Genomic DNA, 57671 nt, shown 5'->3' with positions numbered 1-57671 from the left:
TCTACACGGATTGCGTCCGTCTCTTGCACCCTTTATTGCCAGTGGAGAGCTGACAGAGATCCTCACTGATTTCCCGCCCCCGCCAAAACCGGTTTCACTGCTTTACCCGGATCGTCGGTATCTGGCACCTAAAGTCCGCGTATTCATCGACTGGCTGTGCGAGGTTTTTGGTCCGGATGCACATCTCTGATAACGCTCTTTCGTGCATATCCGACCTGACTATTGTTACTTTATCAGTAATTCTGTTTTAAAGATTGGATGGTTTTTCGTAACAATAAAGAGGCTTAAGATCTTCTTCAGATTAATTAACTACCACAGCTGCCTAAAAGGCTGGCTGAAAATTTGTTCGAAGGAGATCACGTCATGAAGTACAACCGTATCTGCCAGATCCTGGGTATCGAAAAACCTGTTATACAAGGCCCACTGTCCTGGCTTACCGATGCAAGACTGGTTGCAGCCGTAAGCAACGCCGGTGGTTTGGGTGTGCTTGGCCCAAATGCGGGCTTAACAGCGGAAACTGCTGTATCAACGCCTGAAGAAACAGCAGAAAAAATGCGTGAAGAAATTCGTAAAACCAAAAAACTTACCGAAAAACCATTCGGGGTGAACCTTATTCCAACCCCTGAAAACGACATCTGGACTCCGCCTATCCTACAGGTAATAAAGGAAGAGGGAGTAAAAGCTGTTGTTTATACCGGTTACGGAGACGGAGCTATTATCACTTCGCTGTTTAATGAACTAAAAGCGTCGGGTATTGCAATTATTTACCGCGATATTAATCCGACACCTGAAAATACACGTTTAGCGGAAAAAGCCGGCGCCGACATTATTGTTGCAACAGGTTTTGATGAAGGTGGCACATTGCCTGGCACCGCGCTTGGCACCTTTTCGATCGTGCCGCTGATTGCGGACTCGGTGCAAAGTGTTCCCGTCATGGCTGCAGGCGGGATTGCCGATAGCCGTACCGCCCGTGCTGCCCATGCGCTGGGAGCAGAGGGTGTCTTTGCTGGTTCGGTGTTTATTGGGACAGAAGAAAGCCGTGTGCCGCAGTCAGTAAAGGATAAAATCATTAATGCTAACGGCCTGGATTTGCTGCTTTTCCGTACCCTGCCAGATTACTACCGCTCACTGCCTGGCAAGCTGGCTGACAAGCTCGTGTCGATGGATAAAGGTGGTGCAAGCAATGAAGAACTGGCCCAGACGATGGGAGGTTTACGCGGGTTGCGTATCGGCATGCTGGAAGGTAATACAGATGAAGGATACATTGCGCTAGGCACGGGCATCGGAAATATCCGCAGCATCAAGAGCGTAGCTGAGGTCGTGAACGAGCTGGCTATTTGTTAAGGGCAGTACTGACTGCAAAAGCAATCGAACTTTGCGAAACGGCCTGGCGCGCAGCGGCCCTCTGACACAAGATGTGGTAGTGTTTTCAGACATTGAAAGGCCATAGGATGTATTCCTCCCCTACCCTGTGACTACCGGCTCACCACCGGACAAGCCGCTGTGCTTATCAGCAAAGCCGAAATGATTGTTTGAGTAACTTTACGACAATTGCTTCAAAAACTGACTTCCGCTACCAGACGGTATACACAGTATGACTATTTCTTTTTATATGCCCCATACAAAAGCGATACGGGTGTTTTTTCTAATATCTGGATTTCATTTTTATGTGCTTTATGTTCACTAAAAATATCTGCCAGACTTTTACCTCCAAAGGCCAGGCCAATTCCCGTTGCTGCTGCTGAAAGTAATGTCAATTGCGGCATGGCAAGTGAAGCTATACCTAACGTGGCTGTTCCTGCAAAAATTAATCCAGATGAGATCTTTTTTTTCTTTGAATTCTTAATGGCTGATTCATGCGACTTTCCATACTCTTCGACCACATTGATTAAATGTTTTGAAAAATTATCTGCCGCATCTTGCATTTGATCTGGTGTTTTTCCTTGCAAGTCATGCCTTGAGATTCTTAGTTCATGCCTTAAGGATTCCAGTTGACCTCTTTCTCTAATCTTTTTTAATTCCAGATCGGAAAGCGCAGTAAGGAATTTTACTTCCGCGGCTGAAAGGCCCATTGTAATCGCTTGCTCTTCAGAAGAAAGAGGATTTAATTTACCATAATCCTTGACCAACTGCTCCGTAGTCCATTCATGTAAAAACATATGGTTACTATAAATAACCGGATCAATGCCTAATAGTGTTGCCGATAATTGAGTTGATCGTTGTGCATAAATTGCACCTTCAACCTTACCCAGTAAGGTTGCTATAGCTGACGGCAGATCGTAATCCAGAAGATCTACCTCTCTTGTTGTAAAACTCTTTAAATCTGTATCGTAAACCCAGACTTCTTTTTCGATGTTATTGAAATTATTAAGCAATGTTTTTAATAATTCTTTATTTGTTAGGATCTTCTGGAATGTTTCTTCATTTCTCCCAAAGTGCTCAAGAAACGCTAAATAAGTAGCGTAATCCATTTTTCTATCTTTAAAAAAGAGCTGGCTTAGAAAAGCGGCAGATTGTTCATGATTGCGTTCTTTATCAAAATCCAGTAATTCAGGAACGATTAGAAAAATTGGATAATCATCATCAATAGTCATAAATGGGATGGCGCGAAATAGATTGGAAACATGTTCAAGTAATACCAACCTGCGCATGCGGACATAACTATTATCTGGTGGCAATGACAAAAATGAATGCAGAGAGCTAAGAGAAGGAAAATGTAATGGATCAACCATTATGATGCTATCAAAATAAATCCCCAGAGATCTAAGATGATTAGATATGTTATAACCAAAGCGTTGAATCGGAAGTAATAATCGATAACTTTTAGACGCCCGCACTTCTGTTATAAGCGCCGCGGCGTGAGTATCCCAAAATTTATTTAGCAACACGATTAGGTTTGTAAGTTGATTATCTAACTCGGGAGAGCCAATTAGCTCTTTCAGGATGAATCTACGTAATTCTTTTAGTTCTAAATTTCTGAATGCATATTTATATTTTTCAGAAAAAGCGTTTTCCATCAATAAAACATATTCATTCTGTATGCTTTTTGTAATACTACTCATCATCTATCTCCGAACCACCACGCAACGATTTCCCAGTGTAGTGGTTCTTATCATGTGTATATTGTTAGTCATGTTATCGTAGAAAATTCAGTGATCAATAACTCATTGAGGTAGCTACTAAAATTTGCAGTTACCAGGATTTAGGATGATTTTAAAAATGTTTATAAATTCAGGCTGCGCCGCAGTGATTGCACTGATTTCCACGTAACATGATAATCAATGGCTTTGATACCCTTTAAACGAACAAATATGAGCTTAACATGGCGACAATAAAGGATGTTGCATCTTTGGCCGGTGTATCAACCGCGACTGTATCACGTGTCATTAACCAGACCGCGTGGGTTGAACCCGTCACGCGCGAACGTGTAGAGAAAGCCATGCGCGATCTCAATTATCGCCGGAATGCCGCCGCTATCGCGCTGGCGAAACGTAGCGGCGATATGCTCGGATTGTTAACCGGCAATCTGGCTGATCCTTTTTTTGCCCACCTTGCTCGCGGCGTAGAAGATGTTTCTCGTAAGCAGCAGTATCGCTTGATGGTATGTAGCGGCGGCCACGATGAAGAAATGGAAAAAGCGGGACTGGATTTTCTGGTTAATCAAGGCTGTGAGGCTATTGTTGTACACGCCAGCCGATTACCGGATAAAGAGCTGCTGCGCTACGCAGCCCACTTTCCAGCGCTGGTTGTTGTTAATCGTTATATCGCCGGTATGGCCAACCGGTGTATCTGGCTGGAAAATCGCAGCGCCGCCAGGGAAGCGACCCGATATCTCCTGGCGAACGGGCATCGGCGCATTGCCTGTGTGACATCTGACTTGCCAATTATTGATCGTCAGGAACGCCTTGATGGTTACCGTGAGGCGCTGGAAGAATATGGTATTTCTCCAGACCCTCGCTGGGTGATTAGCGTTCCGTTTAACGAAGAAGGCGGCGAGCGGGCCGCGCATCAACTTATTAATAGCGGGCTTCCCCTTACGGCAGCGGTCACGTTTAACGATGTGATGGCCGCTGGCATTATGCGTATTCTTCATCAACGCGGCGTTCAGCTTCCGCAACAGCTCTCTATTGTCGGCTTTGATGATGTGGTGCTGGCCCGGTATCTTTATCCGGCGTTAACAACAATGCATTATCCGGTCGAACAAATGGCGCGTTGTGCCGCGCAACTGGCGATACAGTTATACCAGGGCATTACGCCGCCGCCCAGCAGCAATCATTTCAATGCCGAACTGGTGATCCGCGATTCTGTCGCGCCCTATTTTTCACGATGAATGCGTCGTCAACAGTAAAAACTGTGATGACTATCAAATTAACCCTTCTCATGTAATCGGTTACATGGACGAAAGTAATGGATCACAGTAGTGAGAAGCGTATCCCCCTACCCTTGAGCTACCTTACTGACCGGAGCTCCATTATGAGTGCATCACAAAACAAGAAGAAAACGCTGTCATTGGGTTTAGCGCTAATCCCAGTCATCTCCATGTTGTTATTGTTGATTATCGGTTACGGCATCATGGGGCTACGTATCGAACCGCTCCTTCTGTGCTCTGCGGCGGTAGCGGCAGGCATTGCATGGTGGCAAGGATACTGTTGGGAAGACATCATCAACTCAGTGGTGGATAAGCTGGCTAAAGCAATGCCGGTTATCATGATCCTGATCTGCGTGGGTGGTTTGATTGGCACCTGGATGTTTAGTGGCACCATTCCCTACATGGTGTACTGGGGGCTAAAACTCATAAGCCCGGAATATATTTTGATTGCAGCCTTCTTTTTAACCAGCGTGGTCTCCGTCTGTACCGGTACATCGTGGGGATCCGCCGGGACGGTTGGCGTTGCGTTAATGGGGGTTGCCGCCGGGCTGGACGTGTCTCTTGCAGCAGCAGCTGGCGCCGTCGTTTCTGGCGCTTATTTCGGCGACAAAATCTCACCGTTGTCCGACTCGACTAACTTTGCCGCGATTGTCGCAGACACTACTCTGTTTGAGCATATTCAGCATTTACTTTGGACGACCCTGCCAAGTTTCCTGCTTGCCGCCGTGGTTTATCTTATCGCCGGACACAGTAATATGCTGGGCGAGGTGGCCACGCCGCAGCGCGTTACGGACATCATCCACTCGCTGGAGTCGCTATACCATTTTAATATTGTTCTTATTTTGCCGCCGGTGATCGTACTGTGGGGCGCAATTCGCAAGAAGCCTGTCATCCCATTAATGTTAAGCGCCTGCGTACTTGCCTTGTTCCTCGGCGTCATCATGCAGGGACTGAGCATCAAACAGGGACTGGACGCTTTCATTGATGGATTTGATATCGCCATGTTCCCACAAGGCGCAGAAGGTGTCGTGGCCGATGTTCCGCGCCTGCTAAACCGGGGCGGAATGTTCTCGATGATGGGAACAATACTGTTAGTTTTCTGCGCTTTTTCATTTGCCGGAGCGCTAACGTTAACCGGCGCGTTAACGATCATCATTAACCGACTGCTGACCATTATTCATAGCGTTGGTCAACTCATTGCCGCCACTATCGGCACCACAATTTTGGTCACAGGAGCGACCAGCGACGGTAAACTGGCATTGTTAGTTCCCGCCGAACTGTTTAAAGATGCCTATCGTCGTATGGGGCTGGATACTAAAAACCTTTCACGGACGATAGAAGATGCCGGTACTGTTATCGAACCTCTCCTGCCGTGGACCTCGGCTGGCGTCTACATGGCGACCACGCTGGGCGTTAGCACGCTTGATCTTCTGCCCTGGGCTATCCAGTGCTATGCGGCAATCTTCTTCGCATTAATTTATGGTTTTAGCGGAATTGGTATTGCCAGAACTGCCTCCGCCTCAGAAAAGTCGCCGCAATCGTCAGTGACGGAATAATAAGGAAACAAGATGGATTTTAACCAGATTATCAATCGCAACAATACTGGTTCGGTAAAGTGGGATTTTATTGAGCGTCACTTTGGCGATGGCGCAGGGAAACTGCTGCCGATGTGGGTTTCTGATTTCGATTTTGCCTGCCCGCCTGAGGTTCAGGCGGCATTGCATCAGCGAATCGAGCACGGCGTATTTGGCTATAGTGAACGTGATGAGGCCTATTTTAACGCCCTGCTTCACTGGTTTTCGTCACGCCACCAGCTCACGTTAAAACAGGAATGGGTATGCAGCGTGGAAGGCGTCGTACCAGGGTTGGCGCTCTTAGTGCAAATGTTGACGCATCCAGGCGACGGCGTAGTGGTACAGGGACCATACTATGGCTCCTTCGCCAAAATAATCACGCTTAATGGTAGAAAACTGCTGGAGAATCCCCTTAGCGAGTCGCCGGACGATGGCTACCAGATGGATTTTTGCCAACTGGAAAGGCTGTTTCGCCATGAGCGCCCTCCGCTGATGATTTTGTGTAATCCACATAATCCAACCGGGCGTTGCTGGTCGGCCAACGAGCTGGAGCAACTGCTTTTATTATGTGAAGCTTATGATGTCACTCTCATCTCGGATGAAATATGGGCCGATCTATTGCTGCCCGGCGAAACCTTTACCTCGGTACTGCATTTAGGGGAGCGCTGGCATAAACGGGTCATCTCCGCCACTGCGGCCAGCAAAACGTTTGGCTTATCGTCGTTGCGAATTTCTAATTTTCTCATTCCCGATCCTACGCTTCGCCAGCGTTTCCTGTCTCGTCTGGACGCTCATGGGCTGGATGTCTTTAACGCCCTCTCCGTTCAGGCGGCGACTACCGCATGGAATGAAAGCAGACAGTGGCTGGATTCGCTACTGGATTACCTGGCGGAAAACCGCCGCTGGTTTGTTGAACAGGCGACAGAGCACCTTCCCTGGGCAAGAATTGTCCCGGCGCAGGGAACCTATTTATTATGGATGGATTGTAAAAAACTGGGACTGGATGACGAACAGCTAAAATGGGTGATGGCGGATGTCGCGGGTATTGCTCCTTCAATGGGCAGCAGCTTTGGCCCGGCGGGCAGCGGATTTATCCGTTTAAATCTGGGATGTCCACGTACCTACCTTGAAATGGCAATAGACGGCCTGAAGCGAATATCGGTGAAGACAATCAAAGGAATACCAACAGGCGGATGAATTTTTCGGGCGGTAAACTGACACCGGTGTTATTTCTGCGGCATGATATCGCCTGAGCGCCAGTAAAAAAACCGGCCATCAAGGCCGGTTGGGTCCGGAGCGCAGTTTTACTATCAGGGGCGTCTGAATAATACGATGCTGCGCCCGGCCAGATCGAAATCCATTTCTTCGGTAATCCGCATTCCCTGCTGCGCGTTATCGGCAGTCGTCAGTTCAAGTACCCAGCCGCCTTCTCCCCACATCGGAATACGGAACGGTACGCTGCCTTCAAACGGATTGAAAAGCAGTAAGGCGTCATGCCAGATCCCCGCTTCCGGCTGTAGATCGGGTCGACTAATGCATACGCCTATCGTCGATCCCTCATCCCATTGTTCGGATTGCTGCGCCCCTCCGCCGGCGTTAAACCAGCGGATCTCCAGACCGTCACGCCAGCTCTCCCGGCGCAGCAACGGTTGCGTGGCGCGCAGTTGAATCAGATGACGGGTAAACTCTCGTAGCGCATTGGCGGTTTCCGGCAAATTATCCCAGTGGACCCACGATATTTCACTGTCCTGACAGTAGCCATTGTTATTGCCCATCTGACTGCGGCCAAACTCATCGCCCGCTAATAACATCGGCGTGCCGTGCGAGAAAAGCAAGGTGGTCAGGAAATTGCGTTTCTGTTGCTCGCGTATCGCATTGATGCCCTCGTCGTCGGTTGGCCCTTCTGCGCCATAGTTACAGGAGCGGTTATCATTATGCCCGTCATTATTATCTTCGCCATTGGCTTCATTATGTTTGTCGTTATAAGACACCAGATCGTTCAGCGTGAAGCCGTCATGGGCAGTAATAAAGTTAACGCTTGACCAGGGGCGACGGCCGCGCAAATCATAGAGATCGCCGGAACCCAGCAGGCGTGCGGCGAAATCATTTGTGACGTTGTCACCTTTCCAGTATTCGCGTACCGTATCGCGGTATTTATCATTCCATTCGCCCCACCCTGGTGGAAAGCCGCCAACCTGATAGCCGCCCGGTCCGATATCCCAGGGTTCGCCAATCAGTTTCAGTTTTGCCAGCACCGGGTCTTGCGTTACCGCATCAAAAAAGCCGCCTCTCTGATCAAAGCCTTCCGGCTCACGACCAAGAATGGTGCCCAAATCAAAACGAAAGCCGTCGACATGCATTGTCTCCGCCCAATAGCGAAGGGAATCCATCACCATTTGCAGTACCCGTGGATGAGAGGTATTGACGGTATTACCTGTCCCTGTATCGTTAATGTAATAGCGATGCTGATCGGGCATGGTGCGATAGTAAGAGAAGTTATCGATACCTTTAAATGATAGCGTGGGGCCAAGCTCATTCCCTTCTGCCGTATGGTTATAGACCACATCCAGTATCACTTCGATGCCGGCATCATGGAAAGCGCGCACCATATCGCGGAATCCCTGAATACCTTTTGGACCATAGTAGCGCGTCGCCGGCGCAAAAAAGCCAAGCGAGTTGTATCCCCAGAAATTTTTCAGTCCTTTATCGAGCAGATGCTGATCGTCCGGAAACCAGTGAACGGGTAAAAGCTCGACGGAGGTAATACCCAGACTTTTAATGTAATCCACGCTGGCTTTATGCCCCATGCCCTCAAACGTACCGCGTATAGGCTCAGGGATCGCGGAATTAAGCTGGGTAAAGCCTTTTACATGCGTTTCATAAATAATGGCGTTCGACCACGGTATGGAAGGCCGTTGTCTATCCTCCCAATTCGCCTCAGCCGGATCAATCACCCGGCATTTAGGCGTAAATGGCGCGCTATCCTGGTCATCAAAGGTCAAATCTTTATCGTCATGAAGTAATTGATATGCGAAATGCGCATCGTTCCACTGAATATCGCCCACCAGCTCACGGGCATAAGGGTCAATAAGCAGCTTATTGGGGTTAAAACGATGACCATTTTCCGGGTCATAAGGACCGTAAACGCGGTACCCATACAGCGCGCCGGGCTGCAACTTCGGGACATAGCCGTGCCATATTTCGTCGGTATATTCCGGTAACTCCAGACGAGCGATTTCATGCTCCCCGCTCGGATCGTAAAGGCAAAGCTCGACGCGTTCCGCATGGGCGGAAAAAATAGCGAAATTCACACCTTCGCCGTCATAATTTGCGCCAAGCGTATGGTTGTATCCTGATCTGATTTCAAAAGCCCTGTTTGTTGTCATTCTCTTTCTCCACCCACGGTAAACGTTGTCCTGTCACGGCACATCAACACATAAACTCAGTCGCTCATTAAAACCAGTACGCCGCCCTGATGTGAGGCCAACGACAGGTGTTCACCAGCCATTAACCTCTCCTGGGTAAGCACATTGCGATAACGATGCTGATTAAGCTGTCCGGGTATAATAATGTCGGTTCCTGCCCAGAAACCGCTATGCGATTGTGACAATAAGCCGTCACATTCGGCGAACACCAGTCGGGGCGCAACAACAATCAGCGCATCATCATGATTGACTCTGGCGTAAGCGATGACCTTGTCGGCACGCTGACCAACAGCCCGCAGCGGTATATAGTCGCCAAAACGGAAGAGCTCATGATTCTGCTGACGCAGACGCAGTAATGCAGCGGTGACATACTGATTCACCTGCCCGTTCAGCCAACTCTCTTCGCGCGAGAAAACTCCCGGCGTCAGTTGGTCTAACTGCTGCGCCAGCGTGGCGAAATCCGGTTCGCGGCGGTTGTCGGGATCGACAAGACTAAAATTCAACGCCTCGCTCCCCTGATAGATATCAGGCACCCCCGGCGCGGTTAATTTGATAACGGTCTGCGTCAGGCTGTTAACCAGCCCTGCGCGGATGAAGGGTTGCAAGGAACGATAAAAATCCTGCAAAAATGTCTGATTATCCGGCGCCAGTAAATAACGGGCGTAATCAAGCATTGCCGTTTCGTAAGCCTCATTACTGTCCACCCAATCGGTACGTAGCTTCGCTTCGCGTAGCGCTTTCTCCACAAAGGCTTCAAAGCGTATTTTCAGCGCGTTTAAACCTGTTTCGTCCTGTGGTTGTAGCATCGGGGGCCAGACGCCGGTCAGCGCCTGATATAACATCCACGTATCCGCCGATTTTGGCGCAGTGCCATCATTCAAAAATTTGACATGGGTCTGGTTCATCTGCCGCCAGCGGGCAAGGCATTCGCTCCACTGTTCCGGCGCTTCGGTAAGCGTATACAGGCGTGCTCGCGCATCCTCGCCTCGCTTGGTATCGTGGGTCGACGTACCGGATAACGCATCAGGCTGTCGCGCCTGTCGGGTTTTCATCTCATGGTGAAAGCGTTCGATGGAGAAGTGATGCGTGACGGGCTCGGCGCCGACTTCATTTAACGCCAGTCCCATGTTTTGACGAAAGAAAAGCGTATCCTCTACCGATTTCGCCATCAGCGGACCGGTGAGTTGTTGGAACCGAACACGAAACTGTGTCGCCTCCTCCTGGCTGGAGGTGGGAACATCGCCGGTAAGAAGACGGCTCAGAAATGTAAGCGCTTCTGGCTGCGGAGGGTTTTCAAGCGTCTTTACCCGTTCCACAATACGGTGTAACAGGCAAATATCGGTCGGCGGTAGCCCTTCTGCCGTGCCGTAAGTGCGATATACGGGAAAGGCAATTAATAACTCGCGTAACGCCTGCCGAACGACGCTCTCTTCCTGTGCGATCTGTAGCTCGCTGGCAATCGACAGCGCAAGCGCGAGCAGCCGGGTAAATTCCCCCTCGAAATTGCGATCGACCATCAGCAATTTAGCCGCCCGTAATTCCGCCCGCATATCCACTGGCGCGCCTTTAACGGTCTCGTAAGCCTGGCGCAGATTGTCTATCTGCTCATCGTCAACCAGCACCTCCGCCAGAGAGGCGATAAATTCATAGCCTGTGGTGCCGGAAACCGGCCAGTCATCAGGAAGTTGCTCGCCTTTAGCGAGAATTTTTTCCACGGTGATATAGCACGCCGGCCCCACTTCCTGACGTAAACGCGCAAGATAGGCTTTCGGATCGGCAAGGCCGTCGATATGATCGATACGTAAACCGTCAACCGCCCCCGTTCTGACCAGCTCCAGAATCAGCCGATGTGTATCGTCGAAGACGGTTTTATCTTCCATCCGCATTCCCACCAGCCCTGTGACCTCAAAGAAACGCCGATATGAAAGCGAGCGAGCGGCCTCGCGCCAGGACATTAATTTCCACGGCTGGCGCTCATGCAAATCAGCAATGGCGGCTTTATCGGTAAGCGCCAGTATTTCAGCCTCGCGCCCCTGCCACGTCGCCGGCGCAAGCGGATAATAGTTATCATAATAGGCGAACGTGGGTTTACCCGTAGCGGGATCGGGCTTGATCGCAATTTCTCCGTTTTCCAGCACGGCGTCAAACGTGTCGCCTAAAAAAGGCAGCGTCAGTCGGCGCGACCAGTCAATATCGAAATGGCGCGCGTAACGGCTCTCCTTGCCATATTCAAGCACGTCACGCCACCAGGCGTTTTCCAGCGAGCTGGCCATGTGATTAGGCACAATATCGATGATCAATCCCAGACCTTGTGCTTTAAGTTCAGCCACCAGTCTTTCAAATCCTTCGCGCCCGCCAATAGAAGGCTCAATCTCATTCGCATCGGTGACATCATAACCATGCGTTGACGCTTTGGTGGCGGTAAAGATGGGTGAGGCATAAAGATGGCTGATACCCAGATTTTTAAGGTAAGGCACCAGCGCCGCAGCGCGATCGAAGGTCATGCCATTACGAAACTGAAGACGATACGTTGCAGTTGGGATCATGATGCAGACTCTCCCTGGGCTAAGCGGACAATAAGAGAATGTTGGGAAAGCGACCCGGTGGATTCATTCGGCCAGGCGAAGAGGGTCTTACCCGGTAAATCGGGCAGCAATACCGTCGTGGCGCTAATATTCAGCGCCAGTGACAGTGTTCCTCCCGGAAAACGCCAGCTAACGGCAATAAACCCGGGCGCGGTTTGCAATACCGTTCCTGAGCTCTCACGGGCAGCGGACAACAGCGGCACGATATGCTTCTGGCGCAAAAGCAGTAGTTCGCGGGTAAACGCCAGCCACGCTTTACCCTCTTCACTGTGCTGTTGCTTCCAGTTAAGTTTTGAGCGTTGAAAGGTCTCTGGCGCATTCGGGTCCGGAACATTTTCCCCTGCATGATCGGCAAACTCTTTTGCGCGACCTTCACGAACGGCGCGGGCTAAATCCCCATGGAAATCGGTAAAAAAAAGAAAAGGACGGCTTTCGCCATACTCTTCGCCCATAAAAAGCAGCGGAATATGCGGTGAAAGCAGCAACGTGGCGAGCAATACTTTTGTTCGTTCAGCACCCGCCAGGGTTATCAGTCTGTCGCCCTGGGCGCGGTTACCGACCTGATCGTGATTCTGAATAAAATCCACAAAAGCGACCGGGGGTTGTCCGGTACTTTTTACGCCGCGAGGTTCGCCGGTTTGCGGTGAAATTTCTCCCTGATAAGCGAATCCTTCGGCCAGCGCTCTTGCGAGGTGTTTTTCCGGGGCATCAGCAAAATCGTTGTAGTAGGCCTGGGTCTCTCCGGTCGCAAAAACGTGGACGGCATTATGAAAATCGTCATTCCATTCGGCGGTAAACAGCGGCGCATTGCCATCCTGATCTCGGGGATGCAGAGAAATAATATTGCGGCTATCTTCGGTGGTCAGATGAATGGGCCTGTCGGTAATGTCTTCCCGAATACGTTGTGCGATTTCAACCAGCACATGCCTGGCGCTACTGTCCTCAATCTGATCGATAGCGTCAAAGCGTAAGCCGTCGAGATGGTATTCTGTCAGCCAGTATAACGGCGCCTCGATGATATAGCGCCGCACGGCGTCGACATCATAGGCGATACCATTTCCCCACGGCGTCATGCGCTCTTTGTGGAAAAACGCCGGCGCCAATAGCGGTAAATAATTTCCCTCCGGGCCGAAATGGTTCAGCACAATATCCAGGACGACGGAAAGACCATACCCATGCGCGGCGTCAATAAACGCTTTGAAATCATCCGGCGTCCCATAGGCAGAATGCGGCGCGTAAAGCAGTACGCCGTCATAGCCCCAGCCGCGCTCGCCGCCAAATTGCGCAACGGGCATCACTTCAATAACGGTAACGCCGAGTTCAGCGAGATAAGGCAGCTTCGCTATTGCGGCGCGGAAGGTGCCTTCCGGAGTGAACGTGCCTGTATGCATCTCGTACACCACGGCCTGCTCCCAACGGCTACCTTTCCACCCGGTGTTGCGCCACGCGTAGCTGCCTGGATCAACCACATATGACGGACCGTTGACGTCAGTTTTTTGAGCGCGGGAAGCCGGATCGGGGACCACCATGCCATCGCTGAGTACAAAGTTATACTCCGTACCTGGCGTCACCCCGGATACATCCAGCGTAAACCAGCCGTCACCGCTCACCTGCATTTCCTGGTCTTTACCCGCAAGCCTGAGCATAACCTTTTGCTGACCGGTGGCCCAAAGACGAAAGCGGACAACATCAGCGGCGATATATTCAGCCCCCCAGCTTTTGCAAAAAATTTTTGAACTCATTTGTCGCTCCGTTTAACCCATAACCTCTACAACATCCGAAGAACAAGCATAGACTATGGGGCTAATCTTTACGTGACACCGTCACTTAACAGGCATTCTTTTTCGTATCTGCGTGTAAAACCGTGGAATTATTGTCGGGATTGCTCAGATGTACCGAAGTGCGCGGTATCGCCTCGCCCGTGTTCGCCAGAGCCCTGAACACGCTGTAGCTGGATAACCTCCCCCTGCTCCCAGGCGTTAGCCCCTTTAACAACGGGATGCTCAGGCAGATCCTGCCGCTCGCGTTTAATGGCCTGGGTATCAATTCCCAGACGGCGATCCCGATCGGCCAGCAGCGCGGGGTCAAGCTGCCCGTCGCCAGTAAAGCCCATCATCAGCGCAGGGATACCCATTGGCAGGGTTTTATCCCGGTCGGTATGCCAGGTGTGCCAGGTCTTGCCATAAGTATTAACAATCTTACTCATCAACGCTTTATCAGCGACCTGCGGTAAGCCAGGCGCCACCAGACTACCGGATTTCACCTCGTACTGGTGGCTGTGCCACAGTTTTTTCTCCTCGGGAGGAAGCGTTTTAAATAAACGTTCGCTGATAATGTACTCCACCCCCATCAGGCGCGCGTTTTTCGTATTGCCGTCGTAAATCACCGCCTGCATGACATCTTCGTTCAGGACGGTAACGTAATGGTGCGCTTCCATCTGTCCGTTTTTATCACCGCTATAAAAATGGAACCCGTCAAGGTAGGTACTGATGGCATCGACAGGTGGTCTGGATTGAATAGCCGCCGCGCCTGTTTCCAGGGTACGTAATTTGGCAGATGTTTTTTCCCCGGGAATAGGCGTTTGCGGCGGCGTATTATTGGCGCCGCATCCGGCCAGAAAAGGAATGATAAAGAGTGCCAGCGGTAAAATTTTCATTAGGTCTCCATATAGTGAAGGGCTCTAATGAAAATAGTGCAATACCACGTGATTGGTAGAAGAAATGGAAGATGTTATTTGTGACGGTGTCACAAATAGTAAAACCCGACACACAGGCCGGGTTTTGATATCAGTTTACTCTTATTTTGAGAGTTCTTTCTTGATTTCGTCTTTTATTTTGCTTAATTCACTCTGCGGGTTTTTCTTACAAAGCTCAACGGCTAGCGGCACTGCTGTCGTCTCAGTTTCCTGGAAATCAACGTAGTCCCCGCCTTTAAAATCTTCATCTTCATTCAGCACCCAGAAAGCGACTGGCGCCATCGTCTGCGGATTGAGGTCAACAAACTCCTGGCAGCTCATACCTTTAGGCGTAACGTTTGTTTTAGTAGTATCTGTTGCCGCATTCACGCTAACACTGGTTACCAGCGCTGCCACGATAATACCTGCTGTAGCAAGGGAGAATTTATTCATTGTTGTTGCTCCAATAATTATATAAATAACCTCTACATCTGCGCGTTAACCCGTTAATGTAGAACGCAGAAAATAATACCCCTCCTCTCTCAGGAATAAAGATCACCCTCCGCGATATGGCTATTATTGATATTTACGTTGACTGATTTTGATGTTTGATGAATAAAGCAACATGGCGAGCAGATTTTAAGGCGAAAAAGTAGACCACGACAATAGCCACAGACGTGGTCTACGGCGCGTTGAGGTGATAAAAATACGGCAGGATCTCAGATAGACCGGGAGCGAGCCCTCCGCCTGAAGGTATATTCATCAGCCCGATAAACAAGAGTCGTTACCGGGCTGGAGAGGTTATCAGGCGTTAAGCTGGTAGTCGAGGGTGATTTCCGCATTCAGAACCTGCGATACCGGGCACCCGGCTTTTGCTTTCTGGATGATTTGATCGAAAGTTGAAGCATCAATATCTGCTACCGCGACTTTGCTTTGTAGCGCAATTTTGGTAATGGCGAAGCCCGCCTCCACCTTATCAAGCGATACGTCAGCGGTGGTGTCAATGGATGTCGGCGTAAATCCAGCCTCTCCCAGCATGAGTGATAGCGCCATGGAGAAACAGGCCGCATGTGCGGCGCCAATTAACTCTTCCGGGTTGGTTCCCTGCGCGCCTTCGAACCGGGTATTGAATCCATACGGTTGTTGATTAAGCACGCCGCTTTCTGTTGATACAGTACCTTTACCTCGTTTGATGTCGCCTTCCCAGTGTGCCTGACCTTTCTTATGGATTGTCATTTTTGCTCTCCTGTTGGCTCAAAAAATAAAGTATAGACCATGCTGCTAATCTGCGTTGTCCATGCCGATGGAGGTAGCATGTTGTCGATTACCCGCACTTCAGATATAGAAAATAGTTGTATACTTTTTCAATGATGGATATTAAACCAACAGGCCTCACTTTCTTTAAAGAATATATCCCTCCTTTTATCCTTACTTTTTCTTCTGGAGGCGTATTCCATTATGTATATTTTAATTCAAATTAAGATTTGTCTTATCTCGTTGTAATAAAGGATAAAAATCGCAATAACTAGCCTTTTAAATGTATATTAATTGACCACTATTTGTATGAGAATATGTAATTGGCAAACGTAATATATTTTCTTCTGGGGTAAACAATTAGAGTTCCGCCTTGCGTTAAAATAACTCCAGGACTAATCTTAACCACAGCCGCAAAAATATTTGCCATGCTGAATACGAATTAATTTTCTGCGAGCCGTACTAAATAAATACATGTTCACGGAGGCATTATATGTTTACTTATCACTCAGCAAATACCTCAGCAGCACAACCAGCCCTGGTCAACGCGATTGAGCAAGGATTACGCGCGGAGTTAGGCGTTGTCACTGAAGATGATATTTTAATGGAGCTGACCAAATGGGTTGAGGCTTCCGACAATGACATCCTCAGTGACATCTACCAGCAGACCATCAACTATGTGGTAAGCGGGCAGCACCCGACTCTGTAAAACCTGCTATGCTGTATCGGCAACCTTAGGGGTTACGTTTCTTTCGCGTAAGCGAATTTGTCCTTAAAACTAGCAACAGGATTGAGGAGTTAACATGAAATCGAACCGTCAGGCTCGTCATATACTTGGACTGGATTACAGAATTTCCAACCAGCGTAAGGTTGTTACTGAAGGCGACACCAGCAGCGTGGTGAATAACCCAACCGGCAGAAAGCGCCGCGCCGATAGCCAAAAGTAATCGTACAGTCCTGAAATGACGTTAAACACCATTGCATCTGCAATGGTGTTTTTGTTTATAGGAATGACCTTAACGTCTCACAATGCTTTATACTCAGGGTCGGTTCCCTGGTGGAAGGCAATATATGATGATAAACGACGGTGCCAGGGACAGTTATTCGAAAAAGAGTGAGTAACATGGAAACTACAACCAAGAAAGCACGTTCCCTTTATATCCCTTACGCTGGCCCTGTATTGCTGGAATTCCCCCTGTTAAACAAAGGCAGCGCTTTTAGCGTAGAAGAGCGCCGCAACTTCAATTTGTCAGGGCTGCTGCCGGAGGTCGTCGAGTCGATTGAAGAACAGGCCGAACGCGCCTGGCTCCAGTATCAGGGGTTTAAAACAGAAATCGATAAGCATATTTACCTGCGTAACATCCAGGATACCAACGAAACGCTCTTTTATCGACTGGTGCAAAACCATCTTGAAGAGATGATGCCGGTTATCTATACCCCGACCGTGGGCGCGGCCTGTGAGCGCTTCTCTGAGATTTATCGCCGGGCGCGCGGCGTATTTATCTCTTATCCGAACCGTCACAATATGGACGACATTTTGCAGAATGTGCCTAACCACAACATTAAAGTTATTGTGGTGACGGATGGCGAACGGATTCTGGGGCTTGGCGATCAGGGCATCGGCGGGATGGGGATCCCTATCGGTAAGCTGTCATTATACACCGCCTGCGGCGGCATTAGTCCGGCCTATACCCTTCCCGTTGTGCTGGATGTCGGCACCAACAATCAACAGTTACTCAACGATCCGCTTTACATGGGCTGGCGTCATCCGCGCATTACCGACGATGAGTATTATGCGTTTGTCGATGAGTTTATTCAGGCCGTTAAGCAGCGCTGGCCAGATATCCTGCTACAGTTCGAAGATTTCGCGCAGAAAAACGCAATGCCGCTGTTGACGCGCTATCGTGATGAGATTTGCTCCTTTAACGATGATATTCAGGGCACCGCAGCCGTGACCGTCGGTACGTTGATCGCCGCCAGCCGCGCTGCCGGCAGTCAGCTTAGCGAGCAGAAAATCGTTTTCCTCGGCGCGGGTTCCGCCGGATGTGGGATTGCTGAACAAATCATCGCGCAGACTCAGCGTGAAGGTTTAAGCGAAGATGCCGCCCGACAGAACGTTTTTATGGTCGATCGCTTCGGCCTGTTGACGGACCGGATGCCTAATTTATTGCCGTTCCAGGCAAAACTGGTGCAGAAATGCGACAATCTCCAGCACTGGGATACCGAAAATGACGTGCTGTCGCTGCTGGATGTGGTGCGTAACGTGAAGCCGGATATTCTGATCGGGGTTTCCGGCCAGACCGGGCTCTTTACTGAAGAGATCATCCGCGAGATGCATAAGCATTGCCCTCGCCCGATCGTCATGCCGCTCTCTAATCCCACCTCTCGCGTGGAGGCCACGCCACAGGACATTATCGCCTGGACGGAAGGCAACGCGCTGGTGGCAACCGGCAGCCCATTCTCGCCGGTCATCTGGAAAGATAAGGTTTATCCGATCGCACAATGTAATAACGCCTATATTTTCCCCGGCATCGGACTTGGGGTTATCGCTTCCGGCGCATCGCGCATTACTGATGAAATGCTGATGTCAGCCAGTGAGACGCTGGCGAAACATTCTCCGCTGGTGAATAACGGCGAAGGATTAGTGTTGCCAGCGCTTAAAGACATCCAGGTCGTGTCGCGCGCTATCGCTTTTGCCGTAGGTAAAATGGCGCAGCAACAAGGCGTAGCGGTGAAAACCTCTGCGGAAGCGCTGCAACAGGCGATTGACGATAACTTCTGGAAACCGGAATACCGCGACTACCGTCGGACTTCCATTTAATACGTACCCGGCGGTGAATGCCGCCGGATATCACTTTCTTCTTTAGTTTTGGTGAGTCTGTCGACACACCTGAATTCCTTTCCCTGCTTATTTGTCAAGCTACTAATATTAGCCACCTTTATGTATTGAACGGGGATTTATCAGGATAATCCTGGCTAAACTATTACATTGTATTTCTGCCGCCTTGCATAACTCATCAGAAATATTAATCCTAAAGAGGTAATAGCGCCTTACCTGCTATTACTTACCTGCTATGCAGTTCACTATTAATAAAAGGAGAAGGTTATGAAAGCTGCTGTTGTCACACAAGATCATCAGGTTGATGTTACTGAGAAAACGCTGCGTCCCCTTCGCCACGGTGAAGCTTTGCTAAAAATGGAGTGCTGCGGCGTATGCCATACCGATCTACACGTGAAAAACGGCGATTTCGGTGACAAAACCGGCGTTATTCTGGGACACGAAGGCATTGGCGTCGTGGCGGAAGTCGGTCCTGGTGTCACCTCGCTGAAACCCGGCGATCGCGCGAGTGTCGCGTGGTTTTATGAAGGATGCGGACACTGTGAGTATTGCAATACGGGCAATGAAACCTTATGCCGCAACGTGAAAAATGCCGGTTACACGGTAGATGGCGGCATGGCCGAAGAGTGTATTGTCGTCGCGGATTATGCGGTGAAAGTACCGGAAGGTCTGGACTCTGCAGCGGCAAGTAGTATTACCTGCGCGGGCGTTACCACCTATAAAGCGGTGAAGATTTCTCATATTAAACCTGGCCAGTGGATTGCCATCTACGGTCTGGGCGGTCTGGGTAATCTGGCCTTGCAGTACGCGAAAAACGTCTTCAATGCGAAAGTGATCGCCATTGATGTCAATGATGGACAACTGAAACTGGCCGAGGAAATGGGCGCAGATCTGACCATTAATTCACGCACGGAAGATGCGGCTAAAATTGTGCAGGAAAAAACCGGTGGCGCGCACGCAGCGGTGGTTACCGCGGTCGCTAAGGCGGCGTTTAATTCCGCAGTAGATGCCGTTCGCGCCGGAGGTCGCGTGGTGGCAGTCGGGCTGCCGCCAGAAGCCATGAACCTTGATATCCCTCGCCTGGTACTGGATGGCATTCAGGTTGTCGGTTCGTTGGTGGGGACACGCCAGGATCTGACCGAAGCCTTCCAGTTCGCGGCGGAAGGAAAAGTCGTGCCAAAAGTCGCTTTACGTCCGCTTGAAGATATCAACGTTATTTTTAAAGAGATGGAACAAGGGCAAATTCGTGGCCGTATGGTCATCGATTTCCGTCGTTAAACGATTTGCTGTGGTCGTCTGAGTATACAGACAGCAGATGAAAACAAGGCGCTACGAGGATAGCGCCTTGTTTATCAGATCGCGAAAGAATTACTGAATACCTTTTTCGCTCTCTTTTTTTGCTTCCGCCTTCTCGATTTCACGATACCAGCGTGGATGATGTTTCTTCGCCCAGCGACGGCTGACCTTCCCTTCGATCATGCCTTTAATCGAGCCTTTCACCCAAAACGCCATATACATATGGATGAGGATCGCGTGCATTAAAATAATGCCCGCCGCCGCATGAATTAACAGGCTATAACGCACCACCTGCATGGGGAAATACTGCGCGAAATACGGACGCCAGATAATCACGCCAGTCACCAGCAGCACAAAAATCATGCTCATAATGGACCAGAACATCATCTTCTGTCCGGCATTGTATTTGCCGACATCCGCCACCTTATGCTCATTGCCTTTCAATACTTCGACAATATTTTTCAGCCACGGAATATCTTTTTTATCCGGGATGTTGTGGTGGACGAAACGCACGAACATAAACATCAGCGCGATGAAGATGGCAATACCGAAGAACGGGTGCAAAATACGTCCCATCTGCGGCGTGCCGAAAGTTTGCGTCAGCCATTGTAGCGTCGGGAAGAAAAACGAAATCCCCGACAGCGCTACCAGGAAGAAGCAGATCACCACCGTCCAGTGACAGGCGCGGTCGACAAATTTCGTGCGCACAATCATTTTCGACTTACTCATGATGATCCTCCTCATCGTCGTCCGTTTCTTTATTCGGGCCAATACCGATGTAGTGGTAAATCAGACCGGCGAAAGTGGCGATAAAGCCCGCTGCGGCCAGCGGTTTTAGCGCCCCTTTCCACAGATTGATTGAGGTATCGATCTGCGGATCTTTCGGCAAGCCGTGGTACAACTCCGGCTGATTGGCATGGTGCAGCACATACATGACGTGCGTACCGCCAACGCCCTGCGGGTTGTAGATACCGGCATGTTCAAAGCCGCGCGCTTTTAACTTCTCCACGCGTTGCTCACCCAGTTCCAGCATCTCTTTTTTGGTGCCGAAGTGAATAGCCCCGGTCGGACAAGTTTTGACGCAGGCCGGTTCCTGGCCCACGCTGACGCGATCGACGCAGAGCGTACATTTATAAACGCGGTTGTCCTCTTTGTTGAGGCGCGGAATATTAAACGGACACCCGGCGATACAGTAACCACAGCCGATACAGTGTTCAGATTGAAAATCAACAATCCCGTTCGCGTACTGGATGATAGCCCCGGCAGATGGACAGGCTTTAAGACAGCCTGGATCTTCACAGTGCATACAACCATCTTTACGAATCAGCCACTCCAGTTTGCCGTTCTGCTCGGTTTCGGTAAAGCGCATCACCGTCCAGGACTTGGCGCTGAGATCGGCAGGGTTATCGTACACCCCGACACAATGACCAACGTTATCGCGAATATCGTTCCACTCAGAACAGGCTACCTGGCAGGCTTTACAGCCGACACAGGAGGAGACGTCGATCAGTTTCGCGACTTCGGCTTTGTAATCACGCGCCTGCGGAGGCGGCGTGATGGCGTTTGTTGCGGACCGTTTAATAATGTCCTGCGTTTCCATAGACATATGTTCGCCTCCCTTACGCCTTCTCGATGTTAACTAAAAACGCTTTGTATTCCGGCGTTTGCGAGTTGGCATCACCGACATTTGGCGTCAGAGTATTGGCGATATAGCCTTTGCGCGCGACACCCTCAAAGCCCCAGTGAATCGGGATCCCCACCGTTTCAACCTGCTGACCGTTGACATGCAGGGTGCGAAGACGACGAGTTACCACCGCGACCGCGCGAATAAACCCGCGTTTACTGCTCACCTTCACATAGTCGCCGTTAGCGATACCTTTCGCTGCCGCCAGCGTCTCACTGATCTCCACAAACTGTTCCGGCTGAGCGATAGCGTTAAGTAGCGCATGTTTGGTCCAGGTATGGAAATGCTCTGTGAGGCGGTAAGTCGTGCCCACGTACGGAAACTGCTCCTTTTTACCCATGCGCAGCGCATCTTCTTCATACAGACGCGCCGCCGGGTTCGAGACCACATTCGGGTGCAGCGGGTTAGTGCCCAGCGGCGTTTCCATCGGCTCGTAGTGTTCAGGGAACGGCCCTTCCGCCATTTTATCAATAGCAAACAGACGTCCCAGCCCTTCCGGCTGCATGATAAACGGATTGGTCCCGCTCCCCGGCGCCGCGTTGTTAAAGTCAGGAATATCGTTCCCTGTCCACTTCGCGCCATTCCACTGGATCAGCATCCGTTTTGGATCCCACGGTTTACCCTGCGGGTCCGCCGAAGCGCGGTTATACAATACGCGACGGTTTAGCGGCCACGCCCACGCCCAACCCAGTGTATTGCCAAGCCCTGACGGGTCGGCGTTATCACGTCTGGACATCTGGTTGCCCTGCTCCGTCCAGCTACCGGTATAAATCCAGCAGGAGGAGGATGTCGTACCGTCATCGCGCAGTAATGCAAAACTGCTCAACAACTGGCCTTTCCTGGCAAGCAGTGTACCGTTAGCGTCATAGAGATCTTCCAGCGCATAGCCGTTGTTCTCTTTCGCCACTTCTTCCGAATGCGGTTCATCCGGCTGCTTGTAGTTCCAGCTCATCTTCAATAGTGGTTCGGCGCCTTTACCGCCTTCTGCGCGATACATTTCACGCAGACGATGGTAAATACCGGCCAGAATCTCGCCGTCGTTACGCGCTTCGCCCGGCGCGTCCTGACCTTTCCAGTGCCACTGTAACCAGCGACCGGAGTTAGCGATAGAGCCATCCTCTTCCGCAAAACAGGTAGACGGCAGACGGAAGACTTCGGTCTGAATCGTTGTCGGATCAACATCATTAGATTCGCCGTGGTTCTGCCAGAACGTTGACGTTTCAGTCACCAGCGGATCGATAACGACCAGATACTTCAGTTTGCTTAAGCTTTGCACCACTTTGTTTTTGTCCGGGAAGGACGCTACCGGGTTAAAGCCCTGACAGAAATAGCCGGTGACTTTCCCGCTATCCATCATGTTGAAATATTTGATCACGTCATAGGACTGATCCCACTTAGGCAGCCAGGCAAAGCCCCAGTCATTCTCTTTCTGCGCCGCATCGCCATAGAAAGATTTCATCAGGCTGACGAAGAACTTAGGATAATTACCCCAGTAGTTGACCTGATCGGCCAGCGTCGCTTTGGGGGTATTCGCGGCCAGATAAGTTTGCAGATCGGCCTGTTTTTCTGACGGTAGCGTCAGGTAACCCGGCAGGCTGGTGGAGAGCAGTCCTAAATCCGTTAAACCCTGAATATTAGAGTGGCCGCGCAAAGCGTTCACACCGCCGCCAGCCATCCCCATATTGCCGAGCAGCAACTGGATCATCGCCATGGTACGGATGTTCTGCGCCCCGACGGTATGTTGCGTCCAGCCCAGCGCATACAGGAAGGTGGTAGTGCGATCCGGAACGCTGGTAGAGGCCAACACCTCACACACCTTCAGGAAGTCTGCTTTCGGCGTACCGCAGATGTTTTCCACGACGTCCGGCGTATAGCGCGAAACGTGCTGCTTCAGCAGATTCCACACACAGCGTGGGTGCGTCAACGTTTCATCACGTTTGGCATAGCCGTTTTCATCGAACTGGTAGTTCCAGGAGGATTTATCGTACTGACGCTTTTGGGCGTCATAGCCGCTGAAAAGACCGTCATCAAAGGCAAAATCATCCCGCACCAGCAGGCTGGCGTTGGTGTAATGCTTAACGTATTCAGCGTTGATTTTGTTATTTTCGATCAGGTACAGCAAAACGCCGGACAGAAAGGTAATGTCTGTACCGGAACGTATTGGCGCATAGATATCCGCCACCGACGCCGTACGCGTAAAGCGTGGATCAACGACAATCAGCGTCGCATCGTTATTGTTTTTCGCTTCCATCGCCCAGCGGAAACCCACCGGATGCGCTTCTGCGGCATTGCCGCCCATCACCATCACGACGTTGGCGTTTTTAATATCCACCCAGTGGTTGGTCATCGCACCGCGACCAAATGTTGGAGCAAGACTTGCTACCGTTGGTCCGTGTCAAACGCGCGCCTGGTTATCTACCGCCAGCATACCGAGAGAACGCGCAAACTTCTGCGTCAGCATACCCGTTTCATTGCTGGCCGCCGAGGCGCACAGCATTCCGGTAGAGAGCCAGCGGTTAACCGTGACGCCCTGCTCATTCTTTTCAATAAAGTTGGCGTCGCGGTCGGCTTTCATTAATTTAGCAATACGAGTGAAAGCGTCATCCCAGCTAATGCGCTGCCACTTGTCGGAACCCGGCGCGCGGTATTCCGGATAGCGTAGGCGATCTTCACTGTGAACATAGTCCAGCAAACCGGCCCCTTTCGGGCACAGCGCGCCGCGGCTTACCGGATGATCCGGGTCGCCTTCAATATGGTAAATCGCTTCTTTCGCGTTTTTTGCCCCATCTCCCAGGCTATACATTAATAGCCCGCAACCTACGGAACAGTATGTGCAGGAGTTACGGATCTCTTTTGCGCGCAACAGCTTATAGTTTCGCGCCTGAGCCAGGGCCATTTTAGGGGTAAAACCCAGTGCGGCCACCGTTGTTCCCGCCATACCGCCCGCGCAGATTTTAAAAAATTGTCTGCGGCTGACGTCCATTGCTTTCCTCTTTTTTCCACGGATGCACACCTCCTTCGAACTGCAGCAAAACCTCAGTCCAGGATGCGTGTATAACTTCGCGAGGAAACTAACAGCAAAATCGATAACTTTTTTGCGTCAAATCAATATTGAAACGGTTCCGCTACTAAATAGCCCTATTTTTAAACTGCAATAACTCCAGGGAGGTACTAAAAAATGACACTGCATGGCATCGCCCCCGGAAAAAGTGCTATAAGTGGCAGTTTATTTTGCGTGGTATTCAGGACAGTCACAAAGCATGACATCACAAAAAGCAACGCTAATAGGGCTTGTTGCCATCGTTCTGTGGAGCACGATGGTTGGGTTAATTCGCGGCGTCAGCGAAGGTCTCGGACCGGTAGGCGGCGCAGCCATGATCTATTCATTAAGCGGCCTGCTGCTGATTTTTACCGTCGGATTACCTGATATCCGTCGTTTCCCGGGGCGATACCTCATCGCAGGCAGTGTACTGTTTGTCAGTTATGAAATATGCCTGGCGCTTTCTCTCGGTTATGCCGCCACTCGCCATCAGGCTATTGAAGTCGGCATGGTTAACTATTTATGGCCCAGCCTGACCATTCTGTTTGCCATTCTTTTTAACGGGCAAAAAACTAACTGGCTTATTGTTCCTGGATTGCTTATTGCACTTACTGGCGTTTGCTGGGTTCTGGGGGGCGAGAATGGTCTTAATGCCGGAGAAATTATCAACAATGTCGCCACCAGTCCGCTAAGTTATTTCCTGGCATTTCTTGGGGCGTTTATATGGGCGACGTACTGCACTGTCACAAATAAATATGCGCGTGGTTTTAACGGTATCACCGTCTTTGTGTTACTCACCGCCGTGGCGCTGTGGTTCCACTATTTTCTTACACCGCAACCTGCCATGATATTTAGCCTACCGGTGATTGCTAAACTTTTTACCGCGGCATTAACGTTGGGGTTTGCCTACGCCGCATGGAATGTGGGCATACTTCATGGCAATGTGACTATCATGGCCGTAGGGTCTTATTTTACACCCGTCATGTCCTCTGCTCTGGCAGCGCTGTTACTCAGCTCGCCACTGTCATTCTCCTTCTGGCAAGGCGCAGTCATGGTTTGCGTAGGCTCGCTACTTTGTTGGCTGGCAACGCGGCGGCGCTAATAGCGACGGGCGGGCCGATGTTGATATTAAATCGACCCGCTGCACCTTGACACTCTTCATAACACAACTACGCTTTTATCTATCGCCTGTGTGTATTTGACGATTTTCCATTTTCACGTGCTCCTCCTGCGCCATACCAGGATTGCGCTGGTAAAAATGAATTTTATAAAACCGTTAAATATGTTAATGTAATGATGCAATTATATTAATAAATATATAATTAACGTTAGCTCGCAACTGTTATTAGTGCATATAATAATCAGTAGTTACTACCAAAAATAAAACCATAAACAGCCCAATAGTCCCCTCCGAAAATATATCTTATTAGACAGTCCCTATTTGAATTAATACTCTCAAATGTATTAAGGAGATCTCGATCACACAAATTAAAATAATTTGTAATCTTATGAAACTTATTATTGAACTTATGCCACTCCGTCATTTAAAAATAGTCTGCCATTGACAAACGCCTCGTTTAACAATGGTTGAGGAAACACGCTAAGAAAATTATAAGGATTATTAAAATGAAACTTAAGTTAGTGGCAGTGGCAGTGACTTCCCTGTTGGCAGCAGGCGTTGTAAATGCAGCCGAGGTATATAACAAAGACGGCAATAAACTGGATCTGTACGGTAAAGTTCACGCTCAGCATTATTTCTCTGATGATAACGGAAGTGATGGTGACAAAACTTACGCGCGTCTGGGCTTTAAAGGCGAAACGCAGATCAACGATCAGTTAACCGGTTTTGGCCAGTGGGAATATGAATTCAAAGGCAACCGTACTGAAAGCCAGGGCGCTGACAAAGACAAAACCCGTCTGGCGTTTGCTGGTCTGAAATTCGCTGACTACGGTTCTTTCGACTACGGTCGTAACTACGGCGTTGCTTACGACATCGGCGCATGGACCGACGTTCTGCCAGAGTTTGGTGGCGATACCTGGACTCAGACTGACGTCTTTATGACTGGCCGTACTACTGGTGTTGCCACCTACCGTAACACTGACTTCTTTGGCCTGGTTGAAGGTCTGAACTTTGCCGCGCAGTACCAGGGCAAAAACGACCGTGACGGCGCGTACGAGTCTAACGGCGACGGTTTCGGTCTGTCCGCAACGTATGAGTACGAAGGTTTTGGCGTAGGTGCGGCCTATGCGAAGTCTGACCGTACTAACAACCAGGTGAAAGCAGCGAGCAACCTGAATGCTGCGGGTAAAAACGCTGAAGTCTGGGCTGCTGGTCTGAAATATGATGCGAACAACATCTACCTAGCGACCACCTACTCCGAAACGCTGAACATGACCACCTTTGGTGAAGATTCAGCGGGTGATGCGTTTATCGCGAATAAAACCCAGAACTTTGAAGCAGTTGCTCAGTATCAGTTCGACTTCGGTCTGCGTCCGTCCATCGCTTACCTGAAATCCAAAGGTAAAAACCTGGGTACTTACGGCGACCAGGATCTGGTTGAGTACATCGATGTCGGTGCTACCTACTACTTCAACAAAAACATGTCCACCTTCGTTGATTACAAAATCAACCTGCTGGACGACAGCGACTTCACCAAAGCGGCTAAAGTGTCTACCGACAACATCGTTGCTGTTGGTCTGAACTACCAGTTCTAATTTTGTTGTAGTCTGAATACAAAGCCAGTCCTTTCAGGGCTGGCTTTTTCTCTTGATGTAGACTCGGTCATAAGGAGTATGCCGTGCAGACGTTCACTGGTCGTTGTCTTTGCGGACAGAGCCATTTTACCGTTGACGTCGAAATGCTGGATGTCTATGCCTGCCATTGTACGCTGTGTCAAAAATGGTCGGGTGGAATAGCCATGTATCTGGAAGCCTGCGGGCAACCACAGCTAGCCCCCCTTTCCCCGGAACCGCCATACTTTTCATCCTCTTCGCGCGGCGAACGCTACTTCTGTTCCGGCTGCGGGTGTCCGCTGTGGTTTCGGCTTACCGATACCGATCGCTATTTTATTCCCTGGACCTTACTGGAACTGAACGAAGTTGATCGCCGTCGGCTGATTCTGGCTGCGGAAATCTATACCGAAACCCAGCCTGCCTTCTGGCGACTGACGGGGCAATACGCACGCCTCAGCGGTAAAGAGGTTGAGGAAATGGACTCCCCCTGCCAGCTAGCGCATTAAGCGCTTATCTCACCAGGCGTTATGTTATCGGCGTTGGGCTTTTGCCAGGCTGAACCACATCCCTACCGCCAGCAAAAGAAGCATACTCCCGGCGCTGCTTAACGCCACGCTATGCGACCAGATAAAGGCATGTCTGGCGGCGTCCAGTATTGCCTGCCCCTGCGTGGGCGGTAGGCTATTCGCCAACTGCACGGCTTCTCCCATTGAAGATGACGCTCTGGCAATCTCTTGCGCCTCAAGCCCGGCAGGCAGACGGATAGACGCGGAGAAGCTACGGCTTAACAACAGACCGAAAATGGCAATGCCCAGTCCCGCGCCCAGTTCATAAGCCATCGTTTCTATCGCGCCGGCCGCCGCCGCTTTTTCTGCCGGCGCAGCGGCCATAATTGCCGACGTGGAAGCTAGCAATGCGCTGGCGGCGCTAAATCCCAGCAGCGCCATCAGCCCCCAGGCCTGCCATTGCTGGGTGCTGAAATCCGTCATCGCCAGGCCATAAAAACTCAGCGCGCTTAACGCCATGCCGCCCGTCGCGACCAGCCGTAGTCCCAGACGCGAGACCAGCGCGCCCGCAATCGGCCCGCTGAATCCACTGGCGACCATCACCGGCAGCATAAATACCCCGGCCTCATAAGGCGATAGCCCGTGAACAAACTGTAGCTCTTGCGCCATCAGCAGCTCAAAGCCCACCAGAGTGATCATCGCGGTCATCGCCATCACGACGCCGCTCAGGATAATGCGATGGGTAAATAGTCGCATATCAATCATCGGACGCGATGTCGCAAGCTGTGTGCGGATAAAGAGTCCCAGGAGCAGCGCGCCGGTAAGCAGGGTAAACGAGATGACCCACAGCGACAAATGCCCTTTCAGCGCGGTTTTAGCGCTATAGACCAACAGCAAAATGGCAATAATCAGCATCACCGCATGGCCAAGATTGAGCGGTTGATCGCGACGGCCCGCCTGGCGAGGAACATAACGGGCGGTTAAGCCCATGACGACCAGCACAATCGGCACGTTGATCAGGAAAACCGATCCCCAGTAAAAATGCTCTAATAATATGCCGCCGATGAGCGGCCCAAACGCCGCTCCGCCCGAACCTACCGCTGCCCAGACGCCCAGCGCCATGTTGCGATGCTTCTCTTCACAAAAGGTGGCGCGTATCCCGGCCAGCGTCGCCGGTACAATCATCGCCGCGCCAATAGCCAGTAATACCCTGGTGGCGATAAGCCAACTGGCGGTATGCGAAAACGCCGCCGCCAATGATGCCAGGCCAAAGAGCGTCCCGCCCAGCATCAGCAGGCGTTTAAAACCGATACGATCTCCAAGCGCGCCCATCGGCAACACCATGCCAGCCATGACCAAAGAATAAATATCAATGATCCACAGCAGCTCGTTGCCGTTGGCCCCCAGTGTCATACTCAGTGTCGGCGCGGCGACATGCAAGACCGTGGCATCAATGGCGACAGGAATATAGACCAGCACAATAATGACTAACGTTAACCACTGACGAAACATAACTCTCCCTTCAAAAACTCAAATTTGGACGCCTGTCCAGTTTCAGGATCCTACGGTAAGTTGAACGAATGTCCAGCTTTTTGTTACACTGCGCGCATTGGCTAATGTGGGGAAAATATGAGTTACCTTAACCGGGATGAACGCCGCGAAGTGATTCTGCAAGCGGCGATGCGCGTGGCGCTGGCAGAGGGGTTTGCCGCCATGACGGTGCGACGAATCGCATCAGAAGCCGATGTCGCCGCCGGCCAGGTGCATCACCACTTCAGCTCGGCGGGTGAGCTCAAAGCGCTGGCCTTTGTCCATTTGATCCGTACCCTGCTTGATGCCGGGCAAGTTCCGCCGCCTGCCACCTGGCGTGCACGGCTTCACGCTATGTTGGGTAGCGAAGACGGCGGCTTTGAGCCTTACATAAAATTGTGGCGAGAGGCGCAAATTCTGGCCGATCGGGATCCGCACATCAGAGATGCTTATCTTCTCACGATGCAGATGTGGCATGAGGAAACGGTCACAATTATCGAGCAGGGCAAACAGGCAGGAGAATTTACGTTTACTGCTAACGCCACGGATATCGCCTGGCGGCTTATCGCACTGGTGTGCGGGCTGGACGGTATGTATGTGCTGGGTATTCCGGAAATGGCCGATCCCGCGTTTAAATACCATCTGGATCGTATGATTACGCTTGAACTCTTTGCGTAAAGTTACAAATAATTTAATAAAAATCACTTTTAGTTTACAAATAGTAACAATTAAGAAACATTATATCTCCTCTTCGCGCCGCGCTGGCCTGGTTTTTTATCTATTCTTTCACTCAATATTCTAAAAAAACTTCAATAAGTTCTCAAAAGAGCGCGTGACGCTCTGTCTCTTTTTTGTGTTTTTTTCAAATGATATGCGCATGTGAGGGGTAAAATGACACGACAAAACGAGAATTATAACCGTTATCTCTTGAGTGACTGGCGACCCGAAAATCCAGCCTTCTGGGAGAATAAAGGGAAAGGCATCGCCAGAAGAAACTTATGGATTTCAGTAAGTTGTTTGCTCCTGGCATTTTGCGTCTGGATGTTGTTTAGCGCTGTTGCCGTCAACCTCAATAAAATTGGATTTAATTTTACCACCGACCAACTCTTTTTATTAACCGCATTACCTTCTCTTTCCGGCGCAATATTACGCGTTCCCTACTCCTTTATGGTGCCACTGTTTGGTGGTCGTAAATGGACCGTATTAAGTACCGTAATATTGATTATTCCCTGCGCCTGGCTGGGATTCGCCGTGCAAAATCCCACCACCCCTTTCGGGGTATTTATGCTCATCGCTCTGTTGTGCGGTTTTGCGGGGGCAAACTTCGCGTCCAGTATGGGCAACATCAGTTTTTTCTTTCCAAAAGCCAGACAAGGTAGCGCGTTGGGTATTAACGGCGGCCTGGGAAATCTTGGCGTCAGTGTGATGCAGTTGATTGCGCCGCTGGTTATTTTTCTGCCGATATTTACTTTTTTAGGCGTCCGGGGCGTGCCGCAACCTGATGGCTCCCTGCTCGCCCTCACTAACGCCGCCTGGATCTGGGTGCCGTTACTGGCTGTCGCAACACTTGCCGCCTGGTTTGGTATGAACGATATCGGCAGTTCAAAAGCGTCTGTCGCCTCGCAATTGCCGGTGCTAAAACGCCTGCACCTGTGGCTGCTTAGCCTGCTGTACCTGGCGACATTCGGGTCATTCATCGGCTTTTCCGCAGGTTTCGCCATGCTCGCCAAAACGCAATTTCCCGACGTAAACATTCTGCAGCTGGCGTTCTTTGGCCCTTTTATCGGCGCGCTGGCGCGATCGGCAGGCGGCGTGATCTCCGATAAATTCGGCGGCGTTCGCGTAACGCTCATTAATTTTATCTTTATGGCGCTGTTTACCGCCCTGCTATTCCTCACGCTGCCAGGCTCCGGCGCAGGCAGCTTTAGCGCGTTCTATCTTGTTTTTATGGGCCTGTTTTTGACAGCGGGTCTCGGCAGCGGTTCTACCTTCCAGATGATTGCGGTGATCTTCCGTCAGATCACGCTCTACAACGTCAAACTGCGCGGCGGGAGCGATGAGCAGGCGCAGCGCGAAGCGGTGACGGATACCGCCGCCGCGCTCGGTTTTATCTCTGCTATTGGCGCTGTGGGCGGCTTCTTTATTCCAAAAGCGTTTGGCACCTCTTTGGCCTTGACCGGCTCGCCGGTGGGCGCCATGAAAATCTTTTTGCTGTTTTACATCGCTTGCGTCCTGCTGACCTGGCTGGTCTACGGGCGTCGTAAGCCTAAACAACAATAACAACATACGCACCTGTAGGACGGCCATCCGGCAATGGTTTAACGCCAAATCGACAGGATGGCGGAAAATTTATCGAAGCAGGAGAAATGTCATGAGTAAACTGTTGGATCGCTTTCGTTACTTTAAACAAAAAGGCGATACCTTTGCCGACGGCCATGGTCAGGTGATGCATACCAACCGCGACTGGGAAGACAGTTATCGCCAGCGCTGGCAGTTTGATAAGATCGTGCGCTCAACCCACGGCGTCAACTGCACGGGCTCCTGTAGCTGGAAAATTTATGTCAAAAACGGTCTGGTGACGTGGGAAACCCAGCAAACCGACTACCCGCGCACGCGTCCCGATTTACCGAACCATGAACCGCGCGGCTGCCCGCGCGGCGCCAGCTACTCCTGGTATCTCTATAGCGCCAATCGTCTGAAATACCCTCTGGTGCGTAAGCGGCTGATAGAACTGTGGCGCGAGGCCCTTTCCCGGCACAGCGATCCGGTACTGGCATGGGAATCTATAATGAACGACCCGCAAAAATGCCAAAGTTACAAACAGGTGCGCGGACATGGCGGCTTTATTCGTTCGAACTGGAAAGAGCTGAATCAGCTCATTGCCGCCGCTAACGTCTGGACAATCAAAACCTATGGTCCGGATCGTGTGGCGGGGTTTTCACCTATTCCGGCGATGTCGATGGTTTCTTACGCCGCCGGAACACGTTATCTGTCATTGCTTGGCGGTACTTGTCTGAGCTTCTATGACTGGTATTGCGATCTTCCGCCCGCGTCGCCAATGACCTGGGGCGAGCAGACTGACGTGCCGGAGTCCGCCGACTGGTATAACTCAGCCTACATTATTGCCTGGGGCTCTAACGTGCCGCAGACGCGTACCCCGGACGCCCACTTCTTTACCGAAGTGCGCTACAAAGGCACCAAGACAATCGCCATCACCCCGGACTATTCCGAAGTCGCTAAACTGTGCGATCAGTGGCTGGCGCCAAAGCAAGGTACTGACAGCGCGCTGGCGATGGCCATGGGTCACGTCATTTTAAAAGAGTTTCATCTCGATAATCCCAGCGACTATTTTCTTAACTATTGCCGCCGTTATACCGATATGCCAATGCTGGTCCTGTTGGATGAGCGCGCAGACGGCAGTTATGTACCGGGGCGTATGATGCGCGCGTCGGATCTGGTGGATGGACTGGGAGAAGCCAATAATCCGGAATGGAAAACCGTCGCGCTCAACAGTACGGGCGAACTGGTCGCGCCCAATGGTTCTATCGGTTTTCGCTGGGGCGAAAAGGGAAAATGGAACCTGGAACCGGTGGCGGCGGGCGTCGAAACTGAACTGTCGCTCTCTTTACTTGGTCAGCATGATGACGTGGCGGGTGTCGCCTTCCCCTATTTTGGCGGTAACGAAAACCCACATTTTCGCAGCGTGCGGCAGGAACCGGTGCTGGTACGTCAGTTACCGGTGAAACGCCTGGCTCTGGCGGACGGTAGCGAGCGGATGGTCGTCAGCGTTTACGATCTGGTGCTGGCTAATTATGGGCTGGATCGTGGCCTGGATGACTGCCATAGCGCCAATAATTATAACGACGTAAAAGCCTACACGCCGGCCTGGGGCGAACAGATTACCGGCGTGCCGCGTCGACATATCGAAACTATTGCGCGTGAATTTGCCGAGACCGCCCATAAAACTCACGGTCGTTCGATGATCATCCTCGGCGCGGGAGTGAATCACTGGTATCACATGGATATGAATTACCGTGGGATGATTAACATGCTGGTGTTCTGCGGCTGTGTTGGACAAACCGGCGGCGGCTGGGCGCATTATGTCGGCCAGGAGAAGCTGCGGCCGCAAACCGGCTGGCTGCCGCTGGCCTTCGCGCTGGACTGGAATCGCCCGCCGCGTCAGATGAACAGTACCTCGTTTTTCTACAACCATGCCAGCCAGTGGCGCTATGAAAAACTGACTGCGCAAGAGTTGCTGTCGCCGCTGGCCGATCCGGCTAAATTTTCCGGACACCTGATCGATTTCAACGTGCGCGCGGAACGTATGGGCTGGCTACCCTCGGCGCCGCAGCTTAATCTTAATCCGCTCAGCGTGAAAGCGAGCGCCGATAAAGCCGGGCTGTCTGCGGCGGATTATACCGTGCAGGCGTTGAAATCAGGCGCTATCCGTTTTGCCTGCGAACAGCCTGACAGTGGTCATAATCACCCGCGAAATTTATTTGTCTGGCGCTCTAACCTGCTCGGCTCCTCCGGGAAAGGTCATGAGTACATGCTCAAATATCTGCTGGGCACCGACAGCGGTATCCAGGGCGAAGCGCTGGGTTCCAGCGAAGGAATTAAGCCTGAAGAGGTGGAATGGCAGTCCGCCGCGATTGAGGGCAAGCTCGATCTGTTGGTCACGCTTGATTTCCGTATGTCCAGTACCTGTCTGTTTTCCGATATCGTTTTGCCGACCGCCACCTGGTATGAAAAAGACGATATGAATACCTCGGATATGCATCCGTTTATCCACCCCCTTTCCGCCGCGGTCGATCCTGCCTGGGAATCCAAAAGCGACTGGGAGATCTACAAAGGTATCGCCAGCGTCTTTTCTGAGATGTGTGTCGGACATCTCGGACAGGAAACCGATGTGGTGTTACACCCGCTCCAGCATGATTCCCCGGCGGAACTGGCGCAGCCATTTGATATTCTCGACTGGCGTAAAGGCGAGTGCGAACTTATTCCGGGCAAAACCGCCCCCAATATCGTCGTGGTTGAACGCGATTATCCGGCCACCTATGAACGTTTTACCTCGCTGGGTCCCCTGCTGGATAAATTAGGCAACGGCGGTAAGGGGATTGCCTGGAATACGCAAGATGAAGTCGATTTCCTCGGTAAGCTCAATTACACCAAACACGATGGCCCGGCGAAAGGACGTCCGCGCATCGACACTGCGCTGGATGCCTCGGAAGTGATTCTTGCCTTAGCGCCGGAAACTAACGGCCAGGTGGCGGTGAAAGCCTGGCAGGCGTTGGGCGAGATGACCGGGCGCGAGCACACCCATCTGGCCATCAATAAAGAAGATGAGAAAATTCGCTTTCGTGATATCCAGGCGCAACCGCGCAAAATTATCTCCAGCCCGACCTGGTCAGGGCTGGAAAGCGAGCATGTCTCTTATAACGCCGGCTATACCAACGTACATGAACTGATCCCGTGGCGTACGTTGTCGGGGCGGCAACAACTCTATCAGGATCATGCGTGGATGCGCGCTTTTGGCGAAAGCCTGGTGGCATATCGTCCGCCGATTGATACCCGCAGCGTCAGCGAAATGCGAGAAATTCCACCCAACGGTTTCCCGGAAAAAGCGCTTAACTTCCTGACGCCGCACCAGAAATGGGGAATTCACTCCACCTACAGCGAAAACCTGCTGATGCTGACCTTGTCGCGCGGCGGGCCGATTGTCTGGATTAGCGAAGCCGATGCCCGTGAATTGGGTATTGAAGATAACGACTGGATTGAAGCCTTCAACGCTAATGGCGCCCTTACCGCTCGTGCGGTGGTCAGCCAGCGCGTTCCGCCGGGTATGACCATGATGTACCACGCCCAGGAGCGAATTATGAATATTCCGGGCTCGGAAGTGACCGGGATGCGCGGCGGGATCCATAACTCCGTGACCCGGGTCTGTCCAAAACCGACGCATATGATCGGCGGCTATGCGCAACTGGCTTACGGCTTCAACTATTACGGAACCGTGGGTTCGAATCGCGATGAATTCATCATGATCAGGAAAATGAAAAACATTAACTGGCTGGATGATGAGGGCCGGGATCAGGTACAGGAGGCGAAAAAATGAAAATACGCTCACAGGTTGGGATGGTACTGAATCTCGATAAATGTATTGGCTGTCACACCTGCTCCGTCACCTGTAAAAACGTCTGGACCGGACGTGAAGGGATGGAATACGCATGGTTCAATAACGTCGAAACTAAACCGGGTATCGGCTATCCCAAAAACTGGGAAGACCAGCAGGAGTGGCAAGGCGGTTGGGTTCGTGATGTTAATGGCAAGATAAGGCCCCGTCTGGGCGGCAAAATGGGGGTAATTAGTAAAATTTTCGCCAACCCGGTGATTCCGCAAATCGATGATTACTATGAACCCTTTACCTTCGATTATCAGCATTTACATAATGCGCCGGAGAGTAAGCATCAGCCCACTGCCCGTCCTCGTTCACTGATTGACGGAAAACGGATGGACAAGGTGATCTGGGGGCCAAACTGGGAAGAGCTGCTCGGCGGCGAGTTTGAAAAACGCGCCCGCGACCGTAACTTCGACAACATACAAAAGGAGATGTACGGTCAGTTCGAAAACACCTTCATGATGTACCTGCCGCGCCTGTGCGAACACTGCCTGAACCCCAGTTGTGTCGCCACCTGCCCAAGTGGCGCTATTTATAAGCGTGAAGAAGACGGCATCGTGCTAATCGACCAGGATAAATGCCGGGGCTGGCGTTTGTGTATCAGCGGCTGCCCGTACAAAAAAATCTACTTTAACTGGAAGAGCGGCAAGTCTGAGAAGTGCATATTTTGCTATCCGCGTATTGAATCCGGCCAGCCGACCGTTTGTTCGGAAACCTGCGTCGGGCGCATCCGTTATCTTGGCGTTCTGCTCTACGACGCCGACAGGATTGAAGAAGCGGCCAGTACCGAACACGAGACAGATTTGTATGAACGTCAGTGCGATGTGTTTCTCAATCCGCACGATCCGGCGGTCATCGAAGAGGCGCTTAAACAGGGCATCCCGCAAAACGTCATCGACGCCGCCCAACGGTCGCCGGTGTACAAAATGGCGATGGACTGGAAGCTGGCGCTTCCGCTGCACCCGGAATACCGTACCCTGCCGATGGTCTGGTACGTACCGCCGCTATCCCCCATCCAGTCATACGCCGACGCGGGCGGGTTGCCGCACAATGGCAATATTCTGCCGGCGGTGGAGACGCTGCGTATTCCGGTCCAGTACCTGGCCAATATGCTCAGCGCGGGCGATACCGGTCCGGTCATTCGGGCGCTAAAGCGGATGATGGCGATGCGCCACTACATGCGCTCGCAGACGGTTGAAGGCGTGACGGATACCCGCGCCATTGAGGAAGTCGGTCTGAGCATACAACAGGTTGAAGAGATGTATCGCTACCTGGCGATTGCCAATTATGAAGATCGTTTTGTCATTCCCACCAGCCACCGGGAAATAGCGCGCGATGCCTTTCCGGAGCGTAACGGCTGCGGCTTTACTTTTGGCGACGGTTGTCACGGCTCGGATACCAAATTCAACCTGTTCAACAGTAGCCGCATTGATGCCATCAATATCACCGAAGTACGTGATAAAGCGGAGGGGGAATAATGCAAATCCTCAAAGCGATTGGCCTGTTGATGGAGTATCCGGACGACGAGTTGTGGGAATGTCGGGATGAAGCGCTTGCCCTTATCCAACACGATGCGCCAATGCTGGCCGACTTCACTCGCGAGCTGCTTTATGCGCCGTTACTGGATAAACAAGCAGAATGGTGTGAAGTGTTTGACCGCGGGCGCGCCACTTCATTGCTGTTATTCGAGCATGTTCATGCGGAGTCCCGCGATCGCGGCCAGGCGATGGTCGATTTGTTAAGCCAGTATGAAACCGTGGGCCTGCAGCTCAACTGCCGCGAACTGCCGGATCACCTGCCGCTCTATCTGGAGTACTTAAGCGTGTTGCCGGAAGCGGAAGCGCGCGAGGGATTACAGAATATTGCCCCTATTCTGGCGCTACTGGGCGGTCGTCTGAAACAGCGAGGAGCGCCGTGGTATCAACTGTTTGACGCCCTGCTGACGCTGGCGGGCAGTACGCTTACAAGTGACAGTGTCACTAAGCAAGTTATTCAGGAATCGCGGGATGATACCCGTCAGGCACTGGATGCCGTCTGGGAAGAAGAACAGGTGAAGTTTATCGAAGACAACGCCACGACCTGTGACAGTTCACCGTTACACCATTATCAACGACGCTTTAGCCAGGACGCGGCGCCGCAGTACGTCGACGTCAGCGCGGGAGGCCCGAAATGATACAGTACCTGAACGTCTTTTTTTACGACATCTACCCCTATATTTGCGCCACGGTATTCTTCCTCGGCAGTTGGCTGCGCTATGACTACGGACAATATACCTGGCGCGCGTCGTCCAGCCAGATGCTGGATAAGCGTGGGATGGTGATATGGTCGAATCTGTTCCATATTGGCATTCTGGGGATCTTTTTTGGCCATCTGTTCGGGATGCTGACGCCACACTGGATGTATGCCTGGTTCCTGCCGATTGCGGTAAAACAGCAGATGGCAATGATCCTCGGCGGCGTGTGCGGCGTATTAACGTTGATCGGCGGCGCGGGATTACTGTGGCGTCGTCTGACCAATCAGCGTGTGCGGGCGACATCCACTACACCTGATATTATCATCATGAGCATTTTGCTGATTCAGTGCCTGCTTGGCCTGAGCACCATTCCGTTTTCGGCGCAATATCCGGATGGCAGCGAAATGATGAAGTTGGTGGGCTGGGCGCAAAGTATAGTCACCTTCCGCGGCGGGTCTTCGGAAATGCTGAGCGGTGTGGCGTTTGTTTTCCGCGTTCATCTGGTGCTGGGAATGACTATTTTCCTGCTCTTCCCGTTCACCCGTCTGGTTCATGTCTGGAGCGCGCCGTTTGAGTATTTCACCCGTCGCTACCAGATTGTTCGTACCCGCCGCTAATTCTCTTTGCCCGGGGGTACGCTTACCGGGCAAAGAAAACACATGGGCGTCGTCATTCGGCAACGCACAGGCTATGATGATTCTTCAGTCAAAGGAGAACATCAATGAAACCGCAGATTTACCATGTTGACGCCTTCACCAGCGAACCCTTTCGCGGCAACTCTGCTGGCGTTGTCTTACATGCGGATACGCTAAGCGACGCGCAGATGCAGCTGATTGCCCGTGAACTTCGTCACTCGGAAACCGCCTTTTTGCTAAAAAGCGAAGAGAGCGATGTGCGCATACGCTATTTTACACCGACAGTGGAAGTCCCCATCTGTGGTCATGCCACCGTGGCCGCGCATTATGTTCGGGCAACGGTACTGGGGTTGGGAAACACCACCGTCTGGCAAACCTCGTTAGCGGGCCGTCATCGCGTTGAAATTCATGCCGAACACAATGACTATCGCATCACGCTGGAACAAGGTCAGCCCTCTTTTGAACCACCGCTAGTCGGAGAAATTCGGGCTGCCATCATCACCGCGCTGAACCTGACTGAAGATGATATCGTGCCGGGAGCGCCAATTCAGGTAGCTTCAACAGGACATGCAAAAGTGATGATCCTGCTCAAACCAGACGTTGATATTGATGCCCTTTCTCCGAATCTGGCAGCCCTGACGGCAATCAGCCAGCAAATTGGCTGTAACGGCTTTTTTCCTTTCCAGATTCGTCCGGGAAAAAACGAAACCGATGGGCGAATGTTTTCCCCGGCGATAGGGATTGTGGAAGATCCGGTAACGGGAAACGCCAATGGCCCGATGGGGGCATGGCTCGTCCATCATGGCCTGATGGCGCATGACGGTAAAACGCTGCAGATTCAAGGCCATCAGGGGCGCGCTTTAGGCAAAGAGGGTACTGTTGATGTTACCGTCACCATTCGCGATAACGAGCCGGACAACGTCACCATCTCCGGCCAGGCGGTCATTCTGTTTCATGCCGAATGGGCCATTACTTTTTAATCTTTGTCAGGCCCGCAAATCCTCGCGGCAAAAAACTATTTTCCCGCCTCCGGATGGGTATCAAATGCAGCCATTACCGCGGCCAGCTTCGCCTCGGTAAAACCGTGCTTTACATCATTTACGCCGAGACCAAACTGCTGCTGAAGTAACTGATACAACGACGGTACATCCGGTACATTGACCTGTTCAACGGCATGTCCCTGGTGGTAACGCGTGAAGTGGAAATTCGTTAATGTCAGCTTGCCGCCATCAGGCAAATGGCGGCACATCAACAAATGATGACGAAAATGGGATTGCGGCCAGTGAGCCGACCAGAAATTGCCCATCACATGATCGCTCTGCTGCTGCACCGCCAGATCAAAACAGTACATCGACTGCCAGTGCTCATGGTGGCGGAATTGTAAAATCCATGTGCTCCCCTCCTGCATCAGGCGGTATTCGCCATGCGGCGTTTGCTGGGCAATTTCAGCCTGCAGACGAAGCGGCGCGGTTAGCGTTTGGCCGCCAAACCCCACGTCCGCGATCCACTGCTCATTCTCAACATCAACCAGCAGCAAACGGTGCGTGCGCGGCGGTAAACTGGCGGGATGAGACAGAATGACCCGCCCCAATAAGCTTCGGACGTTAAAACCGATGTCGCGTAACGCGCGTTCAAACAGGCCATTCAGTTCAAAACAGTATCCACCGCGTCGGGCATAAAGCAGTTTCTCCTCTAATGCCGTCTCATCGAGCTGTATTTCACGAGGCAGTAGCACATCCAGATTTTCAAAAGGAATCGCGCAGTTGTGCGCTAAGTGAAGCGTTCTGAGCGCTTCAACCGTAGGAACCCCCAACGGCTGACAATGTAATCGCGTAAAATAAGCATGTAAAAAAGAGGTCATCTGAGGCTTCCATTAACATTAATGCTTGCGTTCGGCACACAGGCTGAGGCGGATATCGCTGCGCAACAGGATACCCTATCCGTGGAATAGCGTTGGATACTTTTGAAAAAAATAAGACAGGCCGGCTACAGCGCCGGAGGTACGTGGAATTTTGGCCTACAAACGGAAATCGGGTTCTGAGAATCTCCTTGCGACACGCCGCCAAAATAGCGGCGTGTTAAAATTTTTAACGCCAGCTCAGCGAGTCTGATTTCTAACAAAACTGGCTAAACATAAACGCTTTTTAATAAGTGTCCAAATAGTTATGGTAACGATCTTTTATGTCGGCCGCCCGTTGCACTTTCGCCTCGCCCATGCTGTTGGCTCGAGCGATATAATGTTCTAAACTCGGAATGGCGCCTAATGCCTGAGGTAAGGCATTATATTCTGCTATTCGCTCTCTGACGGTTTTATATTTTTCATCAATATCATAATGATAGTACGCTGGCGCTTCAAAAAAGCCCTCTTCCAGTCTCATACAGATCTCTTCAAAGGACCCTTTAACCTCAACGGTATGTTCGCCATCCGATATCCTGACGATTGGCTCACGTCCAGCCATCAGCGAGAGTTGTTCGAATGTTAACATCCGACCATCAGAAAGCTCGACATCTATAATAAATTGTTCATCACGTACAGCATCTGCAAGGTGATTATGGATATTCCCTGCATTGGCACAGAACTCCGCAACTTTAGGCGTAACATTGCAATAATGTTCAATTACTCTTGTAAATCCGTAGGCTAATCCTGCGGTAAGCACATACAAGATGCCTTTCATGATTTTTGTTGATAATTTATTTTCATAATCTCCTGCAGCAACATGAGGTAGCTTATTTCCTGATAAAGCTCTGGCATAGGTAGAAACTGATGTATGTGGCATATCCTGCTCCTTCAAATTTTGCTCAATAGCTTTATATGTCCTACTCCTCTCTCATTATGACGATATGTCAATCAACAAAATTGCTCAAAGGCATATATTTTCAGGAGAAAATGAGAATAACAGGCGCAACGGCCTTATCTTATGCTGCTGCAATATCGTCAGGTGGTTTATCGTTCGAGGTCATATCTATGACCATAAATCCCACCATGGATTAACCCTGATTAATTATTGCGCAAAGTAATCACTGCGGATTTGTGCTGGCGTCTTATCTGGCTGAATCGTGACCACACCGCACCACATCTGACCACACAAATAAACTCGACATTCTCATTTTGTCCTTTCCGTATGTTTTGCGTCATTTAACAATTGCAGGTAGGATGCTCCGCCGGCGGTTTTATCCCTGTCACAGAATCAGGGAAAAGCGGCATTCGCCATTGCAGGCAATCGATTGGTGAGCGCCCGTCGCGGCATAAGGAATTTTTCTGTCAGGACAGGCTATAACAGGTAACGTAATGAAAACACAGACTACGCACGCCGCAGAACAACATGCGGCGAAACGACGCTGGCTGAACGCCCATGAAGAGGGGTATCACAAAGCGATGGGGAATCGTCAGGTTCAGATGATTGCTATCGGCGGCGCGATTGGCACCGGTTTATTTTTAGGTGCAGGCGCCCGATTGCAAATGGCCGGACCGGCACTGGCGCTGGTCTATCTGATATGCGGCATTTTTTCTTTTTTCATTTTACGCGCGCTGGGCGAACTGGTATTGCACCGTCCTTCCAGCGGGAGCTTCGTCTCCTACGCCCGTGAGTTTTTGGGTGAAAAAGCGGCCTACGTCGCAGGCTGGATGTACTTTATTAACTGGGCGATGACCGGGATCGTCGATATCACCGCAGTGGCGTTATATATGCACTACTGGGGCGCATTTGGCGACGTTCCGCAATGGGTGTTCGCGCTCGGCGCGTTAACCATTGTCGGTACCATGAACATGATCGGCGTAAAATGGTTTGCCGAAATGGAGTTCTGGTTCGCGCTGATAAAAGTACTCGCCATTGTTATCTTCCTGGTGGTAGGCACGATTTTTCTCGGTACCGGTCAACCGCTTGAGGGTAATGCCACCGGTTTTCACCTGATTACAGATAATGGCGGCTTTTTCCCGCACGGCCTGTTGCCCGCGCTGGTACTGATTCAGGGCGTAGTGTTCGCTTTTGCTTCGATTGAACTGGTCGGTACCGCCGCTGGGGAGTGCAAAGATCCACAGACGATGGTGCCAAAAGCCATCAATAGCGTGATCTGGCGTATTGGTCTTTTCTATGTAGGATCGGTCGTATTGCTGGTTTTGCTGCTGCCGTGGAACGCCTACCAGGCGGGGCAAAGTCCGTTTGTCACCTTCTTTTCTAAACTTGGCGTGCCTTATATCGGCAGTATTATGAATATCGTGGTGTTAACCGCCGCGCTTTCCAGCCTGAACTCCGGGCTTTACTGTACGGGGAGAATTTTACGTTCAATGTCGATGGGGGGTTCCGCGCCGAAATTCATGGCGAAAATGAGCCGTCAGCATGTGCCCTATGCGGGTATTCTGGCGACTCTGGTGGTTTACGTGGTCGGCGTATTCCTGAATTACCTGGTCCCCTCCCGCGTGTTTGAGATCGTTCTTAATTTTGCCTCGCTCGGCATTATCGCGTCGTGGGCGTTTATCATGGTGTGCCAGATGCGTTTACGCCAGGCGATAAAAGAAGGCAAAGCCGCAGACGTCAGTTTTAAACTGCCCGGCGCGCCTTTTACCTCCTGGCTAACGCTGCTGTTTTTACTAAGCGTGCTGGTACTCATGGCGTTTGACTACCCGAATGGAACTTACACTATCGCCTCGTTGCCGCTGATCGCCATTCTGCTGGTTGCCGGCTGGTTTGGCGTGCGACGTCGCGTGGCGGAGATCCATCGAACTGCGCCAGTAACGGCGGATTCGACAGAGAATGTCGTATTGAAAGAAGAAGCAGCGACATAACATTCCCCTTCCCCGGCAGCCCCAGGCCTGCCGGGTTTAATGCGGGTTGCCGCCAACACCGCATCGCGCCCAATGCTTAGTCAGCCTTAATCAACTGCGCCACATCATTGCTGTTAATTTCCCGCTGGTTGCCTTCCTGATCGGTATAACTGGTCATCCCCGTCTCTTTATCTAACTGTGGCTTACCCTGAGTTACGATCGTTTGCCCATTCTTCGTCGTCATCACATAGTTGGTTGTACAACCCGCAAGCATAAAAAACATCATGCCCAAACCTGAGCATATAAATAATTTTTTCATATTTTCCTCGTGAATATAATGAGTTAACTACAGCAAAAAGGCAGTGTAATTCTCACAGAATCATCAGGCTATCGGCGGGGTGTAACGAGGCGTATCGGTGCGTTTAAAGAGATGACTGGAGGGGTTTCCCCCTCCATACCCTATTTACAGAGCAATGCGAATAACATCATCCGGCTGCGTCGCTTCCTGTTCACGTGTCGATTTCTGCTTCACGCTGACGTAGAGCGTTTTACCGTCTGCCGATAGCGCCAGGCTATTCGGGTACGTCGGCGTATCGAACGTTTTAACAACGTTATAGGTCTTCGCATCGATCACGCTGACCTGCCCTGCCTGACGATGTGTCACATACGCCTCGTTACGTGTCGGGTTAAACAGGACGGCCAAAGAAGCAGGGGCCGCGATTTTGGCAAGAATATTGCCATTACGGGTATCGACAACCAGGACTTCAGTCGCCTTCGAGTCGGTGATAAACGCGCGATGACCTGCGGTATCGAGACTCAGGTTAATAAAGAAGTGTTCTTTACCATCATCCAGCAACTTCTTACGACTGAGAATTTTATTGCTGGCGGTATCGATGGTGATAAATTCGCCATCCGCATTGGTGGTGTACAGGCGTTGCGCTTTACTGTCGAGCGCCAGACCCGTACTCATTTTGCCGGTATTTTCGATCGTCGTTTTCAGTTTGATGGTTTCGCCATCCACTACCCAAATAGCACTCTCTTTACCAACACCGCTAATGTAGATCGTGTTGGTCGCCGCATCGGCAACCAGCTCACGGGGCTGTAACGGACGAACCTCTTCAGTACGTTTGCGCGCATCAAGTACCAGACGACCTTTTACATCACCCGTTTTGGCATCAATCGCGGTAACAGCGCTGTTAATGGTATTGCCAAACCACAGCGTTTGGGTCGCGGCATTGATGGTGGCGCCGAACGGCTTGAGATCGTTATGAATCGCTTGCGTGATTTCCAGCGTCACCGGGTCGAGACGATAAACTACGCCGCCTTTATCCAGTTTACGGCTTTGCGATGTAGCCAGCCAGAGCGCGTTTTCTTGCTGACTCCAGGCCATCTCATAAGCGCCTTTGCCTACCGCTTTACGCAGCATGTCTTCCGCCGCCAGCGTGCTAAATGAGGATGCGACGAGGAGCGAACCTAACAATAAAGAACCACGCAGGCGCGGCGAAAAAAGATGACGTAAGTACATGACGACTCCCTTTGATAAAAACGTGTATAGCTGCTTCACACTACTTCGCTGCGCGGGATCTTCGTTCCGCACTTATTATAAGTTGAGAATAATAATCATTATTTATCAGAAAGTGGAGCTTTTCCTCGCCTGCGAATGTCATGGCTCTTAAATACCGCACATTTTCTTAACTTAATGTGCGATTAAAATTTCAAAACTTTACATATTGACTACCCTTAATGTCACGTTTTCCGTTGATACGCTTACATTTATCCGGCATTTTCATGAAAATTATTTCCGTTAGACAGCGACTTTATCCCGCCCTCTTATTGCCTCTGTCCTTCTCCCCGGTCCTTCAGGCCGCCAGCGCGCCCAATGAACAAACCATGATAGTCACCGCAACGCCGCAAACCGTATCCGAACTGGATACACCTGCCGCCGTTAGCGTCATTGAGGGAGAAGACATGCGTCTGGCGACGCCGCGCGTCAATTTATCTGAGTCTTTAACCAGCGTCCCGGGATTGCAGGTGCAGAACCGGCAGAACTACGCGCAGGATCTGCAAATCTCTATCCGTGGATTTGGCTCGCGTTCCGCCTTTGGCGTGCGCGGTATTCGTCTGTATGTTGATGGCATTCCCGCCACCATGCCGGATGGACAAGGCCAGATTTCGAATATTGATATTAACAGCATACAAGACGTTGAAGTGTTACGCGGCCCCTTCTCAGCGCTATACGGCAATGCTTCCGGCGGCGTAATAAATGTCACCACCGAAACCGGGAGACAGCCGCCCACCCTTGAGGCCAGCAGCTACTACGGCAGTTATGGAAGCTGGCGCTATGGGCTAAAAGCCACGGGCGCGATGGGTGACGGCACACAGCCTGGCGACGTGGATTACACGGTATCGACTACCCGTTTCACCACCCACGGCTACCGCGATCACAGCGGCGCGCGAAAAAATCTGGCTAATGCCAAACTGGGCGTGCGCCTTGACGATGTCAGTAAACTTTCGCTGATTTTTAATAGTGTGGACATTAAGGCGGACGATCCCGGCGGACTTACCGAATCTGAATGGAAAGCCGATCCGCAACAGGCGCCGCGCGCTGAACAGTACAATACGCGTAAAACCATCAAACAAACTCAGGCAGGATTGCGTTATGAACGTCAGCTCAGCGCGCAGGATGATATCAGCGTGATGGCCTACGCCGGAGAGCGGGAAACCACGCAATACCAGTCTATTCCCCTGGTGGCACAGCTAAAACCAGCCCAGGCTGGCGGCGTAATTACACTGCAACGCCACTATCAGGGCATTGATTCCCGCTGGACTCATCGGGGAGAATTAGGTGTGCCGGTCACCTTCACTGGCGGAGTAAACTATGAAAATATGAGCGAAAACCGCAAGGGTTACAATAATTTCCGTCTCAACAACGGCACCCCTGAGTTTGGGCATAAAGGCGATTTACGGCGGGATGAGCGTAACCTGATGTGGAATGTCGATCCTTATCTGCAAACCCAGTGGCAGCTTACGCAAAAACTCTCGCTGGATGCTGGCGTGCGCTACAGTTCCGTGTGGTTCGATTCTAACGATCACTATATCGCGCCCGGCAATGGCGATGACAGCGGCGACGCCAGCTATCACCACTGGCTACCCGCCGGATCGCTAAAATATGCGTTAACTGACGCCTGGAATCTCTATCTTGCTGCCGGTCGCGGATTTGAAACTCCCACTATCAATGAGCTTTCTTATCGTGCTGACGGCCAAAGTGGGTTCAACTTTGACCTCCAACCGTCGACCAATGATACGGTGGAAGTCGGCAGTAAAACGCGGATTGGCAATGGCTTGTTGACCGCCGCGTTATTTCAAACCGATACCGATGATGAAATTGTCGTCGCCAGCAGTATGGGAGGACGCACTACCTACAAAAACGCGGGCAAAACACGCCGCCAGGGCGCAGAGCTCGCGTTGGACCAGCGCTTCGCCGGCGACTGGCGGGTGAAAGCATCATGGACCTGGCTGGATGCGACCTATCGCAGTAACGTTTGTCAGGGGCAAAACTGTGATGGAAACCGGATGCCCGGCATCGCCCGTAATATGGGATTCGCCTCATTAGGTTTTATCCCGGATGAGGGGTGGTACGCCGGAACAGACGTGCGGTATATGGGCGATATCATGGCCAATGATGAAAATACCGCCAAAGCGCCTTCGTATACCGTTGTTGGACTAAATACAGGGTATAAATTTAATTACAGTCAGCTTACCGTCGATATTTTTGGGCGGGTAGATAATCTATTTGATAAAGAATATATCGGTTCGGTGATCGTTAATGAATCTAATGGCCGATATTATGAGCCAGCGCCAGGGCGTAACTATGGCGTGGGGATTAATCTGGCATGGCAGTTTGAATAAATATCCGGCAAATATCCGGCAATAGCGGGGAATCCCCGCTATTGATAAGTCATAGTTTCATGAAGGTTACATGAAGTACTGATTTTTAATCGTCGCTACGTTTTGTTGCAAAACGTTCTGTAGGCAGTGGCGACTGGCTTCTTTATCACCAGTCACTAACGCATTAAGCAATTTTCTGTACAGATTAACGCCGTTTTGATAATCATCAAGTTTAAAATTATCATATAAAAAATGCAGGCTTGGCCCCAGGCGTACCCATAATTGCTCGATCATGGCATACAGCGTTGGCATATCCGCGTAGTGGTAGATCTCAAAGCGGAATGCGCGGTTGGCCAAAAGAATTTTCTCCATAACGCCACTTTCCAGCGCCTGTTGAAATTCATCTAATAGCGCATTCAGCGTCTGCTCGCGATCCGGGGTAATCTTACCCGCAGCGGCGACCACCGCCATCTCCTCCAGGGCAGTACGAATCGTATTAATTTCCAGCAAACTTTCCAGCGAGATCTCCGGCACCATAAACGCCTGTGCTGGCGCCACCGCCAAAGCACTGGAAGAGACCAGCCTTAACAGGGCCTCACGCACCGGCGTAATACTGACGCCTAACTCTTGAGCGATATTTTTAGTGATAAGCCTTGCGCCTGGTTTTAATGCGCCAATAGATAATTGATGCTTTAACCGATTTTCAACCTGTGTGGTCAGGCTTATATGTTGTGTTTTTTCCGTACCCGGCATTTTCCTTCCTTCACCTCTTGGCAGAACAACATCGCAATCGAGTCCCGAAGAAGTTTCGGAACTTAATTGTAAAAAAGATAATCCAGGCCTGAACGGCCAAATAAATAAAAGTGATAATTTACTTGCGTGATATTCTCATCTTTTACAACAATACAGGTTTCTTTATGGCAACCGTTTTATCTCCGTCATTCCTTCATGTATCGAGATTTTTGACCGGTTCAGGCCGCTGAGGGAGATAAGCTGCCCCACCGCGATCTGAATGATGAATATAAGTAAAGCCGGAATTTTAAAATTTGCACATTTTTATGGCGACATAATGCCGCCATTTTTTCTTTACGCATCGTCCGCTAAACGTATCACGACTTTGCCAAAGTTCTTCCCCGCCAGCAGCCCCATAAACGCTTCTGGCGCATTTTCCAGCCCATCAGTAATCTGCTCCCGGTAATGTATTTTCCCTTCTTTGATCCAACGCCCCATTTCTTGCTGAAACTCATGTATCCGGTGACCATAGTCCTGGTTGATGATAAAACCTTGCAGACGAATACGCTTTTTAAGTAATGTCGCCATCAGCAGAGGCAGTCTGTCTGGACCGTCCGGCAACGCTGTCGCATTGTAGCCGCTGACCAGACCGCAGAGCGGAATTCGCGCCGACGTATTCAGTAGCGGTAAGACGGCGTCAAAGACTTTACCGCCGACATTCTCATAATAGATATCGATACCCTGCGGGCAGGCCTGCGCAAGCTGTTGTGGGAAATTATCAGCGTGATGATCAAGGCACAGATCAAATCCCAAAACGTCTGTCGCATGACGGCATTTTTCCGCGCCGCCGGCAATACCCACGACCCGGCAGCCCTTCAGCTTGCCAATTTGCCCAACCGTTGCGCCTACGGGGCCGGTGGCGGCGGCGACAACCAGCGTTTCGCCCTCTTTCGGCTGGCCGATATCCAGTAACCCCATATAGGCGGTAAACCCCGGCATTCCTAAAATACCCAATGACCAGGAAGGATGTTGCGGATTATCACCCAGCTTTACTAACCCTTCGCCATCTGAAATGTCATAATCCTGCCAGCCATTGTAACTCAACACCCATTCGTCTGGTCGGTAATCAGGATGGTTTGACGCGACAACGCGACTGACCGTACCGCCAACCATAACGCAGCCAGGTTCAACAGGCGGCGCATAAGAGGGTTCATCGCTCATGCGGCCACGCATATAAGGGTCGAGTGATAAAAAAACGGTTCGCAATAGCACCTGCCCTTCACCGGGTGTCGCGACGTCATCTTCTTCGAGGCGGAAGTTATCCATCTGCGGCGCGCCGTGGGGACGCGAGGCCAAAACCCAACGACGATTTCGGTTGGTCTGTTGCTTCATTCTATTCTCCTCATGCCTGGCATAATCCATCAATAATAGTCGAACATTCGCTATCTGAGGGAGTTAAACACTCTCAGATATCAGGCGGCTTTCACCGCGGGACGCTTTTTATGAACGACTTTCTCCCCCCTCTCGCTAAATATGAATTCTTGCGCTAATTCGTTGATTTATGCCGCCTTCAATAGTATTTCTAACACTATCGTAAACATTCCCTGGGGTTCCCTATGACGATTCGCTTTGCCGATAAAGCAGACTGCGCCGCGATTACCGAAATCTATAACCATGCGGTATTACATACTGCGGCCATCTGGAACGATCGGACGGTCGATACGGATAATCGCCTTGCCTGGTATGAGGCCCGTCAATTACTGGGCTATCCGGTGCTGGTAAGCGAAGAAAATGGCGTGGTGACTGGCTATGCATCATTTGGCGATTGGCGCAGTTTCGACGGTTTTCGCTATACCGTCGAGCACTCGGTTTATGTTCATCCGGCGCACCAGGGAAAAGGACTGGGGCGAAAGCTGCTCAGCAGACTGATCGACGAAGCCCGACGCTGCGGCAAGCATGTGATGGTGGCCGGTATTGAGTCACAGAATGCCGCCTCGATACGCCTACATCATTCGCTGGGATTTACCGTTACCGCGCAAATGCCGCAGGTCGGCGTAAAATTTGGCCGTTGGTTAGATCTTACGTTTATGCAGCTCCAGCTTGATGAACACGCCGCGCCGGACGCCTGCTGATGAACCAGTCTTTGACGCTTATCTTTTTGATCGCCGCCGGCGTCGGGCTGGTGGTACAAAACAGTATTATGGTGCGTATTACGCAGACATCATCGACGATTCTGATCGCTATGCTGTTGAACTCGCTGGTAGGGATCGTTTTATTTGTGACGATATTGTGGTTTAAGCAAGGCGCTACGGGCTTCGGCGAGCTGGTCGCCAGCGTTCGCTGGTGGACATTGATCCCCGGTCTGCTGGGGTCATTTTTTGTATTTGCCAGCATTAGCGGGTATCAGAACGTTGGCGCCGCGACGACTATCGCGGTACTGGTTGCCAGCCAGTTAATCGGCGGACTGGCGCTGGATATTGCGCGTAGCCACGGCGTCACGTTACGCGCAATGGTCGGGCCGGCGTTTGGCGCATGGCTGATTGCGAAGCGCCAGTTTTAATGGGTTACAGGATCGTGCCGCCTTTGGTGAGCTGCTCGCGACGCGCGTCCCGATCTTCTTGATATTGCCTGCCGTGATGCGCGATAGCCGTGCGTAAACGCTGCTGCTGCACATAACGATCTTCGCGACGTAATTCAGCGTCATCGCTCAAGGCAATCAGCAATTCATTCATATGGGCAATTACGCTCTCCGCGATGGCGGCATCCACGCGGGCGCTCACTTCCTCCAGGTGCGACATAAGCTCTCCTACTCTTTATTCTGTAACAGCATGATTCGCCTATTATACGCGTTATTGTCGCCCGATGCGGTAATTCGCCGCCGCCACCCTGATTTAACTTACGTCAAGTGGAAACACGGGGCTTAATAGACCGAGAATTCGCGCCTTTTTGCCTTTCTTCCGCCGTTTGCTTGCGTATAGACCCCGTAAAGTAGACGCGTGAAGAAGTCTAAGGGATAACAACGTGGCAAAATCTCTCTTGCGCAGCGGCAATCTGGATGATTATCAGGCCGTGGGCGGCGGCGGTCAGGCCGTATTTGAATCAGCATTGCAAATTCGCGAAACGCTTCGTCTGCGTAAACAGCAGGCGATGGTTGACTGTCTGGCGATTCCGCAACTTAACGATAATGGCGAGCGGGTTGACTGGTATTCGCCGATTGAAGGTCAGGCGATAGCGTGGAAAGCGGCTGACGAAGAGACACGTTCTCGGGCTTTACGTTATTTAGCCAGCACTTTTGAAAGCGCGGCTGCACTCAGTCGAAAAAGTCTGCAATCCGGTAAAACAGCGCTTCAGCTATTTGGATCGCTACTTGAGAAAGCGACGCAATTTCCCGGCGAAAATCATGTTTTCCTGATTAACGGCAAACCGGTTATCACCTTCTGGGGATTCGTTAATCTCAACGAAAATACACGCGATGATGTGCTGGACTGCCTGCGGATAACCGAGGCAATCCCCGACATCCCTCTGGTCGAGCCGGAGCCGGAGCCCGAAGAAAAGCCGCTGGTAGAGGCGGCGTTTAGTCAGGCGGATGAACCCTTGTTAACGTCTGTCATTGAGCCGCCGAAAATGCCGGAGGAACCTGTTGCGCCGCCCGTTATCGTTAGCGAGCCGAAGCCGGCCACACCCATCCCGGTTGCTGAGGCGAAAAGAGCTCGCCGTCTACCGCTGTGGAGCTTACCTGTCGCTGCCGTGGTTATCGCCGCCGTCGCCACGCCTTTTTTCTGGCCATCTTCATCCGTTAACGGGTCCTCTCCTGTTCGCGCCGCGCCTGTCGCTACCGCGAAAACTGACGTTACCCCATTGCCTGAACTCACCGCGCATTTGCCGCTGCATCGCGCTGAGGTGACGCCCGCCCCCAAAGCGGCGCCGCTGCCGGAAGCGCCTGTTATCATTGCCGCTATTCCCAAAGACGCGCTGGTGATGGACAGTACGCAGATGAAGCTTGGAACCACGCGCTTTTTAAACGGTAGCTGGCGGGTCAGCGTGGATGTCAAAGATCCGATTACCGGCAAGCCACCCTCTCTGCGTTATCAGATCCAAAATAACAAAGGTATCGCGCGCGTAGTACATGGCGATAACGTGGTTTGTCGGGCGGAAATTTTCTCTGGTCTGCATCAAACGGGCGAGCTGATGATTAAAAGTCGCGGCAATGCGCGCTGCACCGACGGCTCACGTTATCCGATGCCGGAAATTACCTGTAAAGCAGGCGTCAATGACGTCGCAACCTGTACCGCCCGTTATGGCGACCACGCGGCAATTCCGTTGACGTTTAAAAAGATAGGTGCCTGATTTTATGTTGGTCAATCTGTGTGATTACAAACAGAGCGTCACGCTCATTGCAAACAGCGGCGTCCAGTTTCTTGATTTTGGCTTAACGCCGCAAGAGTCGGCCCACTACGGACGCTTTGTGCGCAAAACGGCAAACGGCCCGCTACTGCGCCTCGATTTTGATCTGACCAGCGGGCGCTACACGTTGCCTGGACGTGCAGGCGGCCAACCCGAAGTCGTGAAACCGGAAAGCACTCAGACGCTGCACTATTCTCTGGATGTACTCGACGGAATATGGCTCCCCCTGCCGTTCCTGCGTTTTAATCCGCCGCGTACCTTTATTGACGGGCCGGATAACTGGGCACGCATTCAGGTACGTAAACTCAGCGAGCCAGATAGCGCCGGAAACACACACCGGATCACCCTCGCCTTCGACAGTCAACTGGCAAAAAATATGCCTGCGGCGTTGGCGCCTTGCGAAAACGATCTGCTCAATGGCACACGTTTTGCGCTCGCCTGGCGCGATGAAGAAGTTGCCGATTTTCTTGACCAGACATGGATTGACGGCTGGCTGCGCGAGTCGTTTCTTCAGTATGCCTCACAGGTGGAAAACCGTTCGGAACAGGCCATACAACAAGCGCTGCGTAGCTTTGAGTATCAGGCGCACTGGCTGAATTTACTGACGCTGTTAGGCGAACAGCTTACGGTGCCGGAAGTGAAGTTTGTGACACATACGTTAAGCACGCCCGCAATCCCGGTCGATCTGATTCTGGATGTCGGCAATACGCATACCTGCGGCGTCTTGATCGAGGATCATGGCGATGCGAATGACGGGTTACGCCAGACTGCAGAGCTTCAGGTGCGTTCTTTAAGCGAGCCGCAGTTTCTGAACGATCCTTTATTTACCAGCCGGGTGGAATTCTCAGAAGCGCGCTTTGGCAAGCAACACTTTTCTGTCGAAAGCGGACGAGACGACGCCTTTGTCTGGCCTTCCATTGTGCGTGTGGGCGACGAGGCTCGCGCCCTTGCTATGCAGCGTGTGGGCACCGAAGGCAGCAGCGGTATCTCCAGCCCGCGCCGCTACCTGTGGGATGAAACCCCCGCCTTGCAGGACTGGCGCTTTAGCCAGATCCACGGTAAAACGCAGCGCGAACCGCTTGCCACCGCGTTTCCGCTGATGAATCTGATGAACGACGACGGACAGCCGTTATTCCGCCTGCCGCATGAAGAAAGGCTACCGGTTTTTTCGCCGCAATACAGTCGTAGCACCTTGATGACGCATATGTTGTGCGAAATTCTGGCTCAGGCGCTGGGGCAAATTAACAGCGTCGCCACCCGGCTGCGGCTCGGCTTTCCCGCCTCGCCGCGCCAGCTACGCACCCTGATTTTAACGCTGCCTTCCGCCATGCCGAAACAGGAGCGAGAAATTTTCCGCCAGCGAATGTTTGAAGCGCTGGCGCTGGTCTGGAAAGCCATGGGCTGGCATCCGCAGGATGAGGATTTCACCACGCCTAAGCAGCGTGAAAAAAGCGTGGTGCCGGTACCAGAAATACAGATGGAATGGGACGAAGCAAGTTGCGGCCAACTGGTATGGCTTTATAACGAAGCCATTTCGCATTACGCCGGGCGTACCGAATCCTTTTTTAATGCACTCGCCAGACCGGATCGCCAGCCTGAACCCGGCGTCGTCCCCGGGCGCGCGTTGCGCGTGGCATCGATTGATATCGGCGGCGGCACGACGGATATGGCGATCGTTCACTATCAGTTAGATGACGGCGTGGGGGCCAATGTAAAAATTACGCCTCATCTCCTGTTTCGCGAAGGTTTTAAAGTCGCCGGGGACGATCTGCTATTGGATATCATTCAGCGTTGCGTACTTCCTTCCCTGCAAACGGCGTTGCAACGGGCAGGCGTTACGGATGCCGCCGCCCTGCTGGCGACCTTATTTGGCGATTCGGGACGAATTGATACTCAGGCCATTTTGCGCCAGCAAACGGCGCTGCAATTATTTATGCCGCTGGGCCATGCGGTACTTTCCGCCTGGGAGCAAAGCGACATTAACGATCTGTTTGCTGGTTTACATGCAACATTTGGCGATCTGCTGATCCGCCGCCCAACGAGCAACGTGATGAACTATATCCAGCAGGCGATCGATCATGCCTTACCGTCTGGTTCGCCGACATTTGATATATTCAATGTGCCGTTGCAAATCCAGTTTAGCCAGCTTCAGGAGGCTCTGCTGGCCGGTCAGTTTACGCTGACAACGCCGCTTCATGCGGTCTGCGAAGCGATCTCCCACTATCACTGCGATATCTTGCTGGTGACGGGGAGACCGACCTGTTTACCCGGCGTACAGGCGCTCATCCGGCACTTACAACCGGTGCCGGTTAATCGCATTGTGTGGATGGATAAGTATCAGGTACATGAATGGTATCCCTTCAGTCAGCAAGGGCGTATCGGCAATCCAAAATCCACTGCCGCGGTGGGCGCGATGTTATGCAGCCTGGCGCTGGACTTACGTCTGCCGCGTTTCAATTTTAAAGCGGCTGATATTGGCGCGTATTCGACTGTGCGTTATCTCGGCGTACTGGATAATACCGTTAATACGCTTCGCGATGAAAACATCTGGTATCACGAGATCGATTTGGATAAACCCGGCGCAACGCTGGACGCACGCCTGCATTTTCCGCTACGCGGCAACGTGACGTTGGGCTTTCGTCAACTGGCGAACAGTCGCTGGCCGGCAACCCCACTCTATTGCCTGAGCATTAATTCCGCTGAACTGGCGAAAACCATCGCTGGCGACGGCGTACTGAATGTGCGACTGAAATTACGCGGCAGTAGCAAAGATAGCGCCCCGGAATCGTTCATATTAAGTGATGCCTGGCTCCAGGACGGGACGCCGGTCGCCGCCGATGCGCTGACATTAAAATTGAATACGCTGGCTGACCGTCGCCACAGCGGCAGCCACTACTGGATAGATAGCGGGAGTGTATACCTGAAATGACAAAACCGTTAAACGCCACCCAGGCTGTTATCGAGTGGGTTAACAACACGCGCCGTTACACAACGCGACTGGATGACGAAGCCGACGCTCTGCTGGCGCAACTTACGCTTGCCGCGGGGGATGAGTCAGCGCTCAACGCCGCCTGCGCGTCACATGGCTGCGTTGGTCTGTACGGGTATGCGCAATCCGCAAAAGCGCATCTGTTAACGACGCTATGCGGTAACGAGAATGGCAAGCTGGAAATTATCACGCCGGACCGTGACTATGATTATTTCAGCCACATCAATCCGGGTCATGCGCCAGCGAATATGGCTATTCGCTTTACGCGCGACATTTTTTCAAACGAGAGCGGCTGGCCGTTGCGCCTGCGCTTGATCAGTGAAGCCGAACTGGTGCAGATCTTTATTGCCTGGACCAGCTCGTCCCCCGTTTGTCGCCAGGTCGAAAAATCCATTATCACATCTCGCCTGGAGAAATGGCAATCGCTTCGCCAACCGCAGCCCGTCCCCGGCGTTACCGCTGAAGAGGTAGCGACCATCGCGAGTTTCTGGCGCTCTTGCCTGCCGTCCGCCAGACAACATATTGATGATGCGACATGGCAACACTTTGCCTCGCTCTTGCCTGCACTGGATCTCACGACACGGGCGCACGCCTGGGCATTACTGTGGGGAGAGCAGCCGGAGATCACCCAGCAATGGCTGGCGCTGGCGCATATGTTGCAACAAACCGGCCATGCCGGGGAACTGGCGGCGCCGCTCAGCCTGCTGGTCGATCATTTTGGCTTACCGGCGGAAAACTTCCTGACGCAAATGGCGCTAACCACCAGCGATACGCAAAGCGATGTGGTGGTGCATCCGGTTAAGGAAGGCCGACTGCTCAATGCGGTCAGCCTTTCGCTTAATTCTCTGGCGCTGCTTACCCGCGAACTGGTGCTAAGCGTTGAAAACAGCGTACTGGATAACGTTGATTTACTGGATATTCCGGTCGCGCCAGACAGTCATCCTCATCCGTTATGGCGGGCGAAATTAGGCTGGATGCTGGCCCATTACCGCCAACAGGTACAGCCCGATGTTCTGGTGATTTGCAATGCTCTGGCATCTCGCTCGCAAACGTCCACTGCCGCCCGTCACTTACTGGAGTGGGTTAACGCCACGCAGCCGCAGCATGAATCAGCGTTACCCGGCGTCGTCTGGGCTATTACTCCACAGGATGCTCGTTTTGCCACCCAGCAAAATCTGGATGAGGCCGTCCAGCAGTTGATGGGTAAACCTGGCGTGCATTGGGGAACGTTGCAGGCACTGGATAAACACAGTATGCAGCGTTTGGTGGAGTGGTTATCGCAGGCGACATCGGCACCACAGCGACAGGCGCGCTTACAGGCGTTACGCGAACAACTGCGAGGCCGCGTGCGCGATCTGTTACCGATGTTTGATGACGCGCGGCTACCGGTTGAAACCGTGATCCGGCGTCTTCAGGCCCAGGCCGCCAGACATGGCGACCTGCTGGCCGGGCTGTTACCGCCGGTACAGAATTTCGAAGCGTTGCTGCGCACCCGACAGTCGCGAGAAGAACAGGTCAGCGGTTTATTTAATGACGCGATCGATCTCTTTGCCGACGAACCAACGCACGCTTCAGCGTCAGAAGGTCATGAAACAGGCTACCAGGCGCACAAAATGTGGATCAATCATCTGCGCCAGTGGGCCCACTGCCGGGATAATGCGCAGCGTCTGGGACTGGAACCGCAGATGCTCAACGCCGTGGCGGAGATTTTAATTACCGCCAGCTATCGCCTCGGTTTACCTCAGCAGTTACAGAAAACCATGCAGCGCGAGGAGGTGAGCGGCGCGCAGCTTCATGCCATCATTGGTAACTTCATCGCCTGGCTCGGCTACGCCAATATCGAGGAGACCCAACGCCCGGCCAGCCGCGTTCAGAAAGGCGCAGCCATTTTCGCCGCAACGCCGCGTTCGACAATGTTGCGTCTAACAAAGCTTGACGAACAGCCCGTTCACGCCGCCAGCCGCTATGTCTATGACTGGCTTGTTGCGCTGTATACCCTGGCCAATGAGAACGCAGGATATCGGCATCCGCAGGACGTTACCGACGTAGACAGAGCGCAATTAATTGCCCTGATAGCCTGACCTGGCGGAAAAACCATGCCCGGTAACCTGTATCGGGCTTGAGGTCAGAAAAGCGAAAACAGCAATGCGACGGGGAAACTTATCGGCCATGTCGCGCCAACCAAAAAGGCGCTCAGGAAACGAATTCGTTTTTTGTCATGAGTCAAAAACCAGGTGATCAGGGATGATATCACCGCCATGACGGCGTAAAAAATTAATATCTTTTGAAAGAGGGTCATATCAGGCATCCGCGCCAACCAGAGGAAAAAACGCGCGCAATATGC

45 protein-coding genes (1 of these 45 only partly in view) are annotated in these 57671 nt (G+C 51.7%); 26 read left to right on the top strand and 19 right to left on the bottom strand.

All coding sequences use genetic code 11. The features are described 5' to 3' along the window. Positions 1–190, top strand: partial view of a LysR family transcriptional regulator gene (locus tag QEN32_RS11235; RefSeq protein WP_265322119.1) — the end only. The gene continues 719 nt to the left of window position 1, outside the view; 190 of the gene's 909 nt are visible here — the last part of the coding sequence; its start codon lies beyond the left edge, outside the window; the stop codon is at positions 188–190. A gap of 173 nt (positions 191–363) precedes the next feature. Continuing rightward, a complete protein-coding gene (locus QEN32_RS11230) occupies positions 364–1344 on the top strand; it encodes a nitronate monooxygenase (protein WP_265322118.1) in 981 nt (326 codons plus the stop codon). A 254-nt stretch (positions 1345–1598) separates the two neighbouring features. On the opposite strand, the gene QEN32_RS11225 is transcribed toward QEN32_RS11230, so the two are convergent. Further along, a complete protein-coding gene (locus tag QEN32_RS11225) occupies positions 1599–3065 on the bottom strand; it encodes a hypothetical protein (RefSeq protein WP_080212792.1) in 1467 nt (488 codons plus the stop codon). A gap of 257 nt (positions 3066–3322) precedes the next feature. Between QEN32_RS11225 and QEN32_RS11220 the strand changes: the two genes are divergently transcribed. From QEN32_RS11220 to QEN32_RS11210, 3 genes are all read left to right on the top strand, one after another. After that, positions 3323–4330, top strand: a complete 1008-nt coding sequence (locus tag QEN32_RS11220; protein ID WP_000201071.1) for a LacI family DNA-binding transcriptional regulator — start codon at positions 3323–3325, stop codon at positions 4328–4330. A gap of 143 nt (positions 4331–4473) precedes the next feature. Further along, a complete protein-coding gene (gene nhaC / locus QEN32_RS11215) occupies positions 4474–5925 on the top strand; it encodes a Na+/H+ antiporter NhaC (RefSeq protein WP_001276631.1) in 1452 nt (483 codons plus the stop codon). 12 nt (positions 5926–5937) lie between these two features. Next, the gene (locus QEN32_RS11210; protein ID WP_038389928.1) at positions 5938–7140 is read left to right on the top strand and encodes a MalY/PatB family protein; all 1203 of its coding nucleotides are present in this window, start codon (positions 5938–5940) and stop codon (positions 7138–7140) included. Positions 7141–7253: 113 nt separating this feature from the next. Here QEN32_RS11210 and glgX read toward each other — a convergent pair whose 3' ends face one another. The 6 genes from glgX to QEN32_RS11180 all read right to left on the bottom strand — a co-directional run bounded on the left by glgX (position 7254) and on the right by QEN32_RS11180 (position 15863). Then, positions 7254–9329 (bottom strand): glycogen debranching protein GlgX, encoded by a 2076-nt coding sequence (gene glgX / locus QEN32_RS11205; RefSeq protein WP_265322116.1) that lies wholly within the window; start codon positions 9327–9329, stop codon positions 7254–7256. A 56-nt stretch (positions 9330–9385) separates the two neighbouring features. Further along, entirely contained in the window at positions 9386–11914 is a 2529-nt protein-coding gene (treY, locus tag QEN32_RS11200; RefSeq protein ID WP_265322115.1) for a malto-oligosyltrehalose synthase, read from the bottom strand. Beyond that, entirely contained in the window at positions 11911–13695 is a 1785-nt protein-coding gene (gene treZ, locus QEN32_RS11195) for a malto-oligosyltrehalose trehalohydrolase (RefSeq protein WP_000095564.1), read from the bottom strand. Before treZ ends, treY begins: the two co-directional genes overlap by 4 nt. 128 nt (positions 13696–13823) lie before the next feature. Continuing rightward, a complete protein-coding gene (locus QEN32_RS11190) occupies positions 13824–14609 on the bottom strand; it encodes an OBAP family protein (protein ID WP_000698598.1) in 786 nt (261 codons plus the stop codon). Positions 14610–14750: 141 nt separating this feature from the next. Then, positions 14751–15080: an acid-activated periplasmic chaperone HdeB gene (gene hdeB / locus QEN32_RS11185; RefSeq protein ID WP_001032161.1), complete on the bottom strand. Its 330-nt coding sequence runs from the start codon at positions 15078–15080 to the stop codon at positions 14751–14753. Between the two features lie 351 nt (positions 15081–15431). After that, a complete protein-coding gene (locus QEN32_RS11180) occupies positions 15432–15863 on the bottom strand; it encodes an OsmC family protein (RefSeq protein WP_000152297.1) in 432 nt (143 codons plus the stop codon). 511 nt (positions 15864–16374) lie between these two features. Here QEN32_RS11180 and bdm point away from each other — a divergent pair. From bdm to adhP, 4 genes are all read left to right on the top strand, one after another. Further along, positions 16375–16590 (top strand): biofilm-dependent modulation protein, encoded by a 216-nt coding sequence (gene bdm / locus QEN32_RS11175; RefSeq protein ID WP_000495700.1) that lies wholly within the window; start codon positions 16375–16377, stop codon positions 16588–16590. Positions 16591–16684: 94 nt separating this feature from the next. Then, entirely contained in the window at positions 16685–16828 is a 144-nt protein-coding gene (gene sra, locus QEN32_RS11170; protein WP_000841559.1) for a stationary-phase-induced ribosome-associated protein, read from the top strand. Between the two features lie 176 nt (positions 16829–17004). After that, positions 17005–18702: an NAD-dependent malic enzyme gene (locus QEN32_RS11165; RefSeq protein ID WP_000450511.1), complete on the top strand. Its 1698-nt coding sequence runs from the start codon at positions 17005–17007 to the stop codon at positions 18700–18702. Positions 18703–18987: 285 nt separating this feature from the next. After that, positions 18988–19998 carry an alcohol dehydrogenase AdhP gene (adhP, locus tag QEN32_RS11160; protein ID WP_000642447.1) on the top strand — a complete coding sequence of 337 codons (1011 nt, stop codon included), beginning with the start codon at positions 18988–18990 and terminating at the stop codon, positions 19996–19998. 90 nt (positions 19999–20088) lie between these two features. Here adhP and fdnI read toward each other — a convergent pair whose 3' ends face one another. From fdnI to fdnG, 3 genes are read right to left on the bottom strand one after another with little or no spacing between them, the layout of a single operon-like run. Next, a complete protein-coding gene (gene fdnI, locus QEN32_RS11155) occupies positions 20089–20745 on the bottom strand; it encodes a formate dehydrogenase-N subunit gamma (RefSeq protein WP_000045658.1) in 657 nt (218 codons plus the stop codon). Further along, the gene (fdxH, locus tag QEN32_RS11150) at positions 20738–21622 is read right to left on the bottom strand and encodes a formate dehydrogenase subunit beta (RefSeq protein WP_000061599.1); all 885 of its coding nucleotides are present in this window, start codon (positions 21620–21622) and stop codon (positions 20738–20740) included. The genes fdnI and fdxH overlap by 8 nt, the downstream gene beginning before the upstream one ends. A gap of 13 nt (positions 21623–21635) precedes the next feature. Further along, on the bottom strand, positions 21636–24683 hold the full coding sequence (gene fdnG / locus QEN32_RS11145; protein ID WP_077684034.1) for a formate dehydrogenase-N subunit alpha: 3048 nt from the start codon (positions 24681–24683) through the stop codon (positions 21636–21638). 277 nt (positions 24684–24960) lie between these two features. On the opposite strand from fdnG, the gene yddG reads away from it, so the two are divergent. The 3 genes from yddG (at position 24961) to QEN32_RS11130 (ending at position 27979) form a co-directional block, all read left to right on the top strand. Continuing rightward, positions 24961–25842 carry an aromatic amino acid efflux DMT transporter YddG gene (gene yddG, locus QEN32_RS11140; RefSeq protein WP_001527674.1) on the top strand — a complete coding sequence of 294 codons (882 nt, stop codon included), beginning with the start codon at positions 24961–24963 and terminating at the stop codon, positions 25840–25842. Between the two features lie 524 nt (positions 25843–26366). Then, complete coding sequence (gene ompD, locus QEN32_RS11135) at positions 26367–27455, top strand: porin OmpD (protein WP_000769037.1); 1089 nt, start codon at positions 26367–26369, stop codon at positions 27453–27455. A 143-nt stretch (positions 27456–27598) separates the two neighbouring features. After that, positions 27599–27979, top strand: coding sequence for a GFA family protein (locus tag QEN32_RS11130; RefSeq protein ID WP_014343841.1), 381 nt, complete (start codon positions 27599–27601; stop codon positions 27977–27979). 24 nt (positions 27980–28003) lie between these two features. Here the strand turns inward: QEN32_RS11130 and smvA are convergent, their stop codons facing one another. Next, positions 28004–29491: a methyl viologen efflux MFS transporter SmvA gene (gene smvA / locus QEN32_RS11125; RefSeq protein ID WP_265322114.1), complete on the bottom strand. Its 1488-nt coding sequence runs from the start codon at positions 29489–29491 to the stop codon at positions 28004–28006. 117 nt (positions 29492–29608) lie between these two features. Between smvA and QEN32_RS11120 the strand changes: the two genes are divergently transcribed. The 7 genes from QEN32_RS11120 to QEN32_RS11090 all read left to right on the top strand — a co-directional run bounded on the left by QEN32_RS11120 (position 29609) and on the right by QEN32_RS11090 (position 39532). Next, the gene (locus QEN32_RS11120) at positions 29609–30187 is read left to right on the top strand and encodes a TetR family transcriptional regulator (RefSeq protein WP_000121044.1); all 579 of its coding nucleotides are present in this window, start codon (positions 29609–29611) and stop codon (positions 30185–30187) included. A gap of 213 nt (positions 30188–30400) precedes the next feature. Continuing rightward, positions 30401–31789 carry a NarK family nitrate/nitrite MFS transporter gene (locus QEN32_RS11115; protein ID WP_202100420.1) on the top strand — a complete coding sequence of 463 codons (1389 nt, stop codon included), beginning with the start codon at positions 30401–30403 and terminating at the stop codon, positions 31787–31789. 91 nt (positions 31790–31880) lie between these two features. After that, positions 31881–35621 carry a nitrate reductase subunit alpha gene (locus QEN32_RS11110; protein ID WP_265322113.1) on the top strand — a complete coding sequence of 1247 codons (3741 nt, stop codon included), beginning with the start codon at positions 31881–31883 and terminating at the stop codon, positions 35619–35621. Further along, a complete protein-coding gene (gene narH / locus QEN32_RS11105) occupies positions 35618–37162 on the top strand; it encodes a nitrate reductase subunit beta (protein WP_080203458.1) in 1545 nt (514 codons plus the stop codon). The genes QEN32_RS11110 and narH overlap by 4 nt, the downstream gene beginning before the upstream one ends. Beyond that, positions 37162–37857 carry a nitrate reductase molybdenum cofactor assembly chaperone gene (gene narW / locus QEN32_RS11100; RefSeq protein WP_023206390.1) on the top strand — a complete coding sequence of 232 codons (696 nt, stop codon included), beginning with the start codon at positions 37162–37164 and terminating at the stop codon, positions 37855–37857. The genes narH and narW overlap by 1 nt, the downstream gene beginning before the upstream one ends. After that, on the top strand, positions 37854–38534 hold the full coding sequence (gene narI, locus QEN32_RS11095; protein WP_000617106.1) for a respiratory nitrate reductase subunit gamma: 681 nt from the start codon (positions 37854–37856) through the stop codon (positions 38532–38534). Before narW ends, narI begins: the two co-directional genes overlap by 4 nt. Positions 38535–38638: 104 nt before the next feature. Continuing rightward, positions 38639–39532: a PhzF family isomerase gene (locus QEN32_RS11090; protein WP_265322112.1), complete on the top strand. Its 894-nt coding sequence runs from the start codon at positions 38639–38641 to the stop codon at positions 39530–39532. Positions 39533–39567: 35 nt separating this feature from the next. On the opposite strand, the gene nhoA is transcribed toward QEN32_RS11090, so the two are convergent. Both nhoA and steA read right to left on the bottom strand, forming a co-directional pair. Further along, on the bottom strand, positions 39568–40413 hold the full coding sequence (nhoA, locus tag QEN32_RS11085; protein ID WP_265322111.1) for an N-hydroxyarylamine O-acetyltransferase: 846 nt from the start codon (positions 40411–40413) through the stop codon (positions 39568–39570). Positions 40414–40696: 283 nt separating this feature from the next. Further along, positions 40697–41329, bottom strand: coding sequence for a type III secretion system effector SteA (steA, locus tag QEN32_RS11080; protein ID WP_265322110.1), 633 nt, complete (start codon positions 41327–41329; stop codon positions 40697–40699). Between the two features lie 512 nt (positions 41330–41841). On the opposite strand from steA, the gene ansP reads away from it, so the two are divergent. Next, entirely contained in the window at positions 41842–43335 is a 1494-nt protein-coding gene (gene ansP, locus QEN32_RS11075) for an L-asparagine permease (RefSeq protein ID WP_000857110.1), read from the top strand. Between the two features lie 76 nt (positions 43336–43411). Here the strand turns inward: ansP and QEN32_RS11070 are convergent, their stop codons facing one another. Together QEN32_RS11070 and QEN32_RS11065 are read right to left on the bottom strand one after the other, a co-directional pair. Then, on the bottom strand, positions 43412–43633 hold the full coding sequence (locus tag QEN32_RS11070; RefSeq protein ID WP_000732362.1) for a YgdI/YgdR family lipoprotein: 222 nt from the start codon (positions 43631–43633) through the stop codon (positions 43412–43414). A gap of 144 nt (positions 43634–43777) precedes the next feature. After that, complete coding sequence (locus tag QEN32_RS11065; RefSeq protein ID WP_265322109.1) at positions 43778–44839, bottom strand: YncE family protein; 1062 nt, start codon at positions 44837–44839, stop codon at positions 43778–43780. Positions 44840–45102: 263 nt separating this feature from the next. Between QEN32_RS11065 and pqqU the strand changes: the two genes are divergently transcribed. Further along, the gene (pqqU, locus tag QEN32_RS11060) at positions 45103–47223 is read left to right on the top strand and encodes a TonB-dependent receptor PqqU (protein WP_265322108.1); all 2121 of its coding nucleotides are present in this window, start codon (positions 45103–45105) and stop codon (positions 47221–47223) included. 66 nt (positions 47224–47289) lie between these two features. Here pqqU and mcbR read toward each other — a convergent pair whose 3' ends face one another. Both mcbR and QEN32_RS11050 read right to left on the bottom strand, forming a co-directional pair. Next, positions 47290–47955 (bottom strand): colanic acid/biofilm transcriptional regulator McbR, encoded by a 666-nt coding sequence (gene mcbR / locus QEN32_RS11055; RefSeq protein WP_001119592.1) that lies wholly within the window; start codon positions 47953–47955, stop codon positions 47290–47292. A gap of 333 nt (positions 47956–48288) precedes the next feature. Further along, positions 48289–49326, bottom strand: a complete 1038-nt coding sequence (locus tag QEN32_RS11050) for an NADP-dependent oxidoreductase (RefSeq protein ID WP_001517827.1) — start codon at positions 49324–49326, stop codon at positions 48289–48291. Positions 49327–49550: 224 nt separating this feature from the next. On the opposite strand from QEN32_RS11050, the gene mddA reads away from it, so the two are divergent. Together mddA and QEN32_RS11040 are read left to right on the top strand one after the other, a co-directional pair. Further along, positions 49551–50066, top strand: coding sequence for an L-methionine sulfoximine/L-methionine sulfone acetyltransferase (mddA, locus tag QEN32_RS11045; RefSeq protein WP_000155373.1), 516 nt, complete (start codon positions 49551–49553; stop codon positions 50064–50066). Continuing rightward, positions 50066–50494: a DMT family transporter gene (locus QEN32_RS11040; RefSeq protein ID WP_265322107.1), complete on the top strand. Its 429-nt coding sequence runs from the start codon at positions 50066–50068 to the stop codon at positions 50492–50494. Before mddA ends, QEN32_RS11040 begins: the two co-directional genes overlap by 1 nt. A gap of 4 nt (positions 50495–50498) precedes the next feature. Here the strand turns inward: QEN32_RS11040 and QEN32_RS11035 are convergent, their stop codons facing one another. Continuing rightward, on the bottom strand, positions 50499–50732 hold the full coding sequence (locus tag QEN32_RS11035) for a YdcY family protein (protein WP_000018720.1): 234 nt from the start codon (positions 50730–50732) through the stop codon (positions 50499–50501). A gap of 223 nt (positions 50733–50955) precedes the next feature. Between QEN32_RS11035 and srfA the strand changes: the two genes are divergently transcribed. Genes srfA through srfC form a run of 3 tightly spaced genes read left to right on the top strand, consistent with a single transcriptional unit; the run spans position 50956 to position 57408 of the window. Then, positions 50956–52281: a virulence-associated effector SrfA gene (gene srfA / locus QEN32_RS11030; RefSeq protein WP_265322106.1), complete on the top strand. Its 1326-nt coding sequence runs from the start codon at positions 50956–50958 to the stop codon at positions 52279–52281. 4 nt (positions 52282–52285) lie between these two features. Further along, positions 52286–55267 carry a virulence factor SrfB gene (locus tag QEN32_RS11025; protein ID WP_265322105.1) on the top strand — a complete coding sequence of 994 codons (2982 nt, stop codon included), beginning with the start codon at positions 52286–52288 and terminating at the stop codon, positions 55265–55267. Beyond that, positions 55264–57408 carry a virulence-associated effector SrfC gene (srfC, locus tag QEN32_RS11020; protein ID WP_265322104.1) on the top strand — a complete coding sequence of 715 codons (2145 nt, stop codon included), beginning with the start codon at positions 55264–55266 and terminating at the stop codon, positions 57406–57408. Before QEN32_RS11025 ends, srfC begins: the two co-directional genes overlap by 4 nt. Before the next feature lie 44 nt (positions 57409–57452). Here the strand turns inward: srfC and QEN32_RS11015 are convergent, their stop codons facing one another. Continuing rightward, positions 57453–57626, bottom strand: coding sequence for a GhoT/OrtT family toxin (locus QEN32_RS11015; protein ID WP_000171943.1), 174 nt, complete (start codon positions 57624–57626; stop codon positions 57453–57455). Positions 57627–57671: the final 45 nt, after the last annotated feature.

The organism is Salmonella sp. SA14318 (assembly GCF_029866905.1).
In the GTDB taxonomy this organism is placed as follows: Bacteria; Pseudomonadota; Gammaproteobacteria; order Enterobacterales; family Enterobacteriaceae; genus Salmonella; species Salmonella enterica.
This window is presented reverse-complemented; position numbering and strand designations above follow the sequence as displayed.

Excerpts from the sequence above, each read along its gene's own strand:
- QEN32_RS11230 (WP_265322118.1), top strand. The coding sequence starts at position 364 with ATGAAGTACAACCGTATCTGCCAGATCCTGGGTATCGAAAAACCTGTT.
- QEN32_RS11225 (WP_080212792.1), bottom strand. The coding sequence starts at position 3,065 with ATGATGAGTAGTATTACAAAAAGCATACAGAATGAATATGTTTTATTG.
- QEN32_RS11220 (WP_000201071.1), top strand. The coding sequence starts at position 3,323 with ATGGCGACAATAAAGGATGTTGCATCTTTGGCCGGTGTATCAACCGCG.
- nhaC (WP_001276631.1), top strand. The coding sequence starts at position 4,474 with ATGAGTGCATCACAAAACAAGAAGAAAACGCTGTCATTGGGTTTAGCG.
- QEN32_RS11210 (WP_038389928.1), top strand. The coding sequence starts at position 5,938 with ATGGATTTTAACCAGATTATCAATCGCAACAATACTGGTTCGGTAAAG.
- glgX (WP_265322116.1), bottom strand. The coding sequence starts at position 9,329 with ATGACAACAAACAGGGCTTTTGAAATCAGATCAGGATACAACCATACG.
- treY (WP_265322115.1), bottom strand. The coding sequence starts at position 11,914 with ATGATCCCAACTGCAACGTATCGTCTTCAGTTTCGTAATGGCATGACC.
- treZ (WP_000095564.1), bottom strand. The coding sequence starts at position 13,695 with ATGAGTTCAAAAATTTTTTGCAAAAGCTGGGGGGCTGAATATATCGCC.
- QEN32_RS11190 (WP_000698598.1), bottom strand. The coding sequence starts at position 14,609 with ATGAAAATTTTACCGCTGGCACTCTTTATCATTCCTTTTCTGGCCGGA.
- hdeB (WP_001032161.1), bottom strand. The coding sequence starts at position 15,080 with ATGAATAAATTCTCCCTTGCTACAGCAGGTATTATCGTGGCAGCGCTG.
- QEN32_RS11180 (WP_000152297.1), bottom strand. The coding sequence starts at position 15,863 with ATGACAATCCATAAGAAAGGTCAGGCACACTGGGAAGGCGACATCAAA.
- bdm (WP_000495700.1), top strand. The coding sequence starts at position 16,375 with ATGTTTACTTATCACTCAGCAAATACCTCAGCAGCACAACCAGCCCTG.
- sra (WP_000841559.1), top strand. The coding sequence starts at position 16,685 with ATGAAATCGAACCGTCAGGCTCGTCATATACTTGGACTGGATTACAGA.
- QEN32_RS11165 (WP_000450511.1), top strand. The coding sequence starts at position 17,005 with ATGGAAACTACAACCAAGAAAGCACGTTCCCTTTATATCCCTTACGCT.
- adhP (WP_000642447.1), top strand. The coding sequence starts at position 18,988 with ATGAAAGCTGCTGTTGTCACACAAGATCATCAGGTTGATGTTACTGAG.
- fdnI (WP_000045658.1), bottom strand. The coding sequence starts at position 20,745 with ATGAGTAAGTCGAAAATGATTGTGCGCACGAAATTTGTCGACCGCGCC.
- fdxH (WP_000061599.1), bottom strand. The coding sequence starts at position 21,622 with ATGTCTATGGAAACGCAGGACATTATTAAACGGTCCGCAACAAACGCC.
- yddG (WP_001527674.1), top strand. The coding sequence starts at position 24,961 with ATGACATCACAAAAAGCAACGCTAATAGGGCTTGTTGCCATCGTTCTG.
- ompD (WP_000769037.1), top strand. The coding sequence starts at position 26,367 with ATGAAACTTAAGTTAGTGGCAGTGGCAGTGACTTCCCTGTTGGCAGCA.
- QEN32_RS11130 (WP_014343841.1), top strand. The coding sequence starts at position 27,599 with ATGCTGGATGTCTATGCCTGCCATTGTACGCTGTGTCAAAAATGGTCG.
- smvA (WP_265322114.1), bottom strand. The coding sequence starts at position 29,491 with ATGTTTCGTCAGTGGTTAACGTTAGTCATTATTGTGCTGGTCTATATT.
- QEN32_RS11120 (WP_000121044.1), top strand. The coding sequence starts at position 29,609 with ATGAGTTACCTTAACCGGGATGAACGCCGCGAAGTGATTCTGCAAGCG.
- QEN32_RS11115 (WP_202100420.1), top strand. The coding sequence starts at position 30,401 with ATGACACGACAAAACGAGAATTATAACCGTTATCTCTTGAGTGACTGG.
- QEN32_RS11110 (WP_265322113.1), top strand. The coding sequence starts at position 31,881 with ATGAGTAAACTGTTGGATCGCTTTCGTTACTTTAAACAAAAAGGCGAT.
- narH (WP_080203458.1), top strand. The coding sequence starts at position 35,618 with ATGAAAATACGCTCACAGGTTGGGATGGTACTGAATCTCGATAAATGT.
- narW (WP_023206390.1), top strand. The coding sequence starts at position 37,162 with ATGCAAATCCTCAAAGCGATTGGCCTGTTGATGGAGTATCCGGACGAC.
- narI (WP_000617106.1), top strand. The coding sequence starts at position 37,854 with ATGATACAGTACCTGAACGTCTTTTTTTACGACATCTACCCCTATATT.
- QEN32_RS11090 (WP_265322112.1), top strand. The coding sequence starts at position 38,639 with ATGAAACCGCAGATTTACCATGTTGACGCCTTCACCAGCGAACCCTTT.
- nhoA (WP_265322111.1), bottom strand. The coding sequence starts at position 40,413 with ATGACCTCTTTTTTACATGCTTATTTTACGCGATTACATTGTCAGCCG.
- steA (WP_265322110.1), bottom strand. The coding sequence starts at position 41,329 with ATGCCACATACATCAGTTTCTACCTATGCCAGAGCTTTATCAGGAAAT.
- ansP (WP_000857110.1), top strand. The coding sequence starts at position 41,842 with ATGAAAACACAGACTACGCACGCCGCAGAACAACATGCGGCGAAACGA.
- QEN32_RS11070 (WP_000732362.1), bottom strand. The coding sequence starts at position 43,633 with ATGAAAAAATTATTTATATGCTCAGGTTTGGGCATGATGTTTTTTATG.
- QEN32_RS11065 (WP_265322109.1), bottom strand. The coding sequence starts at position 44,839 with ATGTACTTACGTCATCTTTTTTCGCCGCGCCTGCGTGGTTCTTTATTG.
- pqqU (WP_265322108.1), top strand. The coding sequence starts at position 45,103 with ATGAAAATTATTTCCGTTAGACAGCGACTTTATCCCGCCCTCTTATTG.
- mcbR (WP_001119592.1), bottom strand. The coding sequence starts at position 47,955 with ATGCCGGGTACGGAAAAAACACAACATATAAGCCTGACCACACAGGTT.
- QEN32_RS11050 (WP_001517827.1), bottom strand. The coding sequence starts at position 49,326 with ATGAAGCAACAGACCAACCGAAATCGTCGTTGGGTTTTGGCCTCGCGT.
- mddA (WP_000155373.1), top strand. The coding sequence starts at position 49,551 with ATGACGATTCGCTTTGCCGATAAAGCAGACTGCGCCGCGATTACCGAA.
- QEN32_RS11040 (WP_265322107.1), top strand. The coding sequence starts at position 50,066 with ATGAACCAGTCTTTGACGCTTATCTTTTTGATCGCCGCCGGCGTCGGG.
- QEN32_RS11035 (WP_000018720.1), bottom strand. The coding sequence starts at position 50,732 with ATGTCGCACCTGGAGGAAGTGAGCGCCCGCGTGGATGCCGCCATCGCG.
- QEN32_RS11025 (WP_265322105.1), top strand. The coding sequence starts at position 52,286 with ATGTTGGTCAATCTGTGTGATTACAAACAGAGCGTCACGCTCATTGCA.
- srfC (WP_265322104.1), top strand. The coding sequence starts at position 55,264 with ATGACAAAACCGTTAAACGCCACCCAGGCTGTTATCGAGTGGGTTAAC.
- QEN32_RS11015 (WP_000171943.1), bottom strand. The coding sequence starts at position 57,626 with ATGACCCTCTTTCAAAAGATATTAATTTTTTACGCCGTCATGGCGGTG.